61 protein-coding genes, 1 tRNA gene and 1 pseudogene (2 of these 63 cut by a window edge) are annotated in these 55,934 nt (G+C 61.7%); 23 read left to right on the plus strand and 40 right to left on the minus strand.

From position 1 onward, the window contains the following. Window positions 1-5: the beginning of a molecular chaperone DnaK gene (gene dnaK / locus CXY72_RS16145; protein WP_104128705.1), read on the minus strand. 1,873 nt of this gene lie to the left of the window's left edge; the window shows 5 of its 1,878 coding nt (coding positions 1-5); the start codon lies at window positions 3-5; its stop codon lies off the left edge, out of view. Window positions 6-188: 183 nt separating this feature from the next. Here dnaK and CXY72_RS16150 point away from each other — a divergent pair, with 183 nt between their 5' ends. Next, on the plus strand, window positions 189-1,499 hold the full coding sequence (locus CXY72_RS16150) for an MFS transporter (RefSeq protein ID WP_104128706.1): 1,311 nt from the start codon (window positions 189-191) through the stop codon (window positions 1,497-1,499). A gap of 207 nt (window positions 1,500-1,706) precedes the next feature. Continuing rightward, on the plus strand, window positions 1,707-2,507 hold the full coding sequence (locus tag CXY72_RS16155) for an isocitrate lyase/phosphoenolpyruvate mutase family protein (protein WP_104128707.1): 801 nt from the start codon (window positions 1,707-1,709) through the stop codon (window positions 2,505-2,507). A 35-nt stretch (window positions 2,508-2,542) separates the two neighbouring features. On the opposite strand, the gene CXY72_RS16160 is transcribed toward CXY72_RS16155, so the two are convergent. Next, complete coding sequence (locus CXY72_RS16160) at window positions 2,543-3,064, minus strand: hypothetical protein (RefSeq protein ID WP_104128708.1); 522 nt, start codon at window positions 3,062-3,064, stop codon at window positions 2,543-2,545. 61 nt (window positions 3,065-3,125) lie between these two features. Beyond that, entirely contained in the window at window positions 3,126-3,707 is a 582-nt protein-coding gene (gene dcd, locus CXY72_RS16165) for a dCTP deaminase (RefSeq protein ID WP_104128709.1), read from the minus strand. A 70-nt stretch (window positions 3,708-3,777) separates the two neighbouring features. Here dcd and CXY72_RS16170 point away from each other — a divergent pair. The 3 genes from CXY72_RS16170 to CXY72_RS16180 all read left to right on the plus strand — a co-directional run bounded on the left by CXY72_RS16170 (window position 3,778) and on the right by CXY72_RS16180 (window position 5,325). Beyond that, a tRNA-Gly gene (locus tag CXY72_RS16170) sits at window positions 3,778-3,851 on the plus strand. Between the two features lie 29 nt (window positions 3,852-3,880). Continuing rightward, window positions 3,881-4,075 carry a hypothetical protein gene (locus CXY72_RS20725; protein WP_199184069.1) on the plus strand — a complete coding sequence of 65 codons (195 nt, stop codon included), beginning with the start codon at window positions 3,881-3,883 and terminating at the stop codon, window positions 4,073-4,075. A 386-nt stretch (window positions 4,076-4,461) separates the two neighbouring features. Further along, complete coding sequence (locus CXY72_RS16180; RefSeq protein WP_104128710.1) at window positions 4,462-5,325, plus strand: NAD-dependent epimerase/dehydratase family protein; 864 nt, start codon at window positions 4,462-4,464, stop codon at window positions 5,323-5,325. 4 nt (window positions 5,326-5,329) lie between these two features. On the opposite strand, the gene CXY72_RS16185 is transcribed toward CXY72_RS16180, so the two are convergent. After that, window positions 5,330-5,803, minus strand: coding sequence for a MarR family winged helix-turn-helix transcriptional regulator (locus tag CXY72_RS16185; protein WP_104128711.1), 474 nt, complete (start codon window positions 5,801-5,803; stop codon window positions 5,330-5,332). A gap of 285 nt (window positions 5,804-6,088) precedes the next feature. Between CXY72_RS16185 and CXY72_RS16190 the strand changes: the two genes are divergently transcribed. The 3 genes from CXY72_RS16190 (at window position 6,089) to CXY72_RS16200 (ending at window position 7,785) form a co-directional block, all read left to right on the plus strand. Next, window positions 6,089-6,364 (plus strand): hypothetical protein, encoded by a 276-nt coding sequence (locus CXY72_RS16190; RefSeq protein ID WP_104128712.1) that lies wholly within the window; start codon window positions 6,089-6,091, stop codon window positions 6,362-6,364. Window positions 6,365-6,717: 353 nt separating this feature from the next. After that, entirely contained in the window at window positions 6,718-7,128 is a 411-nt protein-coding gene (locus CXY72_RS16195; RefSeq protein ID WP_104128713.1) for a DUF4383 domain-containing protein, read from the plus strand. Window positions 7,129-7,212: 84 nt separating this feature from the next. Next, the gene (locus CXY72_RS16200) at window positions 7,213-7,785 is read left to right on the plus strand and encodes a hypothetical protein (RefSeq protein WP_146071213.1); all 573 of its coding nucleotides are present in this window, start codon (window positions 7,213-7,215) and stop codon (window positions 7,783-7,785) included. Between the two features lie 78 nt (window positions 7,786-7,863). Here the strand turns inward: CXY72_RS16200 and CXY72_RS16205 are convergent, their stop codons facing one another. Beyond that, window positions 7,864-9,216 carry an ATP-dependent RecD-like DNA helicase gene (locus tag CXY72_RS16205; protein WP_104128715.1) on the minus strand — a complete coding sequence of 451 codons (1,353 nt, stop codon included), beginning with the start codon at window positions 9,214-9,216 and terminating at the stop codon, window positions 7,864-7,866. 138 nt (window positions 9,217-9,354) lie between these two features. Between CXY72_RS16205 and CXY72_RS16210 the strand changes: the two genes are divergently transcribed. Then, entirely contained in the window at window positions 9,355-10,437 is a 1,083-nt protein-coding gene (locus tag CXY72_RS16210; protein ID WP_104128716.1) for a hypothetical protein, read from the plus strand. A 6-nt stretch (window positions 10,438-10,443) separates the two neighbouring features. Here the strand turns inward: CXY72_RS16210 and CXY72_RS16215 are convergent, their stop codons facing one another. From CXY72_RS16215 to CXY72_RS16280, 14 genes are all read right to left on the minus strand, one after another. Beyond that, a complete protein-coding gene (locus CXY72_RS16215; protein WP_199184070.1) occupies window positions 10,444-12,432 on the minus strand; it encodes a cytochrome c oxidase assembly protein in 1,989 nt (662 codons plus the stop codon). 103 nt (window positions 12,433-12,535) lie between these two features. Further along, window positions 12,536-12,823: an HU family DNA-binding protein gene (locus CXY72_RS16220; RefSeq protein ID WP_035835256.1), complete on the minus strand. Its 288-nt coding sequence runs from the start codon at window positions 12,821-12,823 to the stop codon at window positions 12,536-12,538. A gap of 310 nt (window positions 12,824-13,133) precedes the next feature. After that, on the minus strand, window positions 13,134-13,439 hold the full coding sequence (rpsN, locus tag CXY72_RS16225; protein ID WP_092110538.1) for a 30S ribosomal protein S14: 306 nt from the start codon (window positions 13,437-13,439) through the stop codon (window positions 13,134-13,136). Between the two features lie 2 nt (window positions 13,440-13,441). Next, window positions 13,442-13,609 carry a 50S ribosomal protein L33 gene (rpmG, locus tag CXY72_RS16230; protein WP_035880539.1) on the minus strand — a complete coding sequence of 56 codons (168 nt, stop codon included), beginning with the start codon at window positions 13,607-13,609 and terminating at the stop codon, window positions 13,442-13,444. Next, window positions 13,609-13,845, minus strand: coding sequence for a 50S ribosomal protein L28 (gene rpmB / locus CXY72_RS16235; protein WP_035835252.1), 237 nt, complete (start codon window positions 13,843-13,845; stop codon window positions 13,609-13,611). The genes rpmG and rpmB overlap by 1 nt, the downstream gene beginning before the upstream one ends. Before the next feature lie 222 nt (window positions 13,846-14,067). Continuing rightward, window positions 14,068-14,472: a Fur family transcriptional regulator gene (locus CXY72_RS16240; RefSeq protein WP_104128717.1), complete on the minus strand. Its 405-nt coding sequence runs from the start codon at window positions 14,470-14,472 to the stop codon at window positions 14,068-14,070. Beyond that, the gene (locus tag CXY72_RS16245; protein ID WP_104128718.1) at window positions 14,469-15,317 is read right to left on the minus strand and encodes a metal ABC transporter permease; all 849 of its coding nucleotides are present in this window, start codon (window positions 15,315-15,317) and stop codon (window positions 14,469-14,471) included. The genes CXY72_RS16240 and CXY72_RS16245 overlap by 4 nt, the downstream gene beginning before the upstream one ends. Beyond that, on the minus strand, window positions 15,317-16,207 hold the full coding sequence (locus CXY72_RS16250; protein ID WP_104128719.1) for a metal ABC transporter permease: 891 nt from the start codon (window positions 16,205-16,207) through the stop codon (window positions 15,317-15,319). The genes CXY72_RS16245 and CXY72_RS16250 overlap by 1 nt, the downstream gene beginning before the upstream one ends. After that, the gene (locus CXY72_RS16255) at window positions 16,208-17,005 is read right to left on the minus strand and encodes a metal ABC transporter ATP-binding protein (protein WP_233197896.1); all 798 of its coding nucleotides are present in this window, start codon (window positions 17,003-17,005) and stop codon (window positions 16,208-16,210) included. 7 nt (window positions 17,006-17,012) lie between these two features. Next, window positions 17,013-18,056: a metal ABC transporter substrate-binding protein gene (locus CXY72_RS16260; protein WP_104128721.1), complete on the minus strand. Its 1,044-nt coding sequence runs from the start codon at window positions 18,054-18,056 to the stop codon at window positions 17,013-17,015. 56 nt (window positions 18,057-18,112) lie between these two features. After that, window positions 18,113-19,474, minus strand: coding sequence for a dihydrolipoamide acetyltransferase family protein (locus CXY72_RS16265; RefSeq protein WP_104128722.1), 1,362 nt, complete (start codon window positions 19,472-19,474; stop codon window positions 18,113-18,115). 37 nt (window positions 19,475-19,511) lie between these two features. After that, window positions 19,512-20,516, minus strand: a complete 1,005-nt coding sequence (locus CXY72_RS16270) for an alpha-ketoacid dehydrogenase subunit beta (protein ID WP_104128723.1) — start codon at window positions 20,514-20,516, stop codon at window positions 19,512-19,514. Next, window positions 20,516-21,607, minus strand: coding sequence for a thiamine pyrophosphate-dependent enzyme (locus CXY72_RS16275; RefSeq protein ID WP_104128724.1), 1,092 nt, complete (start codon window positions 21,605-21,607; stop codon window positions 20,516-20,518). The genes CXY72_RS16270 and CXY72_RS16275 overlap by 1 nt, the downstream gene beginning before the upstream one ends. Window positions 21,608-21,701: 94 nt before the next feature. After that, entirely contained in the window at window positions 21,702-22,808 is a 1,107-nt protein-coding gene (locus tag CXY72_RS16280) for a histidinol-phosphate transaminase (protein ID WP_104128725.1), read from the minus strand. An 88-nt stretch (window positions 22,809-22,896) separates the two neighbouring features. Between CXY72_RS16280 and CXY72_RS16285 the strand changes: the two genes are divergently transcribed. Next, window positions 22,897-23,289 carry a phage holin family protein gene (locus tag CXY72_RS16285; RefSeq protein ID WP_104128726.1) on the plus strand — a complete coding sequence of 131 codons (393 nt, stop codon included), beginning with the start codon at window positions 22,897-22,899 and terminating at the stop codon, window positions 23,287-23,289. Window positions 23,290-23,311: 22 nt separating this feature from the next. Here the strand turns inward: CXY72_RS16285 and CXY72_RS16290 are convergent, their stop codons facing one another. After that, complete coding sequence (locus CXY72_RS16290) at window positions 23,312-24,778, minus strand: hypothetical protein (RefSeq protein ID WP_146071214.1); 1,467 nt, start codon at window positions 24,776-24,778, stop codon at window positions 23,312-23,314. Continuing rightward, the gene (locus CXY72_RS19655; RefSeq protein ID WP_104128728.1) at window positions 24,766-25,056 is read right to left on the minus strand and encodes a hypothetical protein; all 291 of its coding nucleotides are present in this window, start codon (window positions 25,054-25,056) and stop codon (window positions 24,766-24,768) included. The genes CXY72_RS16290 and CXY72_RS19655 overlap by 13 nt, the downstream gene beginning before the upstream one ends. 127 nt (window positions 25,057-25,183) lie before the next feature. On the opposite strand from CXY72_RS19655, the gene CXY72_RS16300 reads away from it, so the two are divergent. Continuing rightward, window positions 25,184-25,711, plus strand: a complete 528-nt coding sequence (locus CXY72_RS16300; protein WP_104128894.1) for a low molecular weight protein-tyrosine-phosphatase — start codon at window positions 25,184-25,186, stop codon at window positions 25,709-25,711. Next, a complete protein-coding gene (purB, locus tag CXY72_RS16305; protein WP_104128729.1) occupies window positions 25,708-27,090 on the plus strand; it encodes an adenylosuccinate lyase in 1,383 nt (460 codons plus the stop codon). Before CXY72_RS16300 ends, purB begins: the two co-directional genes overlap by 4 nt. 71 nt (window positions 27,091-27,161) lie before the next feature. Here purB and CXY72_RS16310 read toward each other — a convergent pair whose 3' ends face one another. The 11 genes and pseudogenes from CXY72_RS16310 to CXY72_RS16360 form a co-directional block, all read right to left on the minus strand. Then, window positions 27,162-27,431 carry a hypothetical protein gene (locus CXY72_RS16310; protein WP_104128730.1) on the minus strand — a complete coding sequence of 90 codons (270 nt, stop codon included), beginning with the start codon at window positions 27,429-27,431 and terminating at the stop codon, window positions 27,162-27,164. Beyond that, window positions 27,428-27,988 (minus strand): hypothetical protein, encoded by a 561-nt coding sequence (locus CXY72_RS16315; RefSeq protein ID WP_158252609.1) that lies wholly within the window; start codon window positions 27,986-27,988, stop codon window positions 27,428-27,430. Before CXY72_RS16315 ends, CXY72_RS16310 begins: the two co-directional genes overlap by 4 nt. 171 nt (window positions 27,989-28,159) lie before the next feature. Then, a complete protein-coding gene (gene dnaB / locus CXY72_RS16320) occupies window positions 28,160-29,533 on the minus strand; it encodes a replicative DNA helicase (RefSeq protein ID WP_370446278.1) in 1,374 nt (457 codons plus the stop codon). 512 nt (window positions 29,534-30,045) lie between these two features. After that, a complete protein-coding gene (rplI, locus tag CXY72_RS16325) occupies window positions 30,046-30,495 on the minus strand; it encodes a 50S ribosomal protein L9 (protein WP_092110565.1) in 450 nt (149 codons plus the stop codon). Window positions 30,496-30,504: 9 nt separating this feature from the next. Beyond that, window positions 30,505-30,768: a 30S ribosomal protein S18 gene (gene rpsR / locus CXY72_RS16330; protein ID WP_035835236.1), complete on the minus strand. Its 264-nt coding sequence runs from the start codon at window positions 30,766-30,768 to the stop codon at window positions 30,505-30,507. A gap of 49 nt (window positions 30,769-30,817) precedes the next feature. Then, window positions 30,818-31,336 carry a single-stranded DNA-binding protein gene (locus CXY72_RS16335; RefSeq protein ID WP_104128733.1) on the minus strand — a complete coding sequence of 173 codons (519 nt, stop codon included), beginning with the start codon at window positions 31,334-31,336 and terminating at the stop codon, window positions 30,818-30,820. A gap of 255 nt (window positions 31,337-31,591) precedes the next feature. Beyond that, window positions 31,592-31,960 (minus strand): annotated as a pseudogene (gene rpsF, locus CXY72_RS16340) (30S ribosomal protein S6); the annotation flags it as partial. A 152-nt stretch (window positions 31,961-32,112) separates the two neighbouring features. Next, on the minus strand, window positions 32,113-33,453 hold the full coding sequence (locus tag CXY72_RS16345; protein ID WP_104128734.1) for a sugar ABC transporter substrate-binding protein: 1,341 nt from the start codon (window positions 33,451-33,453) through the stop codon (window positions 32,113-32,115). 42 nt (window positions 33,454-33,495) lie between these two features. Beyond that, a complete protein-coding gene (locus tag CXY72_RS16350) occupies window positions 33,496-34,326 on the minus strand; it encodes a carbohydrate ABC transporter permease (RefSeq protein WP_104128735.1) in 831 nt (276 codons plus the stop codon). Further along, window positions 34,313-35,194, minus strand: a complete 882-nt coding sequence (locus tag CXY72_RS16355; RefSeq protein ID WP_104128736.1) for a carbohydrate ABC transporter permease — start codon at window positions 35,192-35,194, stop codon at window positions 34,313-34,315. The genes CXY72_RS16350 and CXY72_RS16355 overlap by 14 nt, the downstream gene beginning before the upstream one ends. Then, the gene (locus CXY72_RS16360) at window positions 35,184-36,614 is read right to left on the minus strand and encodes a CCA tRNA nucleotidyltransferase (protein WP_104128737.1); all 1,431 of its coding nucleotides are present in this window, start codon (window positions 36,612-36,614) and stop codon (window positions 35,184-35,186) included. The genes CXY72_RS16355 and CXY72_RS16360 overlap by 11 nt, the downstream gene beginning before the upstream one ends. Window positions 36,615-36,694: 80 nt before the next feature. Between CXY72_RS16360 and CXY72_RS19660 the strand changes: the two genes are divergently transcribed. The 6 genes from CXY72_RS19660 to CXY72_RS16400 all read left to right on the plus strand — a co-directional run bounded on the left by CXY72_RS19660 (window position 36,695) and on the right by CXY72_RS16400 (window position 44,599). Next, on the plus strand, window positions 36,695-39,013 hold the full coding sequence (locus CXY72_RS19660) for a DUF6049 family protein (protein WP_158252610.1): 2,319 nt from the start codon (window positions 36,695-36,697) through the stop codon (window positions 39,011-39,013). Continuing rightward, complete coding sequence (gene murJ / locus CXY72_RS16380) at window positions 39,006-40,631, plus strand: murein biosynthesis integral membrane protein MurJ (RefSeq protein ID WP_104128741.1); 1,626 nt, start codon at window positions 39,006-39,008, stop codon at window positions 40,629-40,631. The genes CXY72_RS19660 and murJ overlap by 8 nt, the downstream gene beginning before the upstream one ends. 196 nt (window positions 40,632-40,827) lie before the next feature. Next, a complete protein-coding gene (trxB, locus tag CXY72_RS16385) occupies window positions 40,828-41,799 on the plus strand; it encodes a thioredoxin-disulfide reductase (protein WP_104128742.1) in 972 nt (323 codons plus the stop codon). Between the two features lie 10 nt (window positions 41,800-41,809). Next, window positions 41,810-42,133, plus strand: coding sequence for a thioredoxin (gene trxA / locus CXY72_RS16390; RefSeq protein ID WP_104128743.1), 324 nt, complete (start codon window positions 41,810-41,812; stop codon window positions 42,131-42,133). A gap of 102 nt (window positions 42,134-42,235) precedes the next feature. Further along, complete coding sequence (locus tag CXY72_RS16395; RefSeq protein ID WP_370446270.1) at window positions 42,236-43,600, plus strand: PLP-dependent aminotransferase family protein; 1,365 nt, start codon at window positions 42,236-42,238, stop codon at window positions 43,598-43,600. 42 nt (window positions 43,601-43,642) lie between these two features. Then, on the plus strand, window positions 43,643-44,599 hold the full coding sequence (locus CXY72_RS16400) for a D-alanine--D-alanine ligase (RefSeq protein ID WP_104128745.1): 957 nt from the start codon (window positions 43,643-43,645) through the stop codon (window positions 44,597-44,599). 347 nt (window positions 44,600-44,946) lie between these two features. Here the strand turns inward: CXY72_RS16400 and CXY72_RS16405 are convergent, their stop codons facing one another. The 8 genes from CXY72_RS16405 to rpmH all read right to left on the minus strand — a co-directional run bounded on the left by CXY72_RS16405 (window position 44,947) and on the right by rpmH (window position 50,091). Then, entirely contained in the window at window positions 44,947-45,909 is a 963-nt protein-coding gene (locus CXY72_RS16405; RefSeq protein ID WP_104128746.1) for a ParB/RepB/Spo0J family partition protein, read from the minus strand. Beyond that, window positions 45,909-46,862 (minus strand): ParA family protein, encoded by a 954-nt coding sequence (locus CXY72_RS16410; RefSeq protein ID WP_104128747.1) that lies wholly within the window; start codon window positions 46,860-46,862, stop codon window positions 45,909-45,911. The genes CXY72_RS16405 and CXY72_RS16410 overlap by 1 nt, the downstream gene beginning before the upstream one ends. A 76-nt stretch (window positions 46,863-46,938) precedes the next feature. Further along, window positions 46,939-47,592 (minus strand): 16S rRNA (guanine(527)-N(7))-methyltransferase RsmG, encoded by a 654-nt coding sequence (gene rsmG, locus CXY72_RS16415; protein ID WP_104128748.1) that lies wholly within the window; start codon window positions 47,590-47,592, stop codon window positions 46,939-46,941. Window positions 47,593-47,660: 68 nt separating this feature from the next. Beyond that, entirely contained in the window at window positions 47,661-48,251 is a 591-nt protein-coding gene (locus tag CXY72_RS16420; RefSeq protein WP_233197897.1) for a R3H domain-containing nucleic acid-binding protein, read from the minus strand. A gap of 11 nt (window positions 48,252-48,262) precedes the next feature. After that, window positions 48,263-49,237: a membrane protein insertase YidC gene (gene yidC / locus CXY72_RS16425; protein WP_104128749.1), complete on the minus strand. Its 975-nt coding sequence runs from the start codon at window positions 49,235-49,237 to the stop codon at window positions 48,263-48,265. 8 nt (window positions 49,238-49,245) lie between these two features. Beyond that, window positions 49,246-49,557 carry a membrane protein insertion efficiency factor YidD gene (gene yidD, locus CXY72_RS16430; protein ID WP_104128750.1) on the minus strand — a complete coding sequence of 104 codons (312 nt, stop codon included), beginning with the start codon at window positions 49,555-49,557 and terminating at the stop codon, window positions 49,246-49,248. Then, complete coding sequence (rnpA, locus tag CXY72_RS16435; RefSeq protein WP_370446271.1) at window positions 49,554-50,015, minus strand: ribonuclease P protein component; 462 nt, start codon at window positions 50,013-50,015, stop codon at window positions 49,554-49,556. The genes yidD and rnpA overlap by 4 nt, the downstream gene beginning before the upstream one ends. After that, window positions 49,954-50,091 (minus strand): 50S ribosomal protein L34, encoded by a 138-nt coding sequence (gene rpmH / locus CXY72_RS16440; RefSeq protein ID WP_010204566.1) that lies wholly within the window; start codon window positions 50,089-50,091, stop codon window positions 49,954-49,956. Before rpmH ends, rnpA begins: the two co-directional genes overlap by 62 nt. A gap of 472 nt (window positions 50,092-50,563) precedes the next feature. Between rpmH and dnaA the strand changes: the two genes are divergently transcribed. The 5 genes from dnaA to gyrB all read left to right on the plus strand — a co-directional run. Continuing rightward, window positions 50,564-51,982, plus strand: a complete 1,419-nt coding sequence (gene dnaA / locus CXY72_RS16445; RefSeq protein WP_104128752.1) for a chromosomal replication initiator protein DnaA — start codon at window positions 50,564-50,566, stop codon at window positions 51,980-51,982. Between the two features lie 484 nt (window positions 51,983-52,466). Continuing rightward, complete coding sequence (gene dnaN, locus CXY72_RS16450) at window positions 52,467-53,624, plus strand: DNA polymerase III subunit beta (protein ID WP_104128753.1); 1,158 nt, start codon at window positions 52,467-52,469, stop codon at window positions 53,622-53,624. 5 nt (window positions 53,625-53,629) lie between these two features. After that, window positions 53,630-54,796 (plus strand): DNA replication/repair protein RecF, encoded by a 1,167-nt coding sequence (gene recF / locus CXY72_RS16455; RefSeq protein WP_104128754.1) that lies wholly within the window; start codon window positions 53,630-53,632, stop codon window positions 54,794-54,796. Further along, the gene (locus CXY72_RS16460) at window positions 54,789-55,328 is read left to right on the plus strand and encodes a DUF721 domain-containing protein (protein ID WP_104128755.1); all 540 of its coding nucleotides are present in this window, start codon (window positions 54,789-54,791) and stop codon (window positions 55,326-55,328) included. Before recF ends, CXY72_RS16460 begins: the two co-directional genes overlap by 8 nt. A gap of 121 nt (window positions 55,329-55,449) precedes the next feature. Further along, window positions 55,450-55,934, plus strand: the beginning of a protein-coding gene (gene gyrB / locus CXY72_RS16465; protein WP_104128756.1) for a DNA topoisomerase (ATP-hydrolyzing) subunit B. Its footprint extends 1,546 nt past the window's final position; 485 of the gene's 2,031 nt are visible here — the first part of the coding sequence; it begins with the start codon at window positions 55,450-55,452; its stop codon lies off the right edge, out of view.

Consider the following 55,934-nt stretch of genomic DNA (forward strand, 5'->3'; position numbering starts at 1 on the left):
GCCATGTGGGTTGTTCTCCTTCAATCAGGTGTGAAACGAACTACTAAGTGATCTCAAGACTTGAGCCTCGATGGCTCAAGTATTCCAGCGCTGTCGCGTCCCTGTCAATTTCTGTGGCTGAAAGTTGAGTGTGAGTGACTCAACTTTGCTTCGCGCGGATGTTTCTCCCGGGGCAGTAGATTGTGCACATGACCGAGACTGTCGCCGTAGACACGGGTGCCGTTCCAACGCGTGGTCGGGTGCTGGCCTGGGCGTTGTGGGACTGGGGATCGGCAGCCTTCAACGCGGTCGTCACGACCTTCGTCTTCACCGTGTACATCACCGGCTCTTCCTTCGGCGACGAAGACGTCATCTCGGCCCAGCTCGGCTGGGCGCTGGCCATCGCCGGTCTGGTGATCGCGGTATTGGCCCCGATCACCGGGCAACGCTCCGACACGTCCGGCCGCCGCAAGTTCTGGCTCGGCGTCAATACCCTCATCGTCGTGGTACTGACGGCGGCCATGTTCTTCGTGCAGGCAAGCCCGAGCTACCTGCTCCTCGGCTTGTTTCTGGTCGCGGCCGGCAACGTCTTCTTTGAATTCGCGGCGGTCAACTACAACGCCATGCTCGGGCAGGTTTCGACGCCGCGCACGATTGGCACGGTGAGCGGATTCGGCTGGGGCATGGGGTATCTCGGCGGCATTGTGCTGCTGCTTATCGTGTACTTCGGCTTCATCCAGCCCGAGGTCGGCTTGTTCGGGGTCACCGCCGACAACGGTCAAGCCGTGCGGGTCTCCATGCTGCTCGCGGCCGCCTGGTTTGGCCTGTTCGCGTTGCCCGTACTGTTACGAGTGCCGGAGTATCGGGCACCACAGGCCGCCCTCCGCGCGAAGGTCAGCTTTTTTCGCTCCTACGTCGTGCTCGGCCACGACATCGCCCGCCTCTGGAAGACCAGCCGCCAGACGGTCTACTTTCTCATTGCGAGCGCGGTGTTCCGTGATGGTCTGGCCGGCGTCTTCACGTTCGGGGGCGTGCTCGCGGCATCCGTTTTCGGATTCTCCCCCGGCGAGGTCATCATCTTCGCGATCGCGGCCAATGTGGTCGCGGGCGTGGCCACCATGAGCGTCGGCGCGCTCGACGATCGGCTCGGCGCCAAGCCGATCATTGTGACCGCGCTGGTCGGGCTGCTGGTGAGCGGCCTTCTAGTGTTTTTTCTGCACGACGGCGGGCAGATAGTGTTCTGGACGGCGGGACTGGCCCTGTGCCTGTTCGTCGGGCCGGCCCAGTCGGCCAGCCGCACCTTTCTGGCCCGCCTCATTCCCCTCGGCCGCGAGGGCGAGATCTTCGGGCTCTACGCCACGACCGGTCGGGCCGTGAGCTTTCTCGCGCCGACCGCTTTCGCGATCATGGTCACACTCTTCGGCGAGACCTACTGGGGCATTCTCGGCATCATGCTCGTGCTATTCCTGGGCCTGCTGCTGCTCATTCCGGTTTCGGCGAAGCAGCAGCAGATCCGTTAGCGGTGACCCAGCGCATCCGTGTGCCGGAAAGTCTCAGCGCGCCCGGTTCCGGTGGGCGCGCCATCTAGAGCGGGCGCGCCCACCGGTAGCTGGCGCGCTGACCTCCACCGCCCTACTCGGCTGGGCGCCAAACCGTCTTTCCTGAGCATCCGCTGAAATAAGGCTGTCCCCTCGCTTAGTGGACACAGGCCGGTCAGACTGAATGGCATGACACATACCCAGCTCCAGAAGGCCGAACTTTTGCTCTCGTTGCACGTGCCCGGTGAGCCTCTCATCGTGACCAACGTGTGGGACGCCATCACCGCCAAGGTCGTCGCCGACACGCCCGGCATCAAGGCCCTCGCGACTGCGAGCCACTCCATCTCGAACGTGCGCGGCCTGCAAGACGGCGAGGGCCTCTCCCTCGACGAGGCCATCATCGCTGCTACGATCATCGCCGGCGCTGTCGACGTGCCCGTCTCGGCCGATTTCGAGAAGGGGTACGCACCGGATGCCGTTGGCGTGACCCGCAACGTGCGTCGCCTCATCGAGGAATCCGGCATTGTCGGCATCAACATCGAGGACTCCGTCGGCGCGGCAAAAGCCCCGCAGTTCGACATCGAAACCGCCGCCGCCCGCGTGGCCGCGGCCAGAGCCGGAGCCGACCAGAGCGGTATCCCGCTCGTCATCAACGCGCGCGTCGACACCCTGGCCGGCGGAGGCGACTGGGGAGAAGCCGTGGCCCGCGCCAACGCCTACCTCGCCGCCGGCGCCGACGTCATCTTCTTCCTCGGCTTGACCGACGAAGATAAAGTCGCCCGCGCGATTGAGCAGGTCAACGGCAAAATCTCCGTGATCGGCGCGCCCGGACTTGTTCCGCTTCAGCGTCTCGCCGAGCTCGGTGTCTCCCGGGTCAGTTTTGGCCCGGGCACCCTCGCGCTGACCCTTGCCGCCCTGCAGGCCGCAGCCACGAATCTCACCGCTCTCGGCGAGTACCCCGCTGACCTCGGGTTCAAGTTCGCCCTGTAATCCGCCTAAACACCGAGGCCACCAGTATCCGTTTCTCAGCGGATGCGGGTGGCCTCGTTGTGACTGATGAGTTGCCAGGTAGCGCCCTCGTCGGCGGAGACCCAACCTTCCCATTTGTAGCTGTCGGGGGTGATGGCAGTGAAGTTCCACCGGATCGGGCGACCGTCGGTGCGGGTGCCTTCCTGCCGCACGCCATGCCGGTACGGTGTGGCGACGAGTTGGCAGTATTCGCCCAGGGCCGGGGCGAAGTAGCTCACGCGCCAGGCTCCCGCGAACGGGTCGTAGACGCGCAGCGCGGTGGCGACGGTTTCACGTCCAGACGGATGCGTCGTGCTCGCGACGATCTCGACGTCTTGCACGGCCCGGCCGTCGAGGACGAATTCGACCATCCAGATGAAGTCGCGTGCGATCCATTCATTGGTGGTTTCATCGAGGCGGGACCCCTTAGCAGTCCAGGAACCGACCATCTGGCCGAAGAGGTGCATGCGTCCGGGGTATTCCGGCGTTGGGCCGTGCGCGATGAGCGCCTCGTCGAATCGGGTCGGCATGGAGGTCATGCCCAAATTTTACCCGACGCGAGGTTACGTTCGGATTACCGCCGGCGTACGTTCGGTTCTCTCAGCGCCCGATAGTGGTGCGGTGAAAGTTTTGAAACGAACGCGAGGCAGTCGGGCCACGCTGGCCCTGGTACCGAGAGCCGTATTCACTGGAACCATAGGGTTTTTCAGCCGGAGAGCTGAGTTGGAAGAAACACAGCTGGCCGATCTTCATTCCGGGCCAGAGTTTGATCGGCAGCGTCGCGACATTGCTGAGCTCGAGCGTGACGTGGCCGGAAAAGCCCGGGTCGATGAACCCGGCCGTCGAGTGGGTGAGCAGGCCGAGGCGACCGAGAGAGCTCTTCCCCTCGAGCCTGGCGGCCACATTGTCTGGCAGGGTGACCTGCTCGTAGGTGGCGCCGAGCACGAACTCACCCGGGTGCAGGATGAACGGCTCGTCGGGCTTGGTCTCGATCAAGTGGGTCAGCTCGGGCTGGTCCTCGGCCGGATCGATGTAGGCGTACTTGTGGTTGTCGAATAGCCGAAACAGTCGGTCAAGTCGCACATCAATGCTTGACGGCTGGATCATCTCGGGGTCGAGCGGCTCCAAACCGATTCGTCCAGCGTTCAGTTCAGCTTTGATATCGCGATCGGAGAGCAGCACTGTGCCAGCCTAGCCGCGCGGGGTTGATATGCTGGCAGCGTTCCGGTTGTTGATCATTCACAGCGGGCGCGCGGATGTAGTTCAATGGTAGAACTTCAGCTTCCCAAGCTGATAGCGCGGGTTCGATTCCCGTCATCCGCTCCAGAGTCTTCTCCGGTGTCGGTGCGTACGTCGTGGCGGTGGTGGACAATGTCGTGCAGAAAATACGTCCCGAGCGTTTCTACGGTGAACGATGGGCCGTCGCTGCGGCGCGCGGTACGCCGGCGGGCATCCGTTCGCACCGATGCAAAGCTGTCGGCAACGCGTTGCGCGGCGGCCTGAAGCTCAACATCAACGATTGCCGGATCCTGCAGGTCGTACCGCTGTGACACCGCAGTGGCGTCCTGATCCCAATTTGCCAGGAGCGGGTCGTCTTCATCGAGCAGGCGGTGCAATCGCTCGTCGAATAGGCGACAGACATCGCGCACATGGGCCGCGTATTCGAGGCCGGACCAGGTGTGGTCGTTTGGGCGCGCCGCGACATCCGCCCCCGCCAGCACGGCAGGCCATGCGGCGGCGTTCTCACGAATCAGGCGCGGCAAGTTCTCGAAGTCCACCTCGCTCGCTCGAAATCCACAGTCGGAGCAGGGGCGTTCGAGCACCCAGGTCCAGTCAGACGTGTCAGGGACAATAGGCATGCGTTTATGCTAGCGGCCACCTGTGCACGGCGAACTGTCACGTGCGCCCGATACCGTGGAGATAAGCAAGGAGACAGATGACGATACTGATTGCCGGATGCGGTGACCTCGGCACCGAGGTCGGCTTGCGCTTCGCCGACTTGGGGCACGCGGTGGTCGGGCTGCGCCGCGACGCGAGCGTGCTCCCCAGGGAAATCATTGGTCAGTCGATCGATCTGAGCCGTGAGAAGCCCGTCATTGCGTTCGACACTGAGTTCGTCGTTATGGCGATCTCCGCTGGAAGCCCAACAATCGGTGCCTACCGAGCCGCGTACCTGGACGGCCTGCGCAACCTGCTCGATGCGCTCGATGACGCCGGCATCACGCCCCGCCGCGTGCTGCTCGTCTCATCAACGGCCGTCTACGACATCAACGACGGCAGCCGCGTTGACGAGCAGACCCCCGCGAACCCGAAACCGGGTACCGATTCCATCGTGTTCGAAGCCGAGCGAATGTTGCACGCCCGCATCCCCAGCGCCACCGTTTTGCGCCTGGCCGGCATCTACGGCCCCGGTCGGGAACGTCTGATCACGCAGGTACGAGCTGGCGCCGCACTCTCCGCCGAGTCACGCCACACTAACCGCATCCACCGGGACGACGCAGCAGCCGCGATCGTGCACCTGTTGCTGCGCCCGGAACTGCCAGCGCCTCTGTATCTTGGCGTGGATGACGCCCCGGTCCCCAGCAACGAGGTGCTGGCCTTTCTTGCCGCCGAGCTCGACCTGCCCGAATTAGTTCTGGACCCGTCAGCAGTGCCAGCTTCCACCCGGGAAAGTCAGCGCGGCGGGGACAAGCTTCTCAGCAACCGCTTGCTGCGAGATACCGACTTCACCTTCACCTACCCCACCTACCGCGAGGGCTACCGCGCACTCCTGGCGGGAGCCGGAACGCTCCACCCGTAGGGTGCTACCGGGTTGGCCCGGCCTGGATCAGATCCGCATCCGCATCCACCACGAGAGCCATCGAGGTCAGTAGCTCTCCCAGTCGCACCTGATCATCCGGGCTGACGTCTCGCGCGGCACGAGCGATCAATGCCGCGAAGTCGCTGTAAAGCTTCTGGGTGATCTGTTCCGCGGCTGGGGTCAATACCAGGAGCAGGCTGCGTCGATCGTGCGGGTGGGCCACCCGGGTGACCAGCTCCAATGCCACCAGGCGATTTGAAATCGCGGTCACGGCACCCGTCGTAATTTCCATCGATTCCGCGAGCAGTTTAGGGGTAATGCTTCCCGCTTCAGCGACACGGGTCAGTGCTCGCAGCTCACTCCCCGTCAAGTTGGCTTCCGTCGCCACCCGATTGCGGTTGCGATCCATCCCCCGAAGAAACGCAAGAGCGGATGCTGAGAGACCATCCCCGGTGCGTCTCACGATATCGAGTTTCATACGTTCTCCGACCTCTGGTCTGTCTGTTTCGCCCGCGCCGCAGGCCCGCGAAACGGCCCGTCCCAGCCGCTCTGTCCTGCCAGTGTAGCGGGTAGCTTGATTTCGGAGTTTCTCAACGAATGAGTAGTTTGTTCTTTGAAATATTTCCCGTATATTGAAAGACTCGCTCGTGGTTCAACGCGCTCCCTGGGGGTCAACCAGGTTCTAGCAACCGGCCGATAGTGAGCCGCCGACAGATCGCCTCGAGCGCGGCCATCACCCTGCACTAACGAAACGGACCAAGTAATGCAGAGCTACCGCCTGACGATCAACGACGACTGGTTCTACCTTTCCGGCGATTACAACGTTTCGGCTCTCAAAGCTGCGATGACGGCAGCAGTCCACAGCGGCGGCGGCTTCGTCGACATATTCAGTTCCCTGCGTTCGCAGACCTCCCTTCTGATCACGGCACATTCGATCGTGAAGCTGGAAGCCATTTCTGCCGACGATCTTCCTGACCCCATTGACACAACTGCCCCCCTTGGCCAGTCGTACATCGATGATGACTACTGGCTGGATTGAAGCGTAGTACGCGGGTTTTTTCTTCTCGAACGCCCGGGCAGCCGTTCGGTGAGTTCGTGTGAATCGATACCCCTGCACCAGTGACGGCGAGCACACACGGGTAAGTTCACACGCACGGTGGATGTGCTCGTTCTGAAACGCCAAGTCGTTAGACAGCTGCCAGAACCGTCCAATTATTTCCACAAGCGTGGCACCCGACCTAAGTGCCACGCTTGTGGCGTTTTGCGATAAGTTCATGCGCCGACACCCAAAAGGGGAGATTAGGGGCACAATTGTCACCAATCCGAAGTTGATGGAGCTCCGAACTCACAGCAAGCACGGGTTAGCCGTGCAACAAACAGGAGGCACCTGAAATGCGCACATCACCTAATCGTCTGATCGCCACCGTCTTCGGCGCGGTCTACCTTCTCGTTGGATTACTCGGCTTCGCCGTCACCGGCAGCGTCGGTTTCATCGCCACCCAGGGCGAATTGCTTTTGGGAATCTTCGAGGTCAATCCTCTGCACAACGTTGCGCACCTTCTGATCGGTGCCGCCCTGCTCATCGCCGGCCTCTCTAACGTCACGGCCGCCAAGGCAACCAACAGCACCATCGGAGCCGTCTATTTGCTCCTGGGCATCGTTGGATTCTTCATCGCGAGCACCGCGCTGAACATTCTGGCCCTCAACACCGCTGACCACTTTCTGCACCTGGCCAGCGCGATCGTGCTCCTCGGGGTTGGCCTCACCGCTGACAAGAGGGTTCGCAGCCACGCCACAGCGTAACGACCGACGCCCAGCACCCAGCACCCAGCACCCAGCACCCAGCACCACTCCATCCTTTCGCAGCAGATTCACCCAAGGAGCATCATGTCCCCGGTAACTCGTATTTGGATGGGCTTCGCCGCTCTCGGCGCCGCTCTGATCCACTTGGCCGTGGGCGTAACCGCTCCGTTTCCCCTGTCGGTTCTTCTGGTCGGGTTCGGCATCGCTGAACTCGGCTGGGGAATCGCCACCCTTGCCCGGGACCGCATAATTGTTCCCCGCATCATCGTGGGAGCATCCCTCATACCGGTTTTCATCTGGGGAGCAACCGCCGCCCTCGGCAGCGGTCTCGGCGTCACGAGCGCCCAGACCGGTCTCCCGCTCTACCCGATGGCCGTTGCGTCACTGCTCAACATTTTCTTGGCCGCTACCGTGGCTATCGCGCAGCGGCACGCACCGGGCAAAGCCGCTGCCCCCGTCGGTGCCGCTCTGCACAGCGACGCCACGCCCAGCGGTTGGCGTTTTCTCACCGGCGTCGTCGTGGGAGGCTTCCTGCTCTCGGCGCTCACCACCCCGGCCCTCGCTGCCACCGAGGTCGGCTCCCAAGCCCTACCCCACGGGTCGCACGGAGTGACCGCGGTTATCACGCCGGAACCGGCCGGCCACGGATCGCACTGATCGCACTGATGGCACCGACGCCTTTCGCAGGGCGTGAAACGGGCCCCGCCAGCATGAACATCAAACGGATAGTGCGTTCTAGGGTTTGTTGTTCCCCGAACCTGAAGAATCCAGGCCCGATGCATCCAGGCCCGCCAGGTCAGCTACCGGCGGCACAACCTCGATGCTCATGAAACGCTTGACGTTCTCATCGACGATGATATCGCTCGGCCGCAGCGGGCGGGTGAGGTAGAGCCCGTCCAGATTGGTCAGCCGGCTCAGGGCTACATAGGTCTGGCCGGGGCTGAACACCCGCGCACCAAGATCGACAACAGCCCGCGCGTAAGTGGCACCCTGCGATTTGTGAATGGTGACCGCCCAAGCCAACCGCAGCGGAAACTGCGTGAATTCCGCCACCACATCCCGACTCAGTTTCTTGGTCGCAGCGTTGTAGGTGTACTTGTACTTTTCCCACACCGTCGGCTCGACCTCGAACACGTCGCCGTCGATGTCCACGAACACGGTCGAGGTGACCTTCGTCACCGTTCCAATGCTGCCATTTACCCAACGCGGCCCCCCGTCGAGCGGGGAATCGTTGCGCAGGAACATCACCTGCGCACCCACCTTGAGTTCAAGCACCTCGTCGGCCGGAAACTGCTTGCCGCCGAAATCCCCCGTGATGTCGGCCTTCGCTGTGAGCGATTTACCCGACAGCTTCTTCAAAGCGGATGCGTTGATGCGGTTCACAGCGTCATTGCGGGTCGCGAGAGTGATCACGCCCTCGCTCGGCGGCGTTCGCGCCCCCGCGCCGTTGAGAGCTCCGCCGATCTCGGCAGTGACCTGGCCATGCCGAACGGCATTGAGCATGAGCTTAAAATCGTTGTCACGCTGCCGGTGAATTTCGGTGAGCTCGAAGATGCGCAACTCTGCATCACGCCACACCTTCGCGTCGAAGAACCACATCGAGCGGTAGTGGTCGGCGAAATAGGCACGCTCATCCGGTCCGCCCGGCACCGGAGCCAGCTGGTACGGGTCACCGAACAGCACGATCTGCACTCCGCCGAATACATCGAACGGGCGTTGCCTGGCCTGGCGCAGACTGCGGTCGATCGCGTCCATGAGGTCGGCATTGACCATCGAGACCTCGTCGATGACGAGGGTATCGATGGTGTTGAGAAGCTTGCGCACCTGATCGTTCTGATCGATCGGGCTGTCGGCAATCACACCGATCGGCAGCCGAAAAAGCGAGTGGATGGTCTGACCGCCAACGTTCAATGCGGCGACACCGGTGGGTGCGGCGATCACGATCTGCTTGCTCGTGTTCCACGACAGGTGGTTCAACAGGGTGGACTTACCGGTTCCGGCCCGGCCGGTGACGAACACGTTCTGCTTAGTGCCTTCGATCGCCGCGAAGACCAGCGCCTGTTCACGACTGAGCGGAATCTCGGACACGGCACACTTTCTCTGGCAGGCGAACGCTGCACGGGGTAATCGTTACAGGCAACATTCCACTGTAGTCTCCAGCAGCGCACAGGGCACGAAGCGGGGCTTTGGACGCGATGCCGGCTCACCTCCCCATACAATATTGGAGTGACCATTCCGGCCGAACAGCATCGGGCGAGCGGGCGCCGCGGCAGTTTGCTCCGGGCCGTTCTCGTCATCGTGGTGGTCGCCGGACTGCTCGCGGTCGGCCTCGCTGGCACCATCAATGCTCTCAATCGCACGGTCTACAGCGCCGGCGGCTTTGCCCGGCAATACCTCGACGCCTTAGCCCGGGGCGACACCGTCGGCGCCCTCGCTCTCGGCGGCGTCATGCCCAGCACAACCGACCTGGCTGCCTGGGGACTCACCGACGAGGTCGCGAAAGATCTGCCCGAGACCCTGCTGCGGGCATCTGTTCTGAGCGGCCTCGACAATATCGAACTCGCGGGCACGACCGCTACGCCCGCCACCGACGATGAAACCGCCCAGACCGTGGTGTTCGATTTCGATCTGAACGGTATCGCGTCGAGCATGGCGTTCACTGTCGAGCGGGCGGGCTCATTTGCCGGCGTTTTCAACGCCTGGACGTTCAGCACCAGCCCCCTTTCTGTACTGCAGGTCTCGGTGCTGCACGAACAATCATTCACGGTTAACGGCCTCACCCTGGACACGCGCGCCCACAGTGCAGCGGATGCCCCCGCAACGTTCTCCACGTCCGCCGCGTATCTCGCATTCGCCCCGAACCGCTACACGTTCGAACACGAGTCGGCCATGCTGACCGCTTCGAAGAACACCGTGCGTGTGATCAAAGACGGTCCCACCGCAGTCGAGGTCAACGCCTTACCGAACCAGGCCATGGTGAACCAGGTACAGTCGGAGCTGAACAAGTTCCTCGACGCGTGCGCCACCCAAACGGTGCTCCAACCGACCAGCTGCCCATGGGGAATCCAGATCGACGACCGCATCGAGAGCATTCCGGCGTGGTCGATCACCGCATACCCCATTGTCGCACTCACCGCGGGCGAACGGGCCTTTGAGATGGTCGCTACCCCCGGGCAGGCCCATATCGTGGTGAAGGTGCAGTCACTGTTCGATGGCGACATCAGTACCCGTGACGAAAACGTCCCGTTCACGATGGGGCTCAGCGCAGTCGTGCAGCCAAGCGGTGCCCTCGCCATCCAACTGCACTAGGCACGGCTAGCTGGGGGTTTTAGCGTCACGCACGGCGATGCGAGCCAGGTTCGCGTTGTACTCGATGAGCTCGGCGTCTTCGGTGCGGTCCGCCGTGCGATCCAGCCGTTTCGTGACTTTCGTGTCATCACGGCTCCACATAACCGCGACGACAACGGCCAGCACAAAGGTCGGCAGTTCGCCGATTCCCCAAGCGACGCCGCCACCCAGCTGCTGGTCGGCGAGGGCTGACACTCCCCAGGTGCGGCCCATTGCTCCGTACCAGTCGGCCAGGAGCAGCCCCGTACCGCTCATCAGGGCGAGGCCGAAAAACGCGTGGAAGGCCATCGTCACCAACAGCAACAGCAGTCGGAAGGCGTGCGGCAGACGGTACGGTACCGGGTCGATGCCAATCAGGGACTGCACGAACAGGTAGCCGGTAATGAGAAAGTGCACGATCATCCATAGGTGGCCGATGTGGTCGGTGGTGGCCCAACTGAAGATCGAGGTGTAGTAGAACACCCACAGTGAAACACCGAACAGCACGGCTGCGACAATCGGGTTGGCGACGATGCCGGCAAAGCGCGAGTGCACCGCGGTGAGGATCCACTCGCGCGCACCCCGACTGCCGTCTTGCCGCTTGGCGACCGCGCGCGCGGCGAGGGTTACCGGGGCTCCCGGCACCAGCAACAAAGGCACCAGCATGGTCAGCACCATGTGCACGAGCATGTGGGTGGAGAACAGGTACTTCTCGTACACATTCACTCCACCGTTGGTGATATAGAACAGGGTGAGCATACCCAGAATCCAGAGCACGCTGCGGTAGATCGGCCACGCGTCGCCGCGGCGGTGCAACCGCCAGACGCCGGCGAGGTAGAAAAAGATGCCAAATGCGCAGAACAGAATCCAGGCGAGGTCGAGGTTCCACTCGGTGAAATAGCGTGAGAAAGTAAGCTCCGGCGGCAAGAGTTCACCGGTGAGAATCTGCGCCGGCGTTGACTGGGGAACCTCGGTTGCGACCACCTGGGCGACGGGCGTCGCCGTGCGGGCGAGCGCGGCGGCCACACCGGATGCGAGGCCCATGAAGCCGAGCTCGGTCACGACAAGCCACCAGAACCAGCGACCGTTCGCCGGCCCGCTCCGCTGCATCCGTTTGATAAAGAACCGGCGTTGCACAATGCCGAACCCGCCGAGTGCGACGAGAGCGGCGACCTTCACGAGCACGAGCAGGCCGTAGGGACTGAGCAGGTTATCCCAGCTTCCGATGCGTAGTTCAGCGCTGGCATAGCCGGATGCGGCCACCACGATGAACGAGACCAGCGCGAGCGAGGAATACCGCCCGATCACCTGGCGGATGCGTTCGCCGCCCAGCTGGGTATGCAGCACGACAATGGTGAGCAGGCCACCCAGCCAGATCGCTGCGAAGACGAGGTGCAGCCCGAGGGCGGTGATCGCGGCGTTGTGTCCCGACGCGCCCGCCGAGTGGCCTTGCTGAGCCATGGGCAGCAGCGCGGTCAGGGCCAGTACGGTCACAAAGACCAGTGCGGTCTGATTGCGCACGGCGAAGCACAGTACGGTGACGCCAGCGGCGATCAAGGTCGTCGCGAGCCAGGCCTGCCCCAGTTCGATCTGGCTGAAGAATTGGCCGACCGTGGCGCTGAACTGATCGCTGATGCCGAACGGCACATTGGTGACCTGCAGAAAGGTCAGAAAGCCCGTGACAGCGGATGCGACGGCGAACAGTGCCGACGACGCTGCGGCGAAGTCCAGGGCGGTGTTATATTCACGTTCCCTGGGGCTCAGCGCGAACAGCGTGAGCACCAGCGCACCGATAGTGGCCGCTGCCGTGATGTTGACCGCGAGCTTGGCCAGGGGAAGGCCCCAGCGCACTACCGGTCCCGGGTCGGCGAGGAGCTGGGCTGAAGCGCCACCACCGTAGGCCAACGCGACAAGGGTAGACAATACAGCGACCAGCAGCAGGGCTGCCGGTCCGAGAATGCGGACTATACGGGGCACCTGCCCAGCTTATTCGCCCAGCCCTGAACATTCGTCGCGTAAAGTGCCCGAGAAACCAGAAAGGGGCACCGACTCGCGTCGACGCCCCTTTTCTCACTAAAAGCTACTTGGCGGCAGCCTTGAGCTTGCTTCCGGCGGTCAGCTTGACGCGGTGGCCGGCTGCGATGGCGATTTCTTCGCCGGTCTGCGGGTTGCGGCCGGTGCGGGCGGCCGTGGCGGTGCGCTCGACTCCCAGCCATCCCGGAATGGTGACCTTGCCATCAGCGGCAACGGTCTCGGCCAGGGTTGCGAAGAATGCGTTCAGGACGCCGTCAACGGCGGCCTGGCTCTGTCCTGAGTCAGCGGCAACCTTGGCAACGAGCTCGGTCTTGTTCAGCGACTTGTCAGCCATTGAGTGTCCTCCTCGGACCTTCGTCTGTATACACAGCGATATTCGTAATACGGATGCTCCTCGAAGAGAAGCCCCGCTGGTCGGATCGACCGAGTTGAAATCTAGCATTGATCCGCCAAAAACCCCGGATTTACGGCGATTTTCGATCATTTCAGTGCACTTTCACCCTTTCGAGTGCTCGATTTTCGCTCTGCGCGAAACACGGCGCCGGCGAGAGGATTAAACGAAACGGGATGCCGACCCAGAGTCGACATCCCGTTTGGATGATCCAGAAGCCGATGAAGACGAGCTTCAGCGGTGCCAGAAGAAGTTACCAGCTGGACTTGGTGATGCCGGGCAGCTCGCCGCGGTGCGCCATATCGCGAAAACGAACACGCGAAATGCCGAACTTGGAGAGGTGGCCGCGGGGACGACCGTCAACGGCGTCACGGTTGCGCAGGCGCACCGGGCTCGCGTTGCGCGGCAGCTTCTGCAGGCCCTTGCGAGCGGCTTCACGCGACTCGTCGGTGCCGGCAGGGTCAACCAGGGCCTTCTTGAGCTCCAGGCGCTTGACGGCGTACCGCTCGACGATGACCTTGCGCTGGTTGTTCTTGGCAATCATGCTCTTCTTCGCCATGTTTAGCGCTCCTCACGGAAATCAACGTGCTTGCGGATAACCGGGTCGTACTTCTTGAGCACGAGACGGTCGGGGTCGTTACGGCGGTTCTTTTTGGTTACATAGGTGTAACCGGTTCCGGCCGTGGAACGAAGTTTGATGATCGGACGTACGTCATGAGCCTTAGCCATTAGATCTTCACCCCACGAGCGAGAACGTCCTTGACGACGCTCTCGATACCACGAGCATCAATAACCTTGATGCCCTTTGCGGACAAGGTCAGTGTGACCTTGCGACGAAGCGACGGCACGTAGTACGTCTTCTTCTGAACGTTCGGGTCGAAACGACGCTTGGTGCGTCGGTGCGAGTGCGAAATGTTGTGTCCGAAGCCGGGAACAGCTCCAGTCACCTGGCAAACAGATGCCATGGTTTCCTCCATTACCGAAGGGCGAATGCCCTTCCCAAGATCCCTTGTCGGCGGGCTGCTCATAAATGGACAACCCGCAATGCGCGCACAGAGGCGCAGCAGCCCTCTACGATACGGGTTCCCCAGGCGCAGCGCAAATTCGTCCGCGAATCTCCGTTGAAATTGCGGGACCACCCCGCTTCCACCGGCCAGCATTTCGGCGTGCCGCCGTGTCCATTCGCGTCACTTGGCGGATGCTGCGGCTGTCGCCGTACAAGCGGCGCACAGACCAAAGACGTCGACGACGTGGGCGGCAGCGGTGAAACCGTTCTTCGCGGCGACGTCCTTGGCCCAGGTTTCGACGGCATCCGCTTCGATCTCGACCGTGAGACCGCAGTTACGGCAGATCAGGTGGTGGTGGTGGTCGTTGGTGCTGCACGCGCGATAGAGACTTTCACCCTCTGGCGACTGGAGCGAGTCGGCGTCACCCGTATCGGCCAAATCGGCCAGGGCGCGATAGACCGTCGCCAGTCCGATCGGGGATCCGGTCGAGTGCAAAGCGGAATGCAGCGCCTGGGCGCTGACGAAGCCGTCGTTCGCGTCGAGGGCGCCCCGAACGGCCTCGCGCTGCCAGGTGTTTCGCTTCATGACATCAACCGTAGCGATGTTCGCTGTGGTCGGCGCGCATGGGCTTCACAGGGTCGCCGTGAAGCAACCAACCGCCGCACTAGCAGGGCGAGCAGGAATAGGGCCACCGCAGAGAGGGCAATTGCCGGGCCGGCCGCCACGTCGAGTGAACGAGAAAGCAGCACGCCGGCCAGTCCGGCCAGGGCGCCGAGCAGCGGGGCAATGATAAACATCTGACTGGTCGTTCGCGAGACGAGCCGGGCGGCTGCTGCGGGGGCAGCGATCAGGGCGATGGCGAGGATGGCCCCCACTGCGGGCATCGCGGTGACGACGGTGGCCGTGACGAGGATCAGAGTCAGCACTTCGATCGGCCATTCTCGATAGCCGGCCGCGCGAAAACCGTTCACGTCGAAGGTCGAGAACATGATCTGCCTGCCCAGAAAGACAATGGTCAGCACGGCACACGCCAGCACGATGGCCACGAGTGCGACATCAGTGCTGCTCACCGTGAGAATCGAACCCACCAGGTAGGAGTCAACCTTGACCGGCAGGGACGGATTGAGCCCCTGCAGCAGAACGCCGAGTGCAAATCCGGCGGTGAGCAGAATGCCAGATGCCACCTGTTTTCCCTGACGTTCGACCCGCCCGATCATCGTCATGACGCCCACGATGACTACGCTCGCCACGGCGGCGCCGAGTGGAATGCTCACTCCGAGAATCGCCGCGCCGACCGCTCCCGGAAAAGTCGCGTGGGTGAGTGCCTGAGCGAAGAAGGTGCGCTGGCGCAGCACCACCAGGGTGCCGACGAGGCCACTGAGCGTCCCGATCAGCACTGCCGCCAGGAGGGCCTGTTCGAAGTAGCCCATCAGTGCTCCACCGGTATGGTGCTGCGATGTCGACGCGGGCCGCGGATTCGCTCCAGTGCGAGCCGCACGACCAGTGCCAGCACGTAACCCGCGACGAGCACGAGCACAACAGTGGCTCCGCTCGGCAGGTCGACGCCGCCGTTGACCGATGCTTCGTAGCCGAGCGTCAGCCCTACCCAGGCGGCCAGGGTCGCAAAGCCGGCCGCGACCGGAAAGAGCAGCCACAGTCGATTGGTCAGCAGGCGGGCGACTGCGCCCGGCACGATCAGCACGGCGAGGACGAGCAGGTTGCCCACAGCGCTGCTTGCGGCCACCACAACGAGGGCAATAGCGACATTGAGTACAATGTCAAGCAGGAGCGGCCGGTAGCCGGCTGCCGCCGTGCCTTCACGGTCGAACGCTAAAAAGACCTGCTCTTTCAAGGTGAACCCCACCATGACCAGGGCGATCAGGCAGACCACAACGGTTTGGTTGACCTCGGCCGGGCCGACGGTCAGCAGGCGTCCGAACAGCAGGGCATCCAACTGACCGACATAATTTGTTTCCCGTGAAACTACTATGATCCCCACGCTGAACATGGCCGTGAAGACGATAGCGATCGCGGCGTCCGACGTGACCGCGCGCTTGACGATCACGGTAAGCACGACGGCCGCGATGAGCGCCGCCACCATGGCTCCCACGAATAGCCCGTCGCGGCCACCCCAGACGAATCCGATGGCCACCCCGGGAAAGACCGCGTGGGTGAGGCCGTCACTGATGAACTCCAGCCCACGCAGGTTGACCAGCACACCGACGAGTCCGGCCACGAGGCTCAGAACGACAAGCACGAGTAACGCCCTGGCCATGAACGGCAGGTCGAAGGCGGTGATCAGCGGCGTCAAGACACCCACTCAGTGACCTCCATGACCGGGAACCACGATCGTGTGCTCGTCCATTTCCACACCGGCGGAGCCGAATGCCTGTTGCACGTTGGCGAGGGTCAGCACCGCATCGCGCGGCCCGAACGCCACCTGAGCGCCGTTGAGCAGCAGCACACACTCACAGACGGCCCGAGCGAGGTCAAGGTCGTGGGTCGACACGAGCACCGCGACGCCCTGCCTCTTGAGCCGCTTCACGGTTTCGATGAGTGCATCCCGGTTGACCTGATCGAGTCCATTGAACGGCTCATCGAGCAGAAGCAAGCGCGGGGCGGATGCGACGGCGCGCGCAAGCAGACCTCGCTGCTGCTGCCCGCCTGAGAGCTCACCGAAGCGTGTCTTCGCACGATCGCCCAGGCTGACGGTCTCCAGTGCCTCGGACACGGCTCGGCGATCGGCCTTGGTCGGCATGCGCCACCAGCCCAGAGAGCGGTAGCGGCCCATCATGACGACCTGCTCGAGTGAGACCGGAAAGTGCGGGTCGAGCTGGTCGGTCTGGGGCACGTAGCCGATGTAGCCGGCCGGCGCCGGCCACTGTCCCAGCACCTCGACGGTACCGGACGTGCGGGTGATGAGCCCGAGGACACCTTTGAGCAGGGTGGACTTGCCCGACCCGTTCGGGCCGATCAGGGCGACAGCCTGGCCGGGCAGCACCGTGAAGTCGATGCCGGTCAGCGTGGGGTCCGCGCCGTACGCAAACGACGCCGTCGCCACCCGAAGAGCGGCGGCAACGTTCGCTGTGGGTGTTACTTGAGAAGTGTTCTCGATCACGTGTTAACTATTGCAGGTCAGCGGGCAGTGCAGAGGGCGTGACTCCCCACGAGTCGAGCATGAGCGTGGCATTGTGCAGCTGCGCCTTGATGTAGGTATCGCCAGCACTTCCATTCGGGCCGAGCGAGTCAACGTAGAGGGCATCATCGCCGGAGTAGACGGTCACACCAGCTTCGGTCGCAATCGTCTCGGCGGTTTTGGGGCTGAGGGATGCCTCGGAGAAGACGGACGTGACGCCGGTCGCCGCGATGGCCGCGACGAGGGAGTCGATCTCGGCGGCGCTCGGCTCGGCGTTGTCGTCGAAGCTTGGAATCACCGAACCGACATAATCGATGTGGTACGCCGCGGTGAAGTAGCCGAGGGAGTCGTGGTTGCTCACCAGCAGTCGCTCGCTCTCCGGCACCGTGTCGACGTTGGTGCGGATCCATTCGTCGAGGTCATTGAGTCGCGCCGTGTACGCCGTCGCGTTGGATTCGAAAGTCACCGCGTTGCCTGCATCGGCGGAGGCGAGGCCGGCGGCGATCGTCGCGACGATCGTCTCCACGTTCTGCACGTTCGTCCAGATGTGGGGATCGCCGCCCTCGTGGGCATGCTCATCCTCGGCCACGTCGGTGTGGACATCCGCTTCTTCGTCGGTGTGCTGGTCGTTCATCTGACCCTCGCCCGCCCCGACCTGGGAGATCGCGATGCCCTCATCCGTATCGATCGTGACGCCGTCGAAGCCGGATGCGGCTATGGCGTCATCGAGCCATTTTTCGAGTCCGACGCCGTTGATCACGAGCACGTCGGCGGCGCCGAGCGCGGTCAGGTCGGCCGCGGACGGGTCATAGCTGTGCGCGCTCTGGTTCGGCTGGATGAGCTGGGTGAGGTCGACGCCCCTGGCATCGCCGACCACGTTGCGGGTGAAATCGGCGACCTGGGTGGTTGTGGCGACGATCTTGAGGTCGCTGGCTGCGCCGTCGGCGCTCGCGGTCGTCTCTGCCGAGCATCCCGAGAGGGCGAGTGCGGCTGACGCGAGGAGTGCGGGAACGGCGAAATATCTCGTGTGCATTCCTCGACACTAACCTTGCTGATAATGATTGTCAAAACCATTAGCGGGTGAGCTCCCTATTCGAGCAGCAGCGCCGGCTCCTCGATGATGCTCGCGACGTCGGCCAGAAAACGACTCGCAACGTCACCGTCGACGACACGATGGTCGAAGCTCGCGCCGATCGTCGTGACATACCGAACTCGCACCTCACCGTCGACGACCCACGGCTTCTGCTTGATCGTGCCGAGGGCCACGATTCCGGCCTCCGGCGAATTGAGGATGGGAGTACCGGTGTCCATGCCGAACACGCCGATATTGGTGATCGTGATCGTGCCATTGCTCATCTCGGCCGGGCTGGTCTTACCGTCACGCGCGGTCATGGTGAGTTTCTCGAGGGACGCCGCGAGCTCGAGCAGGCTCATGTCCTGCGCTTCTTTGATGTTCGGCACGATCAACCCGCGCGGCGTCGCTGCTGCGATGCCGAGATTCACGTAGTGCCGCACGATGATTTCCTCATCGGTGAACGTCGAATTCACCGTGGGGTTACGCCGCACGGCCCAGATCATGGCCTTGGCCATGATCAACAGGGGCGACACGCGAATGCCGGCAAAGTCCGTGGACGCCTTGAGTCGCTTGACGAATTCCATGGTGCGGGTGGCATCGACGTCAACAAACAGGCTCACATGCGGGGCGGTGAAAGCGCTCTTCACCATTGCCTGCGCGATGGCTTTACGCACACCCTTCACGGGAATGTGTTCGTCGCGATCGACGGGCCATTCCGGCGTCTGAATGTTGCGGAACACGCTGGCCTGGGTCGCCCCGCGCAGCACATCCTCGCGAGTCACATCGCCGACCGGCCCGGTCGCTTCGACGAGAGAGAGGTCGACACCGAGGTCCTTGGCGAGTTTACGAATGGGCGGCTTGGCCATGACCGGTCCAACGGATGCCGCGCGCCGGGTCGGTTCCAGCGCCTCGACGCGCTCACGCGCCGGGGCTTTCGGCGCGAGTGTCTCGTGGGCCACGCTCGCGGCGGTATGCCGACGCCGACGGGTCGGCATAGCAGCGGCGGCGCCGCGGCCGACGAGCACCGGTTGCGGGGCTTCGTCGATGATGCTGGCACCCGCGTCCACGGTCATCCGGCCGGCGGAATCAGTGCCGGTGGCATCAGTACTGGCGGCATACGCTGCCGCTGAACTGGCATCGGGATTGATCGTGATGATGAGGGTACCCACGTCGACGGTCGTGCCCGCCGCGACTAGAATCTCCGCCACCACGCCAGCGAACGGCGACGGCAGCTCGACCAGGGACTTAGCCGTTTCGATCTCGACCAGAACCTGGTTGATCGTCACGGCGTCGCCGGGCGCGACCTTCCACTGAACGATTTCAGCCTCGGTCAGGCCTTCGCCGACATCGGGGAGAGTGAACTTCGACACACTCATACTGTGCCTTTCCTGCTGCGGGTAAAAGTGAGCATGATCAGTAGGCGAGAACGCGGTCGACGGCTTCCAGCACCCGATCGGGACTGGGCAGAAAGTGCGTCTCGACGGCGGCCGGCGGAAACGGTGTGTCAAAACCAGAGACCCGCAGCACGGGCGCTTCGAGCGTGTAGAACGATCGCTCGGCGACCGTGGCGGCAATCTCACTGCCGACACTCACGAAGCCGGGCGCTTCCTGGGTGACCACGAGGCGGCCAGTCTTCTGCACGGAACCCAGAATCGGTCGATAGTCGATCGGCGAGATCGAACGCAGGTCGATGACCTCGAGGCTGATGCCCTCCGCGGTGGCGAGTTCGGCCGCCTGGAGCAGCACGCTGACCATTGCACCGTGACCGACGACGGTGACGTCGGTGCCGGCCCGAACGACGCGACTGGCGTGCAACGGTGTTCCGCTTTCATCAAAACGCACGTCACCCTTGGGCCAGTAGCGGCTCTTGGGCTCGAAGAAGATCACCGGGTCGTCACTGGCGATGGCCTCCTGCATCATCCAGTACGCATCGTGCGGATTGGAGGGGCTGACCACACGCAAGCCGGGAGTGTGCGCGAAGTAGGCTTCCGGGCTCTCCTGGTGGTGCTCAATCGAGCCGATGTGTCCGCCGTAGGGAATACGGATGACCACCGGCATGATGAGCCCGCCCTCGTGGCGGTTGCGCATGCGTGCGAGCTGGCTGGTGATCTGGTCGAAGCCGGGAAAAACGAATCCGTCGAACTGAATCTCGCAGACCGGGCGAAACCCGCGCATGGCCAGGCCGATTGCCGTACCGATGATGCCGGATTCGGCGAGCGGCGTATCGAGCACCCGCTTGTCACCAAATTCGGCGATGAGGCCCTCGGTGACCCGGAATACTCCGCCAAGGGGGCCGATGTCCTCGCCCATCAGCAGAACTTTGGGGTCGTCGAGCATCGCGCGACGCAGCGCGGCGTTCAGAGCCTTGGTCATCGGTAGCGAGGCGGATGCCACGCTCGTGTCTAGTGCAGGGGTCATCAGTTCTCGCCCTCGTCGAAGGATGCTTCGTATCGTTCCAGCCAGGCTTTTTGCTCAGCCACGAGCGGATGCGGTTCGGCGTAGACGTTGTCGAAGATCACCGATTGCTCCGGACCGGTGATCTCGAGCGCACGACGACGGGCGTCGGCGGCGAAATCGGCCGCTTCGTCATCGACGTCGTCGAGGAATCGCTGCTCGACACCCAAGCCCTTCAGGTAGCGGCGAAAGCGCACGATCGGGTCGCGGGCCACCCAGTAGGCGAGTTCCTCCGGGTCGCGGTACTTGGTCGGATCATCGGCGGTCGTGTGGGCACCGACCCGGTAGGTGAGTGCCTCGATCAGCGACGGGCCGTGGCCGGCGCGAGCGTCGTCCATCGACTTTGCCGTGACGGCGAAGCTCGCAAGCACATCATTGCCGTCGATCTGGGTGCCCGGCATACCAAAGCCAGCGGCACGCAGGTACAGCGGCGTACGGGACTGCCGGGCGACGGGCACCGAGATCGCCCAGTGGTTGTTCTGCAGAAAGAACACCTGTGGCGTCTGGTAGCTCGCCGCGAAAACGAGCGCCTCGTTGGCGTCGCCCTGCGATGATGCTCCGTCGCCGTAATAGACGATGACGGCCTGATCGATCTCTGCGTTGCCGGTCGCGGTCGAACCGTCGAGCTGCATGCCCATGGCGTAGCCGGTGGAATGCAGGGTCTGCGAGGCGAGCACGAGAGTATAAAGATGAAAGTTTCCGTGCTCTTCCGGAACCCAACCGCCGAGGGTGACACCGCGCAGCATCCGCAGAATATCCACGACGTCAAGGCCACGGATCATGCCGACTACGTGCTCCCGGTAAGAGGGAAACACATGGTCCTGCGGCCGGGTGGCGTAGGCGGAACCCACCTGCGCGGCTTCCTGGCCGTGGCTTGGAACCCAGAGAGCGAGCTGGCCCTGACGCTGCAGATTGGCTGCCTCGGTGTCGAACTTTCGCACCACGACCATGTCCCGATAGAAACGTCGGTAGTCAGCTTCGGTGAGGCGTTCGAGGTAGGGCAAAAACTCTTCGGCGGCGGCGCTCGGTTCGAACACCCCGGTCGAGGAAATCATGCGCACGCACGTCTCGGTCCCATCGAGACCAAAAGGTGTTGGCGCTGCAGCAGTGCGTGATGCAATCGCTTCGTTTCGAGTGGCTGACACCGTACTAACCTATCTTCCGAGCTGGGTGGCCGACGGGAAGCGCGTCGACAAGATCCGCGCTCATTACTAAGAGTGTCGCTACAGCCTGCTCTTCACCGATCGAGATCCGAATACCTTCGAGCGCGAAGGGACGCACCACCAGGCCAGCTTCGCTGAGGGCCTCGGCGATACTGGTTGTTTCGGCGCCGGTGGGCAGCCAGAGAAAGTTGCCTTGGGGTACCGGGATGTTCCAGCCCTGGTCGATCAGCGCCTGCCAAGTCGCATCGCGACGCGCGGCGATGATTCGAACCCGATCAAGCAACTCTTTCTCGGCCACGAGGGAGGCGATAGCGGCAGCGGCGGCCTGCGCGGTGACCGAGAGGGGGATCGCCGTCGAACGAGCGGCGTTCAGAATGTCCACTGGACCGAGTGCGTAACCGACCCGCAGCCCGGCGAGGCCGTAGGCCTTGGAAAAGGTGCGAAGAACGACAAGGTTGGGGTAGCGGGCCAGCAGTGCCGGGCCGCTGACGGCATCCACTTGGGTGACGAACTCGATATATGCCTCATCGAGAATGACCAGCAGGTCGGTCGGGACGACGGCCATGAAAGCCTCGAATTCGTCCTGGGTCACGATCGTGCCGGTGGGGTTGTTCGGGGAACACACGATTACGACCCGGGTGTTGTCGCTGATCGCGGCGGCCATTTCGGGCAGGTCATGGGCGTGATCGGGACGGTTGGGCACGCGCACACTGACAGCACCGGCGACGGTCACGAGTGAGGGGTAGGCCTCAAACGACCGCCAGGAGTAAAGCACCTCATCATCCGGTCCAGCAGCAGCGAGAATGAGCTGGGCGAGCAAGGCCACCGAACCGGAACCGATGTGCACCTGATCGACGCCGATGCTGTACTTGGCGGCGAGGTGCTCGCGCAGAACCAGCGCCGAGGAATCCGGGTACCGGTTGTAGGCCGTTTCGGCCGTAACCGCAGCGATAACCCCCGGCAGCGGATCGAACGGGTTCTCGTTGCTGGAGAGCTTATAGGCACTGGCATCGGCCGGTTTGCCTTGCTTGTAGACCGGGAGGGCGACAATCTCCGGGCGCAGGCGGACGGAGGGTCGGTCTGAGAGGCTCACTCGGTGAGTCTACGCCCGGATATATTCGCGATGACGAATGAATGTTTGTCGGACTTTCGCCCGCCGTGAGCCGGTGAGATAGTGGAGCATGGCCAGATTTTTGATCCAACTGATCGTCAACGCGGTAGCCCTGTGGTTCACCGCACTGCTCGTGACCGGCGTGCACGTCACGCCTTACGCGCCGAATGCCGGTGCCAGCGTGCTCACCTATCTGCTCCTTGCGCTGATCTTCGGATTCGTGAACACGGTGGTCGGCGGTGTGCTGCGTGTCGTGGCTTTTCCGCTGTACGTTTTGACGCTGGGTCTGTTCTCACTCATCGTCAACGGACTGCTCCTGTTGCTGGTGGCGTGGCTCTCCGGGTTTCTGGGCTTTGGCCTTATCGTCGACGGCTTCTGGTGGGGCGTGCTTGGCGCACTGGTTCTCGGCATTGTTTCCTGGCTGCTCGGTCTCGTTCTGCGCCCGGTCACAGCGCGTAACTGATCGGGCCGCACCCGAACGCGTCCTACTGTTGCGCAGGTCCACCCGGCAAGCGGATACCGCGCCACAACGTAGCCTCACCCGGTGCGCTCCCGATGATTCCGGTCACAGTGGACCGAAAGCCGCTGAGGTTGTCTTCCGGCGAGGCGTCAATGATGTGCGCCGTCTCCTGATAGGTATCGAGATCGTGAGCAGGCAGCACAGTCCCGGGTAACGGCTCCTGCACGGCAAACGCTTCGCGCCGAACGAGGAGTCGATCGTCGGAATCGATCAAGCTGGCGCCGCCTAGAGCGGTCACAACGTCATCGGTGTGCTCTATGGTCATCGTGCCCACGCCAGGTGGCACCGGAACTCTCGATTCGGGTGCCCCAAAGGTTGCGACCGCCTGCACATTGAACCAGGTGTACGCCGCAACCTGGGTGGCGACCAGCCCGCCCTGAGAATGGCCGGCAAGAACAACCGGATCGGACGGTGCAATTCCAGCCGCTTTCATAGCGTCGATGACAGCCGAGAAGGAGCCCGCATTCTGGCGGGCAACCGCAGCAATGTTGGCCGTGAGGTCCCACGGTTCAGTCGACGCGACAGGGTCCCAATCCACTGTTCCGCCGATGTAGACCGCCCAGGAAGGGTTGTCGAGCGTGCCGTATTTCTCGATGCGCACCTGCGGCGTGCCCGGGACGGATCTCGGTATGCGCGCCGCCAGGTCACCGACCCCTGTTGGTGGTGTCGCTCGCGTTGGCGCTCCCACCGCCGCAGCCGTCACCGGACCTTCCTGAAGCAGACCCAGCGCGCGCGCCGCAGCCACGACGCCGAGGGCGGTCTGGGAAACGCCGATCAGTCCTAATCCCTCGTCGCCGAATGTATGACCAACAATTCGCGGCATCCCTCCGAGACCAGCGGCGGCATCGTCGATTGATGAGGCCGCTATCCGAACGAGCATCACCACAGCCGGGTTGGTGAGCAAGCGAGGGCTGATCTGCACTCCACCGGCTGAGCCGTTCTGCACCGCGGACGGAGATTGCGTGGTTCCGTGAAGGCGCAGCAGTTCGAGGGTGAGAATCATGGTCAGGGTGACACCGAGCGGCGTGTTGTACAGAGCCAACAAACAGGCACGAACAAGACTGCCAAGACCGTGAGCCATGTCTGCGGCACTCAGCAGCGCGAGTTTTAGCGCCAGTTGCTCCGCAAAGCCATAATTTCGGGCTGCTGCCCGGAGATAACTGGCGACGTCCGAACAGAGCGTCGCGAGTTGCTGGAGCCTGCCGGCCGCCTGCAGAAGATCCGGCCAGGGATCCTGTCCAAGCCAGTTCGCCGGCCACATCGGATCCAAATTTCGAATGCGATAGGCGCGGTTAGCCCAGTCGGCGGCATCGTCGTGGAGTGCATCCACGAATTGGGACTGAGCCAGAATGGCATCCGTTGCCACGATGGCGGTGCCACCCACCGAGACAACCAGGTCACCGTCTTCCAAGCCATCACTTACGCTCGACAAATCTGCTCCTCCTCGTGGATGTGACTTCGAACACTGGCGAGCGCCTCATCGAGATAGTGCACAACCACATCGACGTCCCCGAGCATTTCGGCTACACGGCACGAGTATTCGCGCTGGGAGCGCGCACTCCAGGCAGCACTGGGGTCAAGCATGCTCAGGTGTCGACGACCCGCTGTTATATCTGCGTGCAGCGTACAGAGAAGATCGCGCTGGGTGCGCAACATGGCCAGACGTTCAGAACGACTCTGACCGTGCAACAGCATCTCGACACCGTCCATGACACCTCCTCGTCAGGGATGATCGTCGCAGAATGGACGATTTTGTCGGCTGGCCCACGCGTAATCTGTGCACAGACACCAAAAACTGGGCGTGTGGAGAAGACGAAACTGCTCCACAATGGAGGGCATGTCCTTCGCGTCTCTCACCCCCGATGAGTCGACGCCGTTTCGAATCATTTTCGTCTGCACGGGTAACATCTGCCGATCGCCCATGGCCGAGGTCGTGCTTCGCGACCTCGTCACGAAGCTTGGTCTTGGTCGTCTCATCGCGAGCAGTTCAGCTGAGACCGGAGACTGGCACGTGGGTGAGCAAGCCGACGGTCGCACGATCACGGCCCTGGCCAAGCGCGGCTACGACGGCAGTCACCATCGGGCCCGTCAGTTTGACCCGCTGTGGTTCGCTGAGCACGACCTTGTCGTCGTCCTCGACCGCAGCCAGGAACGCATCCTGCGTAACTGGGCAGTGGAGGATCGCGATCGCGCCAAGGTGCGCCTGCTGCTGAGCTTTGACGCCGCGCAGGCCGCCCTGTTCGACGTGCCAGACCCGTACTATTCCGACGATGCGTTGTTTGACGCCGTATTGGGCATGATTGAGAGGGCAAGTCACGCACTTGTGAAACAACTTGCACCCGCAATTCGACAGGGAGTCCAATGAGTCACCTACCCGTACAGGTTCTGAGCCCACTAGATGGCCGCTATCGAGCCGCCGTTTCCGATCTGGGCGAGTTCCTGTCCGAGGCTGGTCTCAACCGTGCCCGTGTGCGCGTCGAGGTGGAGTGGCTGATCACACTCACCGACCGTAGTCTGTTTGGTTCCGCGCCCCTCAGTACCCCGCAGAAGCTCGCCCTGCGCTCCCTCGCGACCGACTTCGGTCAGGCCGAGATTGACGAACTGGCCACGCTCGAGGCCACCACCCGTCACGACGTCAAGGCCGTCGAATACCTCGTTCGTCGACGTCTGGAAACGCTAGGCCTCGGGCACATCAGCGAACTCACCCATTTTGCCGCCACCAGCGAAGACATCAATAACCTCTCATACGCCCTGACCGTTCGTGATGCCGTCCAGACCGTCTGGCTACCTACGCTGAACTTGGTCATTGATGCGCTGCGCAGAAACGCGTTGGAATTTCGAGCGGATGCAATGCTAGCGCGTACCCACGGACAGCCCGCGACGCCGACAACCATGGGAAAAGAACTTGCTGTGTTTGTTTACCGGCTCGAGCGCATCGTGCGTCAGATCAATGCCGGTGAGTATTTGGGCAAGTTCAGCGGTGCTACCGGAACCTTCGCCGCGCACGTAACTGCGGAGCCTTCTGTCGACTGGCCTGCGCTGTCGCGCGAGTTCGTCGAGGGTCTTGGTCTGGGGTGGAACCCACTCACGACTCAGATCGAATCGCACGACTGGCAGGCCGAGCTGTATTCGCGCACGTCCCACGCGAATCGCATTCTGCACAACCTGGCCACCGACATCTGGACCTATATTTCCATTGGCTACTTCCGCCAGATCCCTCAGGTTGGCGCCACCGGTTCTTCCACGATGCCGCACAAGATCAATCCGATTCGATTCGAGAACGCGGAGGCCAACCTCGAACTGTCCTGCGCCATCCTGGACTCGCTCGCGGCGACTCTCGTGACCAGCCGTCTGCAACGTGACCTTACCGACTCGACCACCCAGCGTAATATCGGTGTCGGCTTTGGGCATTCATTGCTCGCACTCGATAATATTCTGCGGGGCCTCGGCGAGATTGATATTGACCGTGCGCTTCTCGCGAGCGACCTCGACTCCAACTGGGAAATTCTGGGAGAGGCGATTCAGACCGTGATTCGTGCCGAGGTCTCGGCGGGGCGCTCATCGATTGAAGACCCATACGCGCTGCTCAAGGAGCTGACCCGCGGTAAGCGCATCACGAGCGCCGACCTCGCCGAGTTCGTGTCAGCCCTCGACATCGGCGCCGAGGCCAAGGCCCGGCTCCTGGCCCTAACTCCGGCCAGCTACGTCGGTCTCTCCGACGCCCTGGTCGATTATTTGCCCTGATCAGCCGCCGGTCACACGAGAGCACCGTTATCGAAATCGATGACGGTGTCTCGTGTGTAGCCGGACGTTGGCTAGTGGCCGTTTTGCTCATCAAGGTCACTCTGCTCCGACGCGTTCGGTTTCATACCGAGCACGAGCATCGCGATCACCACGAGCGCCACGATAAACGTCACACCAAGACCGATGACGGAGAGTATGAGTTCGCGTGTGGTCCCGAGAATGGTCAACCCGACGAACAGGGCCATCCCAGCAGAGATTGCGAGCAATTCGGCCGGCTTCAAGCGATCAGAACGGCTCGGCTGGTGCGCCGGGTCGGGGGTACCAGGAGTCTTTTTGGTCACAGGGAGTCCAAATCATCGGTTGCGGTGTTTGCGGGGGCGGCGTCCGCTGATGCCGTGGCACCAGCACGCTGTCGCGGAGAATCCCCTTTGAGGGACAGCCCGGCAATCGGCAGGAATACAACGAGAAAGACCAGGTAGGCGCCGAACAACCCGACCGAAACAACCGGGTTGGGCGGAAGCAGCAGAAGGAGCAGGGCGAGTACCGCTGCGCCGATGCCGGTGAAAAGCCAGTCCTTGGCGGGCAGGGGACGTGAGCGCACCCGGATGCCGGCATAGATTTCGAGCAGACCCGTGACGGCTCCCCAGACGCTCACGACGAAGAGAAAGAGCCCGTGTCCACCCGTATGGAAAGCAAGGGCCAGCGCCCCAGCGACCATGCTCACGACGCCATGAATGAGAAACAGGCTGCGATCGGTGGTAACGGTCAGGGAGCGGGGCCCGACCAGTACGAGAAAGAGGCCGCTCGCCAGGGCGAATGCACCGAAAACGACGAGACCCAGCTGCGCAGAGTGATCCCGGTTGAATGTGATAATGATGGCTGGGATGACTGCGATCATGGCACGCCCAACGGGCACGGCCCAATAGCGGGGACCGACGCTTGATGGTACCTGCGCGTTTGCCACGCACGACCTCTTTCGTTACAAGGTTGGACAGGCCTAGTCTACGCGGCGACACCGGCCGGATCTGCGAGCGGGCTGCACGCGCTGATGCCCAGAGCGCGGTGCGAACTACCCGCCCGCCACCATATCGGCGAAGCGCGAGTAGTGGCCGTGGAAGGCAACCGTGACGGTGCGCGTCGGGCCGTTACGGTGCTTGGCCACGATGAGGTCGGCCTCGCCGGCGCGCGGGTTGTCTTTCTCGTAGGCGCTTTCGCGGTGAAGCAGGATAACCATGTCGGCGTCCTGCTCGAGTGAACCCGACTCACGAAGGTCGGAAATGGCCGGCATCTTGTCAGCGCGCTGCTCTGGCCCACGGTTGAGCTGGGATAACGCGATCACCGGAACCTGCAGCTCTTTGGCGAGCAGCTTGAGAGCGCGCGAGAACTCGCTGACCTCTTGCTGGCGTGACTCGACTTTCTTGCCACTGGTCATCAGCTGCAGGTAGTCGATGATGACCATCTTGAGGCCGACCCGCTGCTTGAGTCTGCGGCATTTGGCGCGGATCTCAACCAGGGTCATGTTCGGGCTGTCGTCGATGTAGAGCGGTGCGTCGTTGATGCGGCCGCGTGTAGCGGCAATGGTCGTCCAATCGCGCGCCTCAACGGTTCCTTTGCGCATGCTTTGGAGAGGAACGGAAGCCTCCGCTGCGAGCAGGCGCATCGCAATTTCGCTGCGCCCCATTTCAAGCGAGAAGAAGATGCTTGGCATGTTGTGGTGGATGGACGCCGAGCGTGCGAAGTCGAGGGCAAGAGTTGACTTACCCAACGCCGGACGAGCCGCCACGATGATGAGCTGGCCACCGTGAAATCCGTTGGTCAGTTCATCGAGGTCCGCAAATCCTGTGGGGACGCCGCTCATTTGGCCGTCTTTGAGCTTGGCAGCCTCGATTTCCTCGATCGCCGCCGTCACCGCATCGGTGAGCGGAACGTAGTCCTCCGTCTGGGTCCCCCCGGTGACGGCATAGATTTCGGCCTGCGCGGTGTTGACGAGGTCGAGAACCTCCCCTTCTGCGGCGTAGCCCATCTGGGCGATACGGGTGCCAGCCTCGACCAGACGGCGCAGCAGCGCGCGTTCGGCCACGATGGTCGAGTAGAACCCCGCGTTGGCAGCTGTGGGCACCAGGCTCGTCAGCGTGTGCAGGTAGTCCGCGCCGCCGGCCCGCGAGAGTTCACCGACCTTGGTGAGCTCATCGGTGACGGTGATCACGTCGGTCGGTTCGCCCTGGGCATAGAGCGAGAGAATGGCGTCGAAGATGATCTCGTGCTTGGGGATGTAGAAGTCGCCGCCCCGCACGGTCTCGACAACGTCGGCAACAGCGTCTTTGCTGAGCATCATGCCACCGAGGGCGCTCTGTTCTGCGAGGAGATCGTGGGGCAGTGCTCGCTCCGACTTCCAGGCGTCAGCGGGCCGCTCGTTGCGACCGGCTCCACCACTCGCTGACAAACCGTACTCAGTTGACGCTGGCTGATTTGCCAGGCCCAGGTGAGCGATTGACACTCGGCACCTCTTTCTCTGTCGATCTCATAGGTGTATCAGGGCCCACCGACACGACACGGGACACACCAGCCTGAGCGAGATGCCGACACTGGATCACCCTAAGGAGCCAGTAGCACCTGCCACAAACCCCCCTGTGGATAACCCTGTGGATAATCTGCGCGAAACGCCGTGGAGATTGTGCAGAACCTGTGCACTCACCTGTGGACAAATATTAAAATTTGACGAATAAAACCGTTTTGATCAGGCTTTTTAATTATCAACATGGCTGTGAGTAAAGTACCTTCAATAAACCCTTGAACCTTGCCGATACGAATGCTCACCTGTGCACAAAAGCAGCGGGTCAATCCCCCAAAACGATTGTTAACCTCCCGTAGCGGGGGATTCCCTAGGGAATCCCCCGCTACGGGAGTAGGTGAAAGCTGCCGGCCGTACAGCACCGGGCCCACCGAGGTGCGGTGTTACTTGGCGGCGACGACCACGAGGGTGATCGTGGCGCTGAGCTCGTCACGAAGACGAACCGTTGCCGTGTGCTCACCGGTCAGCTTGATCGCGGTGAGTTCGATCTTGCGCTTGTCGACCGTACCGAGGCCAGCGGCTGCGACGGCGTTAGCCACATCCGTGGTCTTGACCGAACCGAACAGGCGCCCGCCGGCGCCGGCCTTGACGACCAGGGTGACCTTGGTGTTCTCAAGCTTGACCTTGAGTGCCTCAGCCTCTTCGAAGGTGGCGTGCTCGCGCGCTGCGCGGGCGGCCTTGATCTGCTCGATCTGCTTCTCGCCACCACGGGTCCACGCAACAGCGAAACCCTTGGGAACGAGATAGTTACGAGCAAACCCGTTCTTGACGTCTACGACGTCGCCGGGTGCACCGAGGCCGGAGACCTCATGCGTCAGAATCAATTTCGACATTTGGTTTCCTTACCGGCCTGAGCCTGCGTAAGGCAGCAAAGCCATTTCGCGGGCGTTCTTGACGGCACGGGCGATGAGGCGTTGTTCCTGAACGGAGACGCCTGTGATGCGGCGGGCGCGGATCTTTCCACGCTCGGAGATGAACTTGCGCAGGGTGGGGACATCTTTGTAATCGATGACACCAACCCGAATCGACTTCGCGGGAGCGGCGTTCTTGCCACCCTTAGCTCCGCGAAGCGGCTTGCGGCGGTCGCCGCTCGACTTTCCAGCCATGATTTCCTTACTTTCTCAAAAAAGATGTTAGCTACGCGCCAGGCGTGGCTTAGAAGGGGGTCTCGTCGCTGAAGTTGCCTGGACTGTTCCAGACGTCTCCGCCGGACGCTGCGGGCGCAGCCGTCTTGGCGGGGACGCTGGGTGCCCACGGCTCATCATTGCCCTGACCACCAACAGCGGGAGCGCCGCTGCGGGGGCCGGACGACTGCGCGCGAGTGAGGGAAGCGGTGGCGTAGCGCAGCGAAGGACCAATTTCGTCGATCTCGAGCTCCATGCTCGTGCGCTTTTCACCTTCCTTCGTCTCGTACGAACGCTGCTTGAGACGCCCGGAAGCGATGACACGCGACCCCTTGGTCAGTGAACCCGCCACGTGCTCGGCGAATTCACGCCAAACGCTCGCACGCAAAAACAGCGCATCGCCATCTTTCCACTCGTTAGCCGCACGATCGAATGTGCGCGGAGTGGAAGCGATGGTGAAGTTGGCAACCGCCAGCCCGTTCTGCGTATAACGCAGTTCCGGGTCGCTGGTGAGGTTTCCCACCACGGTGATTACGGTCTCGCCAGCCATGGGCTACTTGTCGCTTGCCTTGTCGGCAACAGCGGCCGGAGTGGCCTTGGCAGCAGCAGGCTTGGCGGCAGCAACCTTTGCGGAGGGGACCGCGGTGGAGGCGGCAGCAACCGGAGTGGACACGTCGACCTTGGCGGCAACCGGAGCAGCAGCGGCCGGAGTCTCGACTGCATCGGCAACGACAGGCTTCGCAGCAGCAGCAGCAGCGACCTTGGCCGCAGGAGCGGCAGCAGCTGCGGCAGCAGCTTCAGCCTTGGCCGCGATAACCTTGGGGTTGGCAGCCTTGCGGGCAGCCTTCTCTGCGGCCAGCTTGCTAGCGACGACGACCTGGGCAATGCCCTCTTCGGCGCGGAGCACCTTGGTGCGCATGACTGCCTCGGACAGGCTCAGCTGGCGGTCGAGCTCGACCGTGGCTGAGGCGTTCGCGGTGAAGTCGACGACGGCATAAATGCCTTCGGTCTTCTTGTTGATCTCGTATGCGAGACGACGACGACCCCAGACATCAACCTTGTCAATGGTTCCACCATCGTTGCGAACAACGTTGAGGAACTTGTCAAGGCTGGGAGCTACGGTGCGCTCATCGATCTCGGGATCGAGGATAACCATTAGTTCGTACTGATGCATGACTAACCCACCTCCTTCGGACTAAAACGGCTACAGACTTTCTGTAACAGGAGGGTTGTGCATGTGCTGAACGCGGAGGCCAGGAATCCGGCACGCAGGCAACCTGCCCAGACTACCGGATACCGACTCGTTGCGCCAGTTGATCCGCCGGTCTACTCGGTCAGAGTCGCGTTTGCCGCGTTCTGGGCGGCGAGCACGCCCTGGTGCACCGGGATGCGACCGAGGAAGACCTCGTCAAGCAGTGGCCGCATGGCGTTCTCGGCGGCCGGCCAGCCAGCCCCGCGCGGCGCTGGCGCCGTTCCGGCAGCCAAAACATCGTAGAACGGGCTGATGTCGACCTTCTCGGCGGCCCAGTAAGCAGCGTATGCAGGCTGCGCGGCCAGCACGGCCGGAGACGCTGCACCAGACGCACCGATGTACTCGGAGCCGGCCGCGCTCCCGAGCCATTCCAACACGCGCTGAGTTTCCGCCGGGTGCTCCGATGAAGCATTTCCGGCAGCAGCAATGCCATCGACCCCGCTGATCGAGCCGGCAGGACCGCTGGGAAGTCGCACGATGCCCCAGTCGAAGTTCGCCCCTGCACTCACATTGGCGAGGTTGTACACTCCGCTCTGGAACAGGGCCATCTTGCCCTGCAGAAACTGCTCGCGGCTGAAATCGCCGTTGGTGTTCGTATCGGCGGCCGACGGAGCGACGTGCCATTTGTTCATGAGATCGACGAGGTACTGGAATGATGTGAGGCCCGGGTCAGACGCAAAGGCATACTGATTCGATTCATCCTGGAACTGGGCACCACCGGAAGCCAGATAATTCAGCACCATCGCCTGCAGGTCGTAGCCAGCGTTGTAGCCGTATTGGCTGAGGTCGGAACCGTCGAACTCTGCACTGTCGGCCGTATTCCCGTTGTAGTCCTTGGTGAGTTTCTGCAGCACGCTGATGAGGGTGTCGTTGTTCCCGGTGGGATCCCAAGTGAGCGCAGATACGTCTTCGGCGGTCAGGCCGGCATCACCCAGCAGGTCGGCGTTGTAATAGACCGCGATGCCGGGGTCGGCCAGCTGCGGTACTCCCCACAGCGTGGCATCCCGGGTGTACTGGGCCACGACGGCGGGAACCCAGCCGGCCTGGGCATCCGCTGGAATGGCAGTCGTAATGTCGATCAGGGCGCCCGCGTCGGCATAGGCAGGATAGCTGCCGCCATCGACCCAGAACACATCGGGGGCACTGTCACCGGCAACGTCGGTGCGCAGCTTCTCGAAGTAATCGTTCCACGGCACGATCTCGACGTCGACATGGATGTCGGGGTTGTCTTGTTCGAAGGCGGTGAAAGACTCTTCGTAAGCGGCAGCGACCTGTTCGTCCCACAGGCGCACGGTCACCGTGGTCGCCGTGCTTCCCTTGTCAGAGTCGAAGAAATTCAGTGCGGCGACAGCCCCGGTGATGACGAGCAGCACGGCGAGCCCGCCGGCAGCAATGATGGTGGAACGCTTGGCCATGATGTCCTTTGTTGACGGATCGAACCTCCCCAGTGGACTAGCCTACGCAGATCCCGTGATAGTGATCGACCGCACGAAGCTGCGCTGGAACATCAAAAACAGTGCAAGGAGCGGAACGAGCGCGAGCGTGGTGGCCGCCATCACGAGTGTCCAGTTGCCGTTGAACTGGCTTTGCAGGCTCGCTGTGGCCACGGTCACAACCCGCCACTCGGTGCCGGTCGTGACCACGAGCGGCCACATGAAACTGTTCCAGTGGCTCACGATTGTGATGAGGGTCAGGGTGGCGATGATCGGGTGGGACAGCGGCACGACGATCTCGACCAACACGTCGAGGGTGTTCGCCCCATCGAGCCGGGCCGCATCGATGAGTTCCTGGGGAATTCCGCGAAAATATTCGCGCAGCAAAAAAATCGCGTAGGGGGAAGCGAACGCGAATGGCAGCACGAGACTCCAAAACGAGTTGCGCAGCCCGGCCTCGGTCATCATCAGGTACAGCGGAACGACAAGCACGACCGGCGGGATCATCAGGGTCGACAGATACACCCAGAACAGCACCCGGCGACCCGGAAAGTCGACCCGGGCGAAGGCATAGGCGGCGAGGATCGAGCAGATTAACTGTCCGACCAGAATCAGCACGGCCGCAAGGACCGTGATCAGGATGGCGCGCCCGAATTGGGCCGGACCGTTCAGCAGCAGCGCAAAATTCTCCAGGGTGAACGGGTCTGGCCAGCTCAGCGCCGACTGCTGCGCGAATTGCTCACGCGTCTTGAACGCGGTCAGGATACTCAGCAGGAACGGACCAAGGGTGAATACGGCGCCCAGGACCAGCACCGAATAGACAGCGGCCGTGGTGGAGAATCTAGCCCATCTCATAGGTGACCCTCCGGCGAAAATAAAGCTGCTGGGCGAGGGTGATGACAACCAGGATGACCAGCAGAACGACGGCCATGACGGCCGCGCGGCCGAGATCGAAGGCGTCGAAAGCTTCGTAGTAGATGCGCGCGGCCACAACATCCGTCGATCGTGCCGGGCCGCCCTGGGTGAGCGCGTACACCTGGTCGAAGACCTGAAAGGCGGAAATAACGGTGGTGACCAACACAAAGAACATCGTTGGGCGCAACAGGGGAAGCTTGATGTGCCAGAACATCTTGACCGCGCCGGCCCCGTCGATGCGGGCCGCCTCGAGAATCTGCCCGGGAATGTTGAGCATCCCGGCCATGAAGAACAGCGTGACGTAGCCGACGTTGGTCCAGATCACCACGGCAGCCACGGCCGGTAGCGCCAGAGCGGGGTCACTGAGCCACTCGACGCGCTGCCCGAGCAGGGTGTTGAGTGCCCCGTCGGTGGGCGCGAGGATCCATTTCCACACCACTCCGAGAGCGAGTGGTGCGCAAATCCACGGCAGTACATAGACGGTGCGAAACCAGGCCGACCCCGGCAGGCCGCGCGTGAGCACAGTGGCCGCAGCGAGTCCGATCAGGGTTTGAATCGGGACCACGAGTGCGACAAAGATGAGCGTCACCAGCAGTGAATTGCCAAAGACACCGTCACTGAGAACGGATCGGTAGTTGTCGAGACCGACGAAGGTGATCGGGCCGATCAGGTCCCAGCTCTGAAAGCTGAGCCAGAGCACGACGAGCACCGGCAGCAGGAGAAAGCAGACCACGCCGAACAGACTGGGCGCGAGCAGGGCATAGCCGGTGATCGCACTGCGTCGACGCAGACTGCCTTTACTGGACACGCTCCGCCCACCAGTGAGTCAAACGGCGGGTGGCTTCTTCCTCGCCCAGCGGGCCGTCATCAAGTCGTTGCTCAAGCAGGTAACGATAGGCCTCGCCTACCTCGCGCCCCGGTTTCACGCCAAGCACGACCATGATCTGTTCACCGTCGAGGTCGGGGCGCACAGCGCCGAGCTCTTCCTGCTCGTTCAGCGCGGCAATACGCTGTTCCAGGTCGTCGTAGGCGAAACCGAGCCGGTCTGCCTTGCGCCGGTTGCGGGTCGTGACGTCGGCACGGGTGAGAATGTGCAGCCGTTCCAGCTGATCCCCAGCGTCGCGCACATACCGGCGTACGGCAGAGTCGGTCCAGGCCCCCTCGGTGTAGCCGAAGAAGCGCAGGTGCAACTCGATCAGGCGAGCGACAGCGTTGATGGTGTCATTGTCGAAGCGCAATGCGCGCAGTCGCTTCTTCGCCAGCTTCGCCCCGACCACGTCGTGGTGATAAAAGCTCACCACTCCGCCCGGTTCAAGTTTGCGGGTGGCCGGCTTGCCAATGTCGTGCAGCAGGGCGGCAAGGCGCACAATCAGGTCGGGAGCCTCCAGGTTGCCGCGTGATTTCTCATAGCCCATGGCCTGCTCCAGCACGGTCAGGCTGTGCTGGTACACGTCCTTGTGATGGTGGTGCTCGTCGATCTCCAATTGCAGGCCGGGAATCTCGGGAAGCACGATCTCGGCCAGGCCCGACTCCATGAGCACTTCGATACCGGCGCGTGGGTCCTTCGAGACCATCAGTTTCGACAGTTCGTCACCGATGCGTTCGGCCGACACGATACGAATACTGTCCCGCATCTTCTCCATAGCCAGTGCGGTGTCAAGGTCCAGCGTGAAACCCAGCTGCCCGGTGAACCGAGCCGCGCGCAGCATCCGCAGCGGATCGTCTCCGAAAGAAACCTCCGGAGTGCTCGGGGTGCGCAGTCGTTTGGCTAGCAGGTCGTCGATGCCGCCAGCTGGATCGACGAGCGTCAACTGCGGCAGGCGCAATGCCATCGCGTTGACGGTGAAGTCGCGGCGCAGCAAGTCCGCTTCGAGGTGGCGTCCGAACACGACGTCGGGCTTGCGGGTGGTGCCGTCGTAGCTGTCGGCTCGATAGGTGGTGATTTCCACGGTCTCACCGGCCAGGCTGGCACCGATCGTGCCGTACTCGCGGCCGATGTCCCACTGCGCTTCCGACAGTGGCTTGACGAGCGCGAGGATCTGGTCGGGAGTCGCATCCGTGGTGAAATCCAGGTCGTGCAGTGGACGATCAAGGAACGCATCGCGCACCGGGCCACCGACCAGAGCGAGTTCATGGCCGGCTACCGCAAATGCGTTCGCCAGACGGGATACCGTGGGAGTGGCAGCCAGGTCGCCCAGTCGTGCGAGGGCTGCCGCGACGCTCTGCATAAGCCCCATATTAGTTGGCATCCTGAGGCGCGCAGTCGCGGTGCAGACCGCTCTAGGCTGGCACGCCGTAGAATCCACTTATGGTGGCCGAGTCAGATTCCGCGCATCGGCCCGCGCTCCCGGTTGCCGCGTGCGCTGCCGTGCGCCCGGCCGGACGCGGGTTAGGTCATCGGGGATCGCGTGCGATCGCGGCGTTTCTGGTGGGATTGCTCACCCTGGCTTCACTGATTTTTACGCCGATATTCGCTTCTCCACTGGCCCAAGCCAACGCGGAGAACAGCACGGTCACGAGCGCAGCAACGCCCGAAAACACCATCAGCGTCACCGTATCTCCGACCACTTCGCCGCAATTGTCGCCTGGCCAGGATCTGATCCTGACGGTGACCGTGCACAACAACACGGACGCTGACATTCCGACCGGCCGCGTCGACGTGTACCTCGCGCAACTCGCGCTCACCACACGAGCTGCGCTCGAGAGCTGGTTGCGGCCCGGTGAGGACACAAACTCCGGCGACCGGTTGGTGGGCGTGCCAACGACAGAAGTTATTCCGGCTCGTGCCAGCACGAACCTCAGCATCACGGTTCCGGCCGATGCCGTTGGATTGACCGACCGAAACGCATGGGGATCTCGGGGGCTCGCCGCGACCCTGAGTGTGGGTGACGTGATTCAGGCGCAGGGCCGCGGCACATTTGTCTGGTCGCAGGGCAGCGCCATCACCCCGGTCGAGTTGGCTTCCATCGTTCCCATCACGACCCCGGAAAGCGGGACCGGGCTGATCACCTCGAAGGCGCTCGAGGCGTACACCAGCTCGGTCGGTCTGCTCTCTCGCCAACTGGATGCCGCCATAGATACCCCCACGGCAACGATCGCCCTTGATCCGCAGATCATCGCCTCGATTCGCGTGCTCGGCACCGCCGCTCCGGCGTCGGCCGTGGCCTGGCTCGACCGCCTGGCCGGGGCGGGCAATGATATCTTTCCCCTCGGCTACGCGGATGCTGACATCGCGTTGCAAGCGCAGGCCGGGGCCACGACGCTACTCGCGCCAACCTCTTTCCTGTCGGCGATCGATGCCAGCCTGTTTGTCGTGCCCTCGGCCGCACCAATCCTTGAACCCACGACCAGACCAACCGATATGCCCAGCATCACGTCCCGTACCAGGGCCACAACTACCCCCTCCCCAATGCCCACCCCAACGCCCACGTTGGAACCCGGTGCAACGGTCATTCCCTCGACCAGTGACCTGTTGGCGTGGGATTACACGAGCACCACGATCGGGTGGCCGGTCGCCGGGCACGTTGCGCGCACCGACCTTGGCGTGTTTGCCGCGAGCGGCCAAACCACGACCATCCTCTCCAGCGGCAACGTTGAACAATCCGATCTCTTCACCCCTAATGCAGCGTTCACTCTTCCGGGCGGGCTGGCCCTCGTCAGTGACACCGTGCTCTCGACCGCCGTCCGCGCCGCCGCCGAGGCAACGACCGAGGACGAGTGGCGGGTTGACATCTCCGAGGCTGCTTCGCTCTTGGCGATCGTGTCTGCGGAGAACCCCAACGCGGCACGCACGATGTTGGTCACTTTCGATCGCAGCAGCCCGGCGAGTGCCACCCGGATCGCTCAGACCGTCGCGGCGCTCGATTCTACGGCCTGGTCGAACGCGGCTCCGCTGCAGTCAGCCGTGAACTCCGCCCCGGCCACCACCGTGACGTTTCACGACCAGGCCATTGACAGCAACCGGGTCACGCTCGCCCGGTCCCTGTTGCAGCGCGAGGGGGCGATCGCTGAATTCGCCACCATTGTGGCTGACCCTGGTGCGTTCACCGCGCCGGCACGACTAAATTTGCTGGCCCTTTTGGACACGACCTGGGCTTCGCAGCCCGCGGCCTGGGATATGCAGGTCCAGGCGAGCCTAGCTGCGTCCTTCGACCTGATTCACGCTGTGACCGTCACCACCCGTGGACCGATTATTGTGGTGGGCAGCAAGGTCGACCTCCGCATCACGCTCAATAACGCTTTAGACCAAGCCGTCACGGTGCGCGCCGAGATTGTGCCCTCCAACGGTCGACTCGTTGTCGGTGACACCCTCGAAACCATTATTCAACCCAACTCCGCGCAGGCGGTTTCCGTGCCGGTCAGCGCTGCCGTCGGCAATGGCGACGTCGTCTTGCGAGTCACTTTATTCACCCTGAACGGCATTCCGCTGGGCCAGCCGGCCCCTATCGACGTCAGCGTGCGCGCCGACTGGGAAGGAGTCGGCGCCAGCATCTTCGCGATCCTCGTGGTCGGCTTCTTTGGTTTCGGCATCTGGCGTAATATCGTGCGCCGGCGCCGGGAACGCGCCGGTGAGGCATCCGCTACTGCAGGCGACACGGTGTTGCCGGAGGCAAAATCCGATGACTGACACCGTGACCGGAACCGGCGGAATCGGTCGAGCGAGTGCGTTCCTGGCCTCGGGCACGATCGTGTCGCGCATTCTCGGCTTCGTCAAGGTCATTGTGCTCGCCGCCATAATCGGCCAGTTCGGCGCCGCTGCCGACACTTTCGCGATCGCCAATCAGCTGCCGAATACGATCTATGTGATCGTGGCCGGCGGAATCCTGACGGCCGTCCTGGTTCCGCAAATCGTTCGAGCCAGCCTGCACACCGACGGCGGTACGGCGTATATCAACAAACTGCTCACGCTGGCTTTGGTCGTGCTGTGTGCGACGACCCTCGCGGCTACCCTGTTGGCCCCGATCATCACCGGGTTCATCGGCTTGAACCTGCCCCAGAACGAGAAGGCGCTGGCCGTGGCATTCGCCTACTGGTGCCTTCCGCAAATGTTCTTCTATGGCCTTTACACGCTGCTGGGCGAAGTCCTCAACGCCCGCAAATTCTTCGGTCCATTCACGTGGGTGCCAGTGCTCAACAACCTCGTCGCCATCGCGGGCCTGGTCGTTTTCGCGACGCTGTTTCGCCCCGACCCTTTCGGTGATCGTTCGGCTGCCGAGATCACATCGGCCATGGTCGCTGTGCTGGGAGGCAGTGCCACGCTCGGGGTGATCACCCAGGCCGTCGTGTTGTTCTATTTCTGGCATCGCATCGGTTTGCGCTATCGCCCGGACTTCCACTTTCGCGGCGTCGGTCTCGGGGCCGCAGGAAAAATGGCGAGCTGGACCTTCGGCATGCTGCTGCTGACTACTTTCGCGGGCATCGTCGAAACGCAAGTCGTGACGCTGGCACACGGTGAGGCATCCGTTGCCGTTCTTGCCACCGCCTGGCTGATCTTCATGCTGCCGCACTCAGTCATCACGGTGTCGGTCGCGACGGCGTACTTCACCCGCATGAGCGAACATGCCACACGCGGTAATTGGACTCTGGTGAAAACGGATGCCTCGAGCGCGATTCGGGGAACGTCGCTGGTGATCGTGCTCGCTGCGGCCGTCATTGCGGTCTGCGCCTACCCTTTCGCTGCCGTCTTCGTGGCACCATTCGACCAGGTTCAATCCATCGGCAACGTCATCATTGCCTTTATTCTGGGGCTCGTGCCGTTTTGCGTGTTGTTCGTTGTGCAACGAACTTTTTACGCTCTCGGCGACACGCGCACGCCGTTTTTCTTCACCCTGTTCCAAGTCGTTCTGCTCGTCTGCGCCGTGGTGGCCTGCGCGTGGCTGCCGACAGACTGGATTGCAGTGGGCATCGCCGGTTCGATCACGGTGACCGGCACATTGCAGGCCATTCTGGCCGCGCTGCTCCTGCGCCGACGAATGCGCGGCATCGACGGGCAGCGCATCCTGCGCAGCCTGGTGAAATACTTGGTCGCCGTCATCATTCCCCTGGCTGCGGGTCTGACCCTCCTGATGATCCTGGGGGGAAATGTCGAGAATGGCTTCGCGGTGTCCTCGAGGCTCACGGCCATGGTCTCCATGGTTCTGATTGGTATGGTCATGGCCGTGAGCTACTTCGGCCTACTGCTGCTCATGCGCAGCGACGAGCTCACAGCGTTCCTGACGCCCTTGCGTGCGCGATTGCGCCGCTGAGTACCACGATGGGCGCAGTCGCCCCAGCGCCGCGGTGAAGGCTGCACCAGGTTTTCCCTCACCCTGCCGGTGCCGGTGCCGGTGCAGCACACATCCAAGCTGAGAGGCTATGGAATAGCAGCGGATTAGGATGTGTTGTATCGAAACGTGAGGCGGGATATTGCCCGTCTCGCCCATTACTGCAAGGAGCGTGCGCGTGCGTCAGATCATCATCATCGGTTCCGGACCGGCCGGCTACACGGCCGCGATTTACGCCGCCAGAGCCAACCTCAAACCGCTTCTGATTGCCAGTTCGGTGGAGGCCGGCGGTGAATTGATGAACACGACCGATGTAGAGAACTTTCCCGGTTTCCCGGAAGGCGTCCAGGGACCCGACCTGATGACCAAAATGCAGGAGCAGTCGGAACGCTTCGGCACCGAGGTTGTCTACGACGACGTCGAATCTGTTGATTTGTCGGGACCCATCAAGACGGTCACCCTCGGCAACGGTGACGTTGAGCAGGCGCTCACGGTCATTTTTGCTACCGGGTCCGCATATCGCAAGCTGGGCCTCAGTGATGAAGAACGTCTCTCCGGCCGCGGCGTCTCCTGGTGTGCCACCTGCGACGGTTTCTTCTTCCAGGGCAAAGAAATCGCCGTGATCGGCGGTGGCGACTCCGCTATGGAAGAAGCTACGTTCCTCACCCGATTCGCCTCGAAGGTGCACGTCATCCACCGTAAGGGTGAATTACGCGCGTCGAAGATTATGCAGGAACGTGCCTTCGCAAACGACAAGATCGAATTCATCTGGAACTCCGAGGTCATCGGCATCACCGGTACCGACGCTGTCGATGGTCTCACCCTGCGCGACACGGTTTCTGGAACCGAGACCAGCCTGCCTATTGGTGGCGTGTTCGTGGCGATCGGCAACGATCCACGCACGCACCTCGTACACAAGCAGCTCGATCTCACGCCCGAAGGTACCATCGCCGTCGCGGGCCGATCCTCGCTCACCAGCCAGGCCGGCGTGTTTGCGGCCGGCGACGTGATCGACTCCAGCTACCGTCAGGCGATCACTGCGGCTGGCTCCGGCTGCGCGGCCGCTCTCGACGCAGAGCACTACCTCAGCACCCTTCCCCCTGCCTTGCTGGCCCAAGCCGGCGACACCGAACTCGCATCAGTCAACTAAGGAGCATTACATGACCGCACGATCCGTTACCGAAGCCAACTTCGAGCAAGAAGTCATCAACAACGAGAAGACCGTTCTCGTAGATTTCTGGGCCGAGTGGTGTGGCCCTTGCCGCGCCGTCAGCCCGATCCTCGACCAGATTGCAACCGAGAACGCCGACAAGCTCGACATCGTCAAGCTCAATGTCGACGAGCACCCCGCCTTGGCCGCGAAGTACCAGATCACCTCCATCCCCGCGATGAAGGTCTTCCAGAAGGGTGAGGTCGTCAAGACCGTCATCGGCGCCAAGCCGAAACCGCAGCTCGAGAAGGACCTGGCCGACTTCCTCGTCTAAACCAGTTTCCCCACGATCAAACCCGTCCGGCATCGACTGGGCGGGTTTTTTCCTGCCCGGCGCCACCCCATACGATAAAGACCACAGTAGAACGGATGTGACGTGACAAATCAGGGTTCCCCTCAGGCCGGCGCTGTGCAGACAATTACTGCACAGGGCGGCAACAACCTCGACCCGTGGTACCACCACTACGCCGACCGAGCCGCCGGGCTCAAGGCATCCGAAGTGCGCGCACTCTTTGCCGTGGCTTCCCGCCCCGAGGTGGTCTCACTCGCCGGCGGCATGCCGTACGTCGCTGCCCTGCCACAGGACCTCGTCATCGACGCCATGGACCGTGTCATGCGGGAAACGGGTACCACCGCCCTGCAATATGGCTCTGGTCAGGGAGTTCCCTTGCTACGAGAGCAGATTCTCGACGTCATGGCACTCGAAGGCATCAAGGCCAATGCCGACGACGTGGTCGTCACGACCGGCTCCCAGCATGCCCTGGAACTAGTGAGCAAATTGTTCCTGAACCCCGGCGACGTCGTCATCTCCGAAGGTCCCAGCTACGTCACCGCCATGGTGATCTTCAAGTCGTATCAAGCCGAGATCGACCATGTGCCGATGGACGAGAACGGCCTGATCCCCGCCGCACTGATCGAGCACATTGCGGCCCTCAAGGCAGCCGGACGCACCATCAAGTTTCTGTACACCATTCCCAGCTTTCACAATCCGGCGGGCGTAACCCTCAGTTGGGCCCGACGCCTGGAAATTTTACAGATCTGCCGCTCGAACAACATCTTGGTGCTCGAGGACAACCCATACGGGCTGCTCTATTTCGACAAGCCTGCACCAGATGCCATCCGCTCCCTCGAGCGCGACGGCGTCGTCTACCTGGGCACCTTTTCCAAGACGCTCGCCCCCGGCTTCCGGGTGGGTTGGGCACTCGCCCCACACGCGATCCGCGAGAAACTCGTGCTCGCCAACGAGGCGGCCGTGCTCTCTCCCAGCTCCTTCACCCAGATGGTCATCTCGGAATACCTCTCTACGGCCGACTGGAAAGCGCAAATCAACGCGTTTCGTGGTGTGTACCATGAACGCAAGAACGCCATGCTGGATGCCCTGGATGAGTATCTCCCCGACCTGAGCTGGACCAACCCAACCGGTGGTTTCTACGTCTGGGTGACCCTGCCCAAACAACTCGATTCCAAAGCGATGCTTCCTCGTGCGGTCAAGGAACTTGTCGCATACACGCCCGGAACCGCGTTCTACGCTGACGGTGATGGACGGCAGAACTTACGTCTCGCCTTCTGCTATCCCACCCCCGACAGCATCCGACTGGGCATACGCCGACTGGCTACTGTGATTCGCGGCGAACTCGACCTATTCGATACGTTCGCGGGCACAGGATCACTGGGCGCTGCCCCAGATCGGCCTGGAGTCCAGAATCCGCGTTTCGGCGGTCCGCCAGCAAATATCTCCTAAATTCGCCTCACCACCCAGACCCAGCTAGGAAAAAACCTGATCATGAGTGAATTCTCCGCACTGAAAATTATTGTGTTGGCTGGTGGCATCTCTCACGAGCGTGACGTGTCGCTGCGTTCTGGCCGGCGCATCGCGGATGCCCTCACCGATGAAGGCCACTTCGTCACCGTGCTCGACCCTGGCGCCAACTTGCTGGGCACGCTGGCAGAGCAGGTCCCCGACCTCATCTGGCCCACCCTGCACGGCGCCACCGGAGAGGATGGCGCGCTCCTGTCCCTGCTGGAAACCACCGGAATTCCTTTTCTCGGCTCGCGCGGCCCCGCCGCCGCGCTCGCCTGGAACAAAGCCATCGCCAAAGAGCTCGTCCTGCGGGCTGGTTTCGCTACTCCCCCAGCCATTGCCCTATCGACCGAAACCTTTCGCGACCTCGGTGCCGCGAGCGTACTCGAGCACCTGGTGAGCGCTATCGGCCTACCGCTCGTCGTCAAGCCAGCCCAGGGCGGTTCATCCCAGGGCGTCACGATAGTTCGCACTCCCGCGGACCTCCCACGCGCCATGGTCGACGCGTACACCTACGCCGACACCGCCCTGGTCGAGGCCTACATTGACGGGACCGAAGTTACGGTCGCCGTACTTGACACCGGAGACGGGCCAACGGCTCTGCCAATCGTGGAAATCGTCCCCCTCAACGGCGTGTACAGCTTCGAAGCCCGTTATAACGCGGGTGAGACGGACTTCTACGCACCCGCACGCCTGTCTGACAGTATCTCCGTCACCGTCGCCACGGCCTCTGTCGCCATTCACACCCTTCTGGGGCTGCGCCACCTCAGCCGAATCGACCTTATTGTCGACGCCGCCGGCACCCCTTGGTTTCTGGAGGCCAACGTACTGCCCGGTCTGACCGAAACATCCCTGGTTCCGCAGGCCATCGAAGCCGACCGCCGTACTCTCGGCGCTACCTACTCGGCCCTGGCAGTAAACGCTCTAGCCACTCAGTAGTACGCCGTTTCACGTGAAACGTGTTGCACTTCCCTGGGGTGATCTTCACGTTTCACGTGAAACTCTGCCGTGTCCCGAATGCACGATCCGCTCGTTTCACGTGAAACCCTGACTCAATATCCGAAACCGTGTCATATATTCCATGTTTCACGTGAAACATGCCGATACCGGTAGATACGCGCGATCACGACCAACTGATGAGCCACCGTACCGAAACGAACCCGAGCAGAAGGCACGTTTGGGACGGCCACCGACGCCGGGATTTCCCGTAACAGGACACGCCATCACCGCAGTACACCGTTTCACGTGAAACGTGACGCGGAACATGACGCGGAACGCGTCTCCGATTAGCTGGCGCTAAAACCCGGTTCACCGAGAACCGTCAGGATGCGATTCAAATCACCTATGGTCGCGAAATCGACTGTGATCTGGCCTTTTCTTACCCCCAGATTGATCTTGACGCGAGTGTCCAGACGATCTCCAAGATGCTCTGCGATCTCGTCAAGATGCCCCTGGCGTCGACCCGGCAGCGGTTTGGCTTTCACAGCCCGCGGAACCGCAACCGCCGCGGCCTCAGCGGCACGAACGGACAAGTCTGCCTCGACGATTTTATCGGCTAGGCGCAGCATACCGGCCGGGTCACCCACCGACAGAATCGCTCGCGCGTGACCGGCCGACAAAACACCCGCTGCAACACGCACCTGCACCGATTCCGGCAGTTTCAAGAGACGCAGGGTGTTGGTGATCTGCGGACGCGATCGACCGATGCGCTTTGCCAGTTCCTCCTGCGTAATGCCAAAATCTGCCAACAACTGCTGATACGCGGACGCTTCTTCCAACGGATTCAGCTGGGCGCGGTGCAAGTTCTCCAGCAGCGCGTCCCGCAGCATATCCACGTCGGCGGTTTCGCGTACGACAGCCGGAATGGTGTCGAGGCCGACCTCTTTGGTGGCGCGCAGTCGACGCTCACCCATGACGAGCTCATACTTGCCCGGTTCATCGGCCAATGGCCTCACAACGATTGGCTGGAGCACCCCAACCTCGCGAATGCTGTGCACCAGTTCCGCAAGATCGTCCTCGTCAAAAATGGTCCGTGGCTGGGCCCGGTTGGGAACAATGTCTTGAGGATTCAGCTGCGCCAGCCGGGCGCCTGCAATCAGTGGGACGTCGGAAAGAACTTCGAGGGAGGCATCCGCTAAAGCGGTTACACCGCGCGGAAAAAACACGTCGACCGGGCGGGGCGCAGACGCGTCGTCCTGCACTGGAATGAGTGCGCCGATACCGCGACCGAGGCCGGTTCTTTTCGCCATTAGTGCTTTTCTTTCGTTTGGGGCTTATTTTCTGTTCGCGGTGCCCCACGATGGGCCATTTCTGCTGCTGCTTCAAGGTATGAGAGCGATCCTGCCGAGTTGAGATCGTAACTCACAACGCTCTGGCCGTAGCTCGGGGCCTCAGAAACGCGCACAGAACGCGGAATAGCGGTATTGAGCACTTGCTCCGGAAAGTGATCGCGCACTTCCTTGGCAACCTGGGTGGCCAAATTGGTGCGGCTGTCGTACATGGTAAGCAGAATGGTCGAAACGACGAGATCGGGGTTGAGGTGCTTTTCAATGAGAGCGATGTTCTTGAGCAGCTGACTCAGCCCCTCGAGTGCGTAATACTCGCACTGAATGGGAATGAGAACCTCCCGCGCGGCGACGAAAGCGTTGATAGTCAGCAGACCGAGCGACGGCGGACAGTCAATGAAGACGTAATCGTACGGTTCGATCGCCTCGACGAGGTGCAGATCAAGAGCACGGCGGAGTCGCTGCTCGCGGGCGACGAGCGACACGAGCTCAATCTCGGCGCCCGCCAGATGGATCGTAGCCGGAACACAGAACAAGGCACCGAATTCAGGGCTCTTCTGGACGACCTCATCCATGGGCATGTCATTGATGATGACGTCGTAGACGCTGGGGGTCTCGGCACGGTGCTCAACACCGAGGGCAGTAGACGCGTTGCCCTGCGGATCCAGGTCGATCACCAGAACGCGCGCGCCCTGGCGAGCGAGGGCGGCGGCGAGATTGACCGCGGTCGTTGTCTTGCCGACGCCACCTTTTTGATTGGAAATCGTCAACACCCGGGTTTGATCGGGTTTTGGCAACTCACCAGCAGCAATGACCTGGCGGCGACGCGTCAGTTCGGCAATTTCGCGGGCCAGCGGTGTTGTCCCGTCGAAGCCTGCCGCCTTGCCGGTGTGCTGATCTTCAGCAGGATGTTTCACGTGAAACCTTTACGCTCGACGGTTGATGAGCCACCCGAAAGGGACCCCCGAACACCAAATCCAGTGCTAATCGGGACTACTCCACTGTAGCTCTGATGACCCGGGTTACCTCAGGCAGCACGCCAGCGCCGAGGGTAATTACCTCAACCTTGCTCAGGTGATATTTACGCATCGGTTTCGCGGCCGCCTCGATCTCACGCTCGGCCCCCTCACCTTTCATCAGAATGAGCTCACCACCACTGCGCAGCAGGGGAGCAGTCAGCGGAATCAGCTTGCTGAACGCACTCACCGCTCGAGCAGTCACCTGATCGAGTGGCTGCGCCAGGCGTGTATCTTCGGCACGAGCACGCACCACGGTCACATTCGACAACTGCAGGGCAGTAACCTGGTCATTCAGCCAGGCAACCCGACGTTCCATCGGTTCGATCAGCACGAAGTTCACGTCGGGCCGGGCGATGGCCAGCACGACACCGGGAAGACCAGCACCGGAACCAACGTCCCCCACGCGGCCGGGGCGTAACAGCGGCGCCACAATGGCGCAATTGAGAATGTGACGTGACCACAGGCGCGGAAGTTCTAGTGGACCAATTAGCCCCAAAATTTCGCCCTGATCAGCTAAATTAGTCGTGAACGCCCGCATAAGATCAATTTGCGGACCGAGAAGGCTGATCGCCGCTAACGGTTCAATCTCCAGTGTGACCGGATCAGGCGCGCTCCCTGACGCCGGCATGGATCCCGGCGTGTTCGAAGCAGCACGGATCGGCTCCGGTGTTACAGATTGCGACATAAGCAACGAGTTTACGCTGCGGTGATGACGGTGTGGCGATCGCGGCCTTCACCGGACGACTCTGACCGGTACCCATTACTGGCTGCCACGATGTCGTGCACGAGTTTGCGCTCGTAGGAGGACATGGGCGGCAGGTCGGCCGCGGTCGCGCCGCCCTCGATCCGCTCGATAGCGTGGGCTACGAGGGTGGCGAGCTCAGCTTCGCGCATCTCGCGAGATCCACCGATATCCAGGATCAGGCGCGAGAACGAGCCTGTCTTATTCTGCACCGCGAGGCGAGTCAGCTCCTGCAGGGCGTTGACCGTATCTGGTTTGGAAAGCACTCGCAGATTGTCGGCGTCCGACGCTTTGACCGCTAAGTAAGCCCGTCCATTGCGGGCCTCGATGTCGATGTCGCCATCGAGGTCGCAAATATCGAGAAATTCCTCGATGTAGTCGGCGGCAATGTCGCCCTCACGCTCAAGCTGATCGGTCGTAAGGGGGGCCTCGGTTACGCTCTTCGTTTCGGAAGCGCCGGATGAGGAATCCGTTGTGTGAGAAGTCACATCAGCAGTGTCAGCAGTGACAGTGCCCACTTCGGTGAGGTCGGTTTTGTCCGTCACGGTGATCTCCACTACTTCTTCGGGCCGGTTTGTTTTTTGGCGCGGGCCCTACCGACCGGCTGCTGGCGCTGAACGGGCTTGGCAGGCTCCTCCACCACAATGATGTCACCATCGGTCGCGATGAGCTTGCCTTTACGCGCCAAACGCTCTTCGCGCGCCTTGGCGGCTTCGCTGCCAGGAGTCGGCATGTTTCGAATGACCAGGAACTGCTGAATCATGGTCCAGATATTGGAAGTGAGCCAGTAGAACATCACGCCGAGCGGGAACGCAACACCGGAGAAGGCGAAGACGAGGGGGAGGAGGTAGAGCATGATGCGCTGCTGTTTGAACATCGGACTCGCCTTGGTTTCCGGCGACATGTTCTTGGAAACGATCTGCAACTGCGTGATGAACTGCGACGCGGTCATCAGCACCACCATGGTGGCCGCAATGATCATGACGGTCCCGTTGAAGGGGTCACCGGCGGTCCACAGTGACCACTGGGAGGCAAAGGTGTCGTGCAGCGGCGCATTGCCGAACAGTTTGGCGTTACCGAAGCTCTCGGCAAGGCTCTGGTTGAGCGGGCCGACACCGGCGTTGGACTTCTGGGCGTCGTTCAGCACCGAGAACAGGGCGAAGAAGATCGGCATCTGCAAGAGCAGTGGCAGGCAGGAGCTGAGCGGGTTGGTCCCGGTCTTCTTGTACATGGCCATGGTCTCGCGGGACATCGCCTCGCGGGAGAACTGGTCTTTTTTCCCCTTGTACTTGTCTTGGATCTTCTTGAGCTGCGGAGCCACCTCGAGCATCTTGCGCTGGCTCTTGATTTGCCGGACGAAGACGGGAATCAGGGCGGCACGCACGACCAAGACGAGGCCGACGATGGACAGCACCCAGGTGATGCCGTCGTTGTAGCCCATCCCCAAGCTGGAAAAAAGCCCGTGGAAGGCGACGAGCAGCAGCTCGACCACCCATTTCAGAGGCCAGAGGATCGTACCTATGAGGTCCATACTGTGGGTTAGCCCTTTCCGTGGCTAGGTGCGACAACAAAACCGAACGACGTCAGACGAAAGCGGCGATTGCTTTTGAGTGGTACATCATCAATGCCGCCTGGTGACCACGGATGACAATGGCTCAGCCTGCGCGCAGCAAGAGCGCAGCCCCACGCTAGTCCGTGTTCCTGAACGGCCCCTAGTGCGTAGGCCGAACACGACGGGTAAAACCGGCACACATCTCCATAGAGTGGAGAGATCACGGCTCGATACACGCGAAGAACCACGACACCAACGTTGCGGGGTATCAAGATAATCGTCGGGAGTATCGAATTCATCGGCCCACGCTGTTCTTTCGCGCAGATTGCGGGCGGGAGAGGGAACGGTGGACTTCGTCGCGCAGCGCCTGCCACGCGATCTTGCTCGCCCCCGGCAGAGCACGGATGACAACATCCGTTCCTGCCGGAACCAGTGGGAGCAGTTCGAAGGTGACTGCCTTGAGGCGACGCCGAACGAGATTGCGTTTCACAGCGTCACCCACATTCTTCGCGACGATAAAGCCGAAACGAACCGGAACACCGGCAACATCGGATTGATCTCCAGCGCTTTTTCGCACATAAAGAACGGTATGCACGCCAACAATGCGCACACCTCGCCGAACGACGCCTTGATAGTCACTGCCGCTCGTAATGCGATTTACGTGAGCGAGCACGAGAACCCGGCGACCACGAAACCTACGCTGAGAGTTCGGTGCGACCCTTGCGACGGCGAGCACCGAGGATGGCGCGGCCCGCACGGGTGCGCATCCGCAGGCGGAAGCCGTGCACCTTGGCGCGACGGCGGTTGTTCGGCTGGAAAGTTCTCTTGCTCATAATTCAATCTCCACGTATTTGAATCACCGCTGGCCAAATTCCCTTCGGCCAAACAACAGCGCGCACAGAGTATGGAAGCCCACGGGATGGGGTCAACTGATTAAAACTACGGCCTCGGCCACGCCTGGTCAAACTCAGAGTCCGAATCGGGGGATTCTGCACAATAATGACTCCAACGTAAATGCCGAAGAGAGGATGCGTAGCGCCCGATGAATTCGCCTCGCTGCACGGCAGTGACTACCGTAAAGTCAAGTTATCCACAGGTTGGACACACCAACCTGAGAATTCAGCTGATTTTGTACACAGGCGGTGGATAACTTTAACGATGAGTTCGGACCAAGAAACTCACACGGACGTCCGAAACTCGCCTCACGCGGGCCGGTAGGGCCGGCGGCCGGTGTGCGGCATGAAGCCACCCGCATCCGCCGGTCGCCCAACAGTGAAAACTCGAAATGCACAGATTGTAGGAACAATGGCAGACGTAGAAGCGCCGATAGCTGAAACATGGCGGTCTGTTCTGACCACGTTGGAATCCGACGCCACCATCACACCCATGCTGTACGGGTTTCTCAGCCTGGTCGAGCCGAAGGGCATCGCGGCTGGCACCTTCTATCTGGAGGTCCCCAACGAGTTCACGGCAAGCATGCTCAACCAGCGGATGCGCGTTCCCCTGCTGACAGCAATGGGCCAGCTCGATGAAGCGACTGCCGTGTCAACTTTCTATGTGGTCGTCAACCCCGAACTCGAGCAGGAATCGTTGCGACCGGTGCAGCAAACAATGACCCCGCCGGACGTCATCACTCCCGCCCCCGCGCAATCGGTTTTTGAAGGCGCCGTCCCGGCACAGCCCCACGAAACCCGGCTCAACCCCAAATACAGTTTTGACAACTTCGTGATCGGACAGTCAAACAGATTTGCCCATGCTGCCGCCGTCGCGGTGGCCGAAGCACCGGCCAAGGCGTACAACCCGCTTTTTATCTACGGTTCATCGGGCCTCGGCAAGACACATCTTCTGCACGCGATCGGCCACTACGCCATGAGCCTGTACCCCGGGATCCGCGTGCGCTATGTCAGTTCGGAGGAGTTCACCAACGACTTCATCAACTCCATCGCCAACAACCGCGGCTCGGCTTTTCAGGCTCGATATCGAAACATCGACATTCTCATGATCGATGACATCCAGTTTCTTCAAAACAAAGCGGAAACCCAGGAAGCTTTTTTCCACACTTTCAACACCCTGCACGACCACAACAAGCAGGTAGTGATCACAAGCGATCTCCCTCCCAAACACCTCACCGGCTTTGAAGACCGCATGCGCAGCCGCTTTGAGTGGGGCCTGATCACGGATGTCCAGGCTCCGGACCTGGAAACCCGCATCGCGATCCTGCGAAAAAAGGCGCAGAGCGAAAAACTGCAGGTGCCACACGACATTCTCGAGTTCATGGCGTCGAAGGTCTCGTCCAACATTCGTGAACTTGAAGGCACTCTGATTCGGGTCACCGCGTTCGCTAGCCTCAATCGCACGCCGGTGGATATGGATCTCGTGCAGACCGTGCTGAAAGACCTGATCACCCTGGACGAGGACAACGTCATCGCTCCAGTTGACATCATTACGAACACGGCCAACTACTTCAAATTGTCCGTTGATGACCTCTACGGATCGAGCCGGTCTCAGGCCATCGCGACAGCCCGCCAAATTGCCATGTACCTGTGCCGTGAACTCACGAATCTGTCCCTGCCCAAAATCGGGCAATTATTCGGTAATCGCGACCACACGACCGTGATGTACGCGAACAAGAAGATCAGTGAACTGATGAAGGAACGTCGCTCGATTTACAACCAGGTCACCGAGTTGACCAACCGCATCAAGCAGGATCACCGGTACAAGTAGGGCACACCCATCTATGCGGGCACGTGACAACCGGCGCTGCGACATGTCAGTTTGAGCGGTCCCTCCGGACGTTTTAAGCAGGTTCGACCTGTTTAGACCCGGAGGGGCCGAATTTTTTTTCAGTTTTCACACCTGTGGATAACCCTGTGGAATTAACTCACACAACCGGTCATCGCCTGTAGAAACTCAAGGGCACCCTGTGGAAACGTGTAATTCCTCCGCGCCGCGCTTGCCCAAACGAATGACAAACTTCCACAGCTCGCCCACAACTTACAAACGTGTAATTCCCAATGCTTGAGCGGTTTTCACAGAGTTATCCACAGTTTCCACAACGGTTAAGAAGATTAACAAGAATTTCTTAACCTTGATCTAGCCGACAACCTTGACGGCTGGCGCCGATCAACCACGACGGTAACGAACCAGCCCATGAACACAGCTAGCATTGAGGACCACCCATCCGCCCATCGAACGCAAGGAATGTTTCGTGAGATTTCAGGCCAATCGGGATGTCTTCAGCGAAGCAGTGTCCTTCGCGGTCAAACTTCTACCCCAGCGCACCACCCTGCCAATCCTTAGTGGTGTCCTCATCGAAGCCACCGCCACCGGCTTGATTCTCTCGTCGTTCGACTATGAGGTCTCTGCTCAAACAGAGATCCTGGCCGAGGTTGAGGAGACCGGCAAGGTTCTCGTGTCGGGCCGCTTACTCGCTGAAATTGCCAGCCGTCTGCCCAACGCACCCGTACGTTTTTCCACGGAAGACTCCCGCATCAAGGTCAGCTGCGGCTCTGCGAGCTTCACCCTCTTGTCTATGCCGGTTGAGGAATACCCCAGTATCCCTATCGTCACGACTCAATCCGGACTGGTGCCGGCTGAAGAATTCGCTGCGGCTGTCGCCCAGGTCGCTGTGGCGGCGTCACGAGATGACGTCACCCCTGTTATCACCGGTGTACAGCTTGAGGTCACCGAAAACAGCCTGAGCCTGGTCGCCACCGACCGGTACCGCGTTGCGGTTCGAGAAATTGACTGGGACCCGGGCAGTAACACCGAAGACGGCGCCCCAGGTACCGTCACGGCCCTTGTACCGGCTCGTACCCTGCAGGAAGTCGGTAAGACTTTCGGCCACAGCGGAACCATCTCAGTCTCCATCACCAACAGCGACGATCGCGAACTGATCGCGTTCACCGCGAACAAAAAGACCGTGACCTCGTTGCTCATCAAAGGCAATTTCCCTCCGGTTCGCCGACTGTTCCCCGCCACCGTTGACAACTACGCGGTGATGAACACGGCTGACCTCATCGAAGCCACACGGCGCGTGCAACTTGTCCTCGAACGTGAAGCCGCACTACGTTTCACCTTTGCCACTGACGGGGTCACCCTGGAAGCCGTCGGCTCCGAGCAGGCACAGGCCTCAGAAACCATCGATGCCATCCTGTCCGGGACCGAGACCGTCGTTTCACTCAAGCCACAGTTTCTTCTCGATGGGCTCAGCGCTGTCCGCTCCGAATTTGTGCGGATCTCCTTCACGAAAACAGAGAATCCGAATAAACCCGGGCCGGTGTTGATCACCAGCCAGACCTCGCGCGAGCAAGCCGGAGTGGACAGCTATAAGTATCTGCTCCAGCCTAACCTGCTGCTGCGCTAACGCCGGTGCGGGTTACCCACCTCTCACTAACCGACTTTCGAAACTACTCGAACGCCGAGGTTGCTTTTGTTCCGGGTCCGAACCTCATCGTCGGGCGAAATGGACAGGGAAAAACCAACTTGGTCGAGGCCCTCGGCTTTCTCAGCACGCTAGGGTCGCACCGAGTCTCCACGGATAAGGCCATGATTCGAGCCGGCCAGGACGCCGGCATAATTCGAGCCAGACTCGAATACAACGGCCGCGATATCCTGGCCGAGGTACAGCTCAACCGCTCCGGTCAAAACCGGGCGCAGGTCAATCGGTCGGTTATCAAGACTCGTGATCTGCCTCGATATTTTTCAAGTGTGGTCTTTGCACCGGAGGATCTCGCCCTCGTACGGGGCGACCCATCGGGGCGTCGCAAGTTTCTCGACCAGCTTTTGGTGCTGCGCAATCCGCGCCTGGCTGCAGTGCTCAGCGATTATGACCGTGTGCTCAAGCAACGCAATACCTTACTCAAATCGGCTCGAGCATCGGGAGTGCGCGGTAACCAGCTCTCGACCCTCGAAATTTGGGATGAGCGGCTCGTGGAGTTCGGTTCTGAAATCATCGACGAACGCGCCAAACTTGTGCGTCAGCTCGGTGAGCCGTTGCGCGCGGCGTATCGAGCCGTCGTCAATGAAGACCATGGTCCGGCATTGGTCGCGAGCTTGAGCATCCTTGGTGCTGATGAAGACGCCGATCTCGGCTTGGTCGCCCCCATCGGCGCCCAACCGGCGGCGTCGGTGGAATCATCCACCACTGAGGTTTTTCGCGCGGCGCTGGTCGGCCTACGAAAGCGCGAGCTGGAGCGAGGCATCACTCTGGCTGGACCGCACCGCGATGACCTGGTTTTCATGCTCAATGCCTTGCCGGCCAAGGGATATGCCAGCCATGGGGAATCGTGGTCGTTCGCGCTGTCGTTGAAACTTGCATCCGCTTCGTTGTTGCGGCAGGAGTCAGCCAGCGGCGACCCGGTGTTGATCCTCGATGACGTTTTTGCCGAGCTGGATCTGGACCGCCGGGCCAGGTTGGCCACCGCGATCGAGTCGTACGAACAGGTTTTGATCACGGCCGCGGTTCTCGAAGACGTTCCCGCAGCGCTTGTGGCACACACCATCCATATTCATGCCGGAGTCGTCACTAATGGTTGACGAAAATGTTCCACGTGAAACAACCGGAGTCGACGATTCGGTGGAATTTAGTTCCAGTGAAGCTACCAACGTCTACCTGCGTTTCAAGAGTATTTTCGGCGATCCCAATGCCAGGCGTGTGCGCGGTCGTAAGCGAATTGCGCCGGTTGCCGGCTCGAGTGTCCCGTTCGGGATCGGACGTGACCCGCGCGGTCTCGGTGACACGATCAATTCGCTGACCCTGCAGTTGGGGTGGAACTCACCGTTGGCCCAGTCTGAACTGCTCGCGACGTGGGCAGAGCTTGCGGGCGAAGAAACTGCCAACCATTCGACCCCGGCCGGAATCGACGACGGGGTGCTCACGGTGCGCTGTGAATCCACCGCCTGGGCGACCCAATTGCGACTCATGCGCAATGTGATCATGGAACATATTGCGAATCGCTACCCGCATGCTGGTATTCAGTCAATTCGTTTCCAAGGACCCAACGCACCGTCCTGGAAAAAGGGTCCCAGATCAATTCCAGGGCGTGGTCCACGCGATACCTACGGGTAACCCCACATTTAAGGTCAACCCCTTGAACAAAACGCCTCAAACGGCGATTATGGCCTGTTCGTCTTCCCCTCTTTGGTAGACTGAAGGGTCGCCCGTGCGATGGTCAGGAGCCTAATTTCAGATGACAGTTGAACCGACGCCCGAACGCTCGTCCCCAGATATATCCCCAGTCATTTCCCAGCAACAGGGGGAGCGGGAACCGGAGCATGAATACGGTGCCGATGATATCCAGGTGCTTGAAGGCCTGGAGGCCGTTCGTAAGCGACCCGGAATGTACATCGGGTCCACTGGGCCACGTGGGCTACACCATCTCGTGTATGAGATCGTCGACAACTCCGTCGATGAGGCTCTTGCAGGCCACTGTGACACCATCGACATTCGAATCCTGGCCGATGGCGCGATTCGCGTCGAGGACAACGGCCGCGGCATACCAGTCGACATCCATAAGGCAGAGGGACGCTCGACCGTCGAGGTAGTACTCACCGTGCTCCACGCCGGAGGTAAGTTCGGCGGCGGAGGCTATTCCGTCTCCGGTGGTCTGCACGGCGTGGGAAGTTCCGTCGTCAACGCCCTGTCAAGCCGTCTCGAGGTCGAGGTACGCCGCCA

Source organism: Cryobacterium sp. Y57 (genome assembly GCF_002929505.1).
Taxonomy (GTDB): Bacteria; Actinomycetota; Actinomycetes; order Actinomycetales; family Microbacteriaceae; genus Cryobacterium.

Bases quoted from the DNA above. Each gene is read 5' to 3' on its own strand.
- CXY72_RS16150 (WP_104128706.1), top strand. From the start codon at position 189: ATGACCGAGACTGTCGCCGTAGACACGGGTGCCGTTCCAACGCGTGGT.
- CXY72_RS16155 (WP_104128707.1), top strand. From the start codon at position 1,707: ATGACACATACCCAGCTCCAGAAGGCCGAACTTTTGCTCTCGTTGCAC.
- CXY72_RS16160 (WP_104128708.1), bottom strand. From the start codon at position 3,064: ATGACCTCCATGCCGACCCGATTCGACGAGGCGCTCATCGCGCACGGC.
- CXY72_RS16180 (WP_104128710.1), top strand. From the start codon at position 4,462: ATGACGATACTGATTGCCGGATGCGGTGACCTCGGCACCGAGGTCGGC.
- CXY72_RS16185 (WP_104128711.1), bottom strand. From the start codon at position 5,803: ATGAAACTCGATATCGTGAGACGCACCGGGGATGGTCTCTCAGCATCC.
- CXY72_RS16190 (WP_104128712.1), top strand. From the start codon at position 6,089: ATGCAGAGCTACCGCCTGACGATCAACGACGACTGGTTCTACCTTTCC.
- CXY72_RS16195 (WP_104128713.1), top strand. From the start codon at position 6,718: ATGCGCACATCACCTAATCGTCTGATCGCCACCGTCTTCGGCGCGGTC.
- CXY72_RS16200 (WP_146071213.1), top strand. From the start codon at position 7,213: ATGTCCCCGGTAACTCGTATTTGGATGGGCTTCGCCGCTCTCGGCGCC.
- CXY72_RS16220 (WP_035835256.1), bottom strand. From the start codon at position 12,823: ATGGCTGACAAGTCGCTGAACAAGACCGAGCTCGTTGCCAAGGTTGCC.
- rpsN (WP_092110538.1), bottom strand. From the start codon at position 13,439: ATGGCGAAGAAGAGCATGATTGCCAAGAACAACCAGCGCAAGGTCATC.
- rpmG (WP_035880539.1), bottom strand. From the start codon at position 13,609: ATGGCTAAGGCTCATGACGTACGTCCGATCATCAAACTTCGTTCCACG.
- rpmB (WP_035835252.1), bottom strand. From the start codon at position 13,845: ATGGCATCTGTTTGCCAGGTGACTGGAGCTGTTCCCGGCTTCGGACAC.
- CXY72_RS16240 (WP_104128717.1), bottom strand. From the start codon at position 14,472: ATGAAGCGAAACACCTGGCAGCGCGAGGCCGTTCGGGGCGCCCTCGAC.
- CXY72_RS16245 (WP_104128718.1), bottom strand. From the start codon at position 15,317: ATGGGCTACTTCGAACAGGCCCTCCTGGCGGCAGTGCTGATCGGGACG.
- CXY72_RS16260 (WP_104128721.1), bottom strand. From the start codon at position 18,056: ATGCACACGAGATATTTCGCCGTTCCCGCACTCCTCGCGTCAGCCGCA.
- CXY72_RS16265 (WP_104128722.1), bottom strand. From the start codon at position 19,474: ATGAGTGTGTCGAAGTTCACTCTCCCCGATGTCGGCGAAGGCCTGACC.
- CXY72_RS16270 (WP_104128723.1), bottom strand. From the start codon at position 20,516: ATGACCCCTGCACTAGACACGAGCGTGGCATCCGCCTCGCTACCGATG.
- CXY72_RS16275 (WP_104128724.1), bottom strand. From the start codon at position 21,607: ATGATTTCCTCGACCGGGGTGTTCGAACCGAGCGCCGCCGCCGAAGAG.
- CXY72_RS16285 (WP_104128726.1), top strand. From the start codon at position 22,897: ATGGCCAGATTTTTGATCCAACTGATCGTCAACGCGGTAGCCCTGTGG.
- CXY72_RS19655 (WP_104128728.1), bottom strand. From the start codon at position 25,056: ATGGACGGTGTCGAGATGCTGTTGCACGGTCAGAGTCGTTCTGAACGT.
- CXY72_RS16300 (WP_104128894.1), top strand. From the start codon at position 25,184: ATGTCCTTCGCGTCTCTCACCCCCGATGAGTCGACGCCGTTTCGAATC.
- purB (WP_104128729.1), top strand. From the start codon at position 25,708: ATGAGTCACCTACCCGTACAGGTTCTGAGCCCACTAGATGGCCGCTAT.
- CXY72_RS16315 (WP_158252609.1), bottom strand. From the start codon at position 27,988: ATGATCGCAGTCATCCCAGCCATCATTATCACATTCAACCGGGATCAC.
- rplI (WP_092110565.1), bottom strand. From the start codon at position 30,495: ATGTCGAAATTGATTCTGACGCATGAGGTCTCCGGCCTCGGTGCACCC.
- rpsR (WP_035835236.1), bottom strand. From the start codon at position 30,768: ATGGCTGGAAAGTCGAGCGGCGACCGCCGCAAGCCGCTTCGCGGAGCT.
- CXY72_RS16335 (WP_104128733.1), bottom strand. From the start codon at position 31,336: ATGGCTGGCGAGACCGTAATCACCGTGGTGGGAAACCTCACCAGCGAC.
- CXY72_RS16345 (WP_104128734.1), bottom strand. From the start codon at position 33,453: ATGGCCAAGCGTTCCACCATCATTGCTGCCGGCGGGCTCGCCGTGCTG.
- CXY72_RS16350 (WP_104128735.1), bottom strand. From the start codon at position 34,326: ATGAGATGGGCTAGATTCTCCACCACGGCCGCTGTCTATTCGGTGCTG.
- CXY72_RS16360 (WP_104128737.1), bottom strand. From the start codon at position 36,614: ATGCAGAGCGTCGCGGCAGCCCTCGCACGACTGGGCGACCTGGCTGCC.
- CXY72_RS19660 (WP_158252610.1), top strand. From the start codon at position 36,695: ATGGTGGCCGAGTCAGATTCCGCGCATCGGCCCGCGCTCCCGGTTGCC.
- murJ (WP_104128741.1), top strand. From the start codon at position 39,006: ATGACTGACACCGTGACCGGAACCGGCGGAATCGGTCGAGCGAGTGCG.
- trxA (WP_104128743.1), top strand. From the start codon at position 41,810: ATGACCGCACGATCCGTTACCGAAGCCAACTTCGAGCAAGAAGTCATC.
- CXY72_RS16400 (WP_104128745.1), top strand. From the start codon at position 43,643: ATGAGTGAATTCTCCGCACTGAAAATTATTGTGTTGGCTGGTGGCATC.
- CXY72_RS16405 (WP_104128746.1), bottom strand. From the start codon at position 45,909: ATGGCGAAAAGAACCGGCCTCGGTCGCGGTATCGGCGCACTCATTCCA.
- rsmG (WP_104128748.1), bottom strand. From the start codon at position 47,592: ATGCCGGCGTCAGGGAGCGCGCCTGATCCGGTCACACTGGAGATTGAA.
- yidC (WP_104128749.1), bottom strand. From the start codon at position 49,237: ATGGACCTCATAGGTACGATCCTCTGGCCTCTGAAATGGGTGGTCGAG.
- yidD (WP_104128750.1), bottom strand. From the start codon at position 49,557: ATGAATTCGATACTCCCGACGATTATCTTGATACCCCGCAACGTTGGT.
- rpmH (WP_010204566.1), bottom strand. From the start codon at position 50,091: ATGAGCAAGAGAACTTTCCAGCCGAACAACCGCCGTCGCGCCAAGGTG.
- dnaA (WP_104128752.1), top strand. From the start codon at position 50,564: ATGGCAGACGTAGAAGCGCCGATAGCTGAAACATGGCGGTCTGTTCTG.
- CXY72_RS16460 (WP_104128755.1), top strand. From the start codon at position 54,789: ATGGTTGACGAAAATGTTCCACGTGAAACAACCGGAGTCGACGATTCG.